This window comes from Streptomyces sp. NPDC079020, from assembly GCF_044542225.1.
Taxonomy (GTDB): Bacteria; Actinomycetota; Actinomycetes; order Streptomycetales; family Streptomycetaceae; genus Streptomyces.
In genome coordinates, this window is sequence record NZ_JBITUB010000010.1 from 1 (window position 1) to 57,671 (window position 57,671).

Sequence of the window (57,671 nt, forward strand, 5' to 3'; positions counted from 1 at the left end):
CGCATGCTCATCCGACGCTCGACGAGCCGCTACCGCTGGGACGGCCGCCCCACCACCCGACGCCTCAAGTGATCCATTTGCCGGTCGGTCTTAGGCGATCGGCTCTCGGCGGGGGGAGTGCGTGATCGAGACGGACCGGAGCGACGAGGACGGCGGCGTGCCGCTGTCCGACACCCAGCGCAGGGTGCGCCGCAGCCCTCTTCTGTTCACCGCGCCCCTGGTGCTGCTGGGACTGCTGACCCTGGTGCTGATCTGGGAGGCCATCCGCGCCAATATGACGGGCGAGGCGCGGACCGAGTGGCCCTGGCGCCTGCAGCTGCTCGACATGGAGGCGCTGGGCAGCCTGCTGGCCGTGGCCGCCGGGGCGGTCCTGGCCAGGGCGCAGTACGCCCGCACCGTGCGGCCGTACCTCGGCTGGCGGGGAGCCTGGGCCAAGGGGCTCCTGAAGGGGGACGCGGACGCCTGGCGCGTGGGCATACTCAACGGCGGACAGCACATCGCCGTCATCGAGAACTGGGACTGCCGGCTGGTCCGCCGGGGCGAACCCGATGCCGCCGACGCGCCGTGGGTCGATGTCTCCGACGTCCTGGACGACCTGACGGCGGCCGGTCTGCTCGTCAAGAGGGACTTCCAGCTGATCGCCTTCGGTCCGGGATTCCCCCTGGTGGGCACCGGAGGATATGAATCGGTCCTGGTCGGCGCCTTCTCCCGGAAGTTCGTCGAGCAGGTCGACGCGCTCTATGTGCGCGTCAGGGTGACCGACGTCGTGGGCGACAGCCACGAGCGGGTCCTGGACTGCATGAGGGGCTCGCGGGTGGGCTACAACGCCCCGCTCGACTGACGGCCCCCCGCAGGGCGCGTTCGCGGCCCTGTTCGTGAGCGCGTTCGCAGCCATGTCCGCAGCACGTTCGCGGTCCTGCTCGCCTGTGCGTTCGCGGGCGGAGCCCCTGTGACGGAGCGTCCGCCGGCCCGGCGGGACACACCCGGCACCGCGGCGCGGGGCGGTATTCCGTGGCCCGCGAATTCAGGTCACCCGGCAATCCGGAAGTTGCGTGCCCCCGCCGCCTGTGCGTGGGTCCCGTGCCCGTCCGCGGGCGCCCTCACCGGGGAATGCCGCGCAGGCCGCGGGTACCGCCGGTCCCCACCCCCGCGGCCTGCGGTTTCTCCCCTCACCCGACCGGCCGGGCGCGCACGGTGTTTCCCCCGGAGAAACGGGGCGTTAATGGCACGCCGGTCAACGTGTGTGAGGGCTCGGATGGGAGTAAAGTCATGCCGCCGGACGCTGCAATTATGCAGATACCGGTGACATTCAAGTGTCCGGAAACAACCCCTCAAGGACGGCCGTGAAGACCAACGAATCCTCCCCCGCCTTCGCCAACGCGAAGAGTCGTGCACCGCTCGTCGACATCGACGCCCGCAGTGCCGATGCCACCCGGAAGCTCAGCAGGGTTTTCGGCGCCACCGCCGGCCGTCCCACGCGGACTTCGACCTTCAGTTCGGCGCTCTGAACCGGTCCGTCGGATGGCTAGACTGGGGGAATGACAGGACCCCTGGTCCCCTTTCGCGAAATCGTACTCAAGGTGCACAGCCGGTGCGATCTCGCCTGCGACCATTGCTATGTCTATGAACATGCGGATCAGAGCTGGCGTACCCGCCCCAAGACAATCTCTGACGACGCTATTTCCTGGACCTCCCGACGCCTGGCCGAACACGCGGCGACTCATGGGCTCTCTTCCCTTTCAGTGATCCTGCATGGGGGAGAGCCGCTCCTGGCAGGGCCCGCGCGGCTGCGCCGCGTCTGCGAGGAGCTCGGCTCGGCACTGCACGGTATCGCTGAGCTGGACCTCAGGATTCACACCAACGGTGTCCAGCTCAGCCCCCGATACCTCGACCTCTTCGACGAGTTCGGCGTCAAGGTCGGGATCTCGCTCGACGGCGACCGTACGGCGAACGACCGGCACCGCCGCTTCGCGAACGGACGCACCAGCCACCCGCTGGTCCTCGACGCCGTCCATCTGCTCCGGCAGGAGCGCTACCGCCATCTCGACCTCGGCCTGCTGTGCACCGTCGACATCCGGAACGATCCGATCGCGGTGTACGAGGCACTGGCCGAGCTGGAACCGCCGCTCGTCGACTTCCTCCTCCCGCACGCCACCTGGGACGAGCCCCCGCCGCGCCCGGACGGTTCCCCCACCGCCTACGCCGACTGGCTCCTCGCGATCTTCGACCGCTGGACGGAGCAGGGCAGGCCGGTCCCGGTACGGCTCTTCGCCTCGGTCCTCTCCAGCCTGAGCGGCGGCCCCAGCCTCACCGAATCCCTCGGGCTCGCCCCCACCGACCTGGTCGTCGTCGAGACCGACGGGCAGCTGGAACAGGTGGATTCCCTCAAGAGCGCCTACGAGGGCGCGGCGGCCACCGGGTTCGACGTGTTCACGAACTCCTTCGACGAGGTCGCCGCCCATCCCGGTGTCCGGGCGCGGCAGCTCGGCCTCGCCGGGGTCAGCAAGACCTGCCGCAGCTGCCCGGTCGTGCGCTCGTGCGGCGGTGGTCTCTACACCCACCGCTACCGCTCGGCCGGCGGGTTCGACAACCCCTCGGTGTACTGCGCCGATCTGAAGGCGCTCGTCCAGGGCATCGAGGAGCGCGCCGGGGCGTCCCTCGGATTGCCCGCGGTGACGGAGCCGTACGAACTGGCCGGGGAGCAGCAGGACCTGACGCGTACCCTGCTCGCCGCGCTCAACGAGGAACTCGACGGGCGGGGCGGGGAGAGCTGGGACCGGGCGTGGGAGCTGGCGGTGCGGGCCGAGGGGACGGCGGCCGGTGCCGCCGGACTGGACGCCGTGCTCGGCCATCCGTTCACCCGGAGCTGGCTGCTCGACGCGCTGGAGGGGGTACGTGCCGGGCGGCCCGACGACGGCCGGGCGGCGGAGCGGCTGGCCGCGTCCGTGGCCGCCGCCGCCGTGCGCGCCGGACTCGATCTGCCCGTCCGGGTGACGTACAGGGAGGGCCGGTTCTTCCTGCCCACCCTGGGCGCGGTGCGGATCGGCGGACCGGGGGACCGCGGCGCGGCTCTGGTCGGCGGCACCGGCGAGGGGTTCACGGTCCGCCGTGAAGGCGGCGGCCACGCGGAGCCGCACATCGCGCTCGGCGACCCGGACGGCCCCCACTGGCAGCCGGTGCGCCGGGTGACGGCGGCCGGGGCGCCCGGGTTCCTCCTCGACGACCTCGATCCCTACCGCGACTGCTTCGGCACCCCCGTGGCGCCGCGGCTCGGCCGGGACGGGGCCGAGGCCTGGGGCGCACGCCTCGCGGCGGCCTGGGCGCTGCTGGAGGACGCCGTACCGGAACTGGCGGCCGAGGCGGCCGGGGCGCTCACCACCCTGACCCCGCTGGCCCCGTCGGCCGCCGGCGGGGCCGCCGTGGGGCGGCACGGCTACGGGGCGCTCGCGATCGGCGCGGGCGGGGACGCCCGGGAGCTGGCACTCGCACTGCTGGGCGGTTTCCGGCGGGCGAAACTGCGGGCGCTTGCCGAAGTCACGGATCTGTACGCGTCGGACGGTTCCTGGGATCATCGGTTGCCCTGGCGGGAAGAATCCGTATCGTTCTCCCGGCTGCTGACGGAGACCTATGAACGGGCGGGGCTCGGCCTCTTCGCGCCACGGTTCCTCCAGGGCGTACCGGAAGCGCTCGACATGATCGAAAAGGCGGCAGAACCGACCGTCGACGGAAAGCGTCTTCTGGCCGTAGTACGGAAAGAGATCAGCGGTACACACGGGACATGTGGGGGAAAGGGCCGCAACGCTGTTCTTGATCAATAACACCCGGGTCCGAAACCGGGAACGGTTGACCGAAAAGCGGCGTTCAATGACCGAACGCCAGGGGGGTGGAGCGCAGTCCGCTCCGGAATGATGAATTCGCTCGCATTCTTTTCCTACTCCTCGGATGCGAGTGCTCACACAGGACGGGGGTCGTGTGCACGCATCGACGCAGCAGCGAGCGGCGGACCATCGGCCGTACTTCTTTCTGAGTTACGCGCATACACCGGGGTACGGCGGTGGAACGGACCCCGATATGTGGGTCGAACGGTTATTCCAAGATCTGTGCGGCCATGTGATGGCCATGACCGATCTCCCCGCGGGAGCACCCGCGGGGTTCATGGACCGGGAGATACGCTCCGGTGAGGGCTGGTCGGAACGGCTCGGCGGAGTGCTCGCCACCTGCCGGGTCTTCGTTCCGCTGTTCTCACCGCGCTACTTCGCCAGCGAGATGTGCGGCAAGGAGTGGTACGCGTTCGAACAGCGCGCCATCCACCACCGGGCGCGCTCGAACCAGCCGGCCGAAGCGATCGTCCCGGCGCTCTGGGTCCCGGTGCCTCCCAGCCAGCTGCCGGGATCGGCGGAGCGGCTGCAGTTCAACCACCGGGACTTCGGGGACCGGTACGTCAGCGACGGACTCTACGGGCTGATCAAGCTCAGGCTGTTCGCCCAGGACTACGAACGGGCCGTCTACGAACTGGCCAAGCGGATCGTCAGCGTCGCCGACACGGTGCGGATCGACACCGGCCGGCCGGTCGACTACCGCCTCGCCCCCAGTGCCTTCGGCTCGCGCAGCAGCGGCGTGGGCGCCCCCCGGCCGATGCGGATCACCATCTGCGCGCCCACCCGCCACGACCTGCCCGAGGGGCGCAACAGCGACTACTACGGCGACAACCCGCAGGACTGGAACCCCTATCATCCGGCCGCCGCGAGACCGCTGGCCTATGTGGCCGAGGAACTGGTGCGCTCGCTCAACTACCAGGCCGTCATCTCCTCGTTCGACGAGGAGTCCGGGCAGCCCGAGGGCAAACAGTCGCCCAGCACCCCCGAGATACTCCTCGTCGACCGCTGGGCCCTCCAGGACGAGGAGCGGCGGCGCCGGCTCGCCGCCTTCGACGCCGAGAACCGCCCCTGGGTGACCATGGTCGTGCCGTGGAACCGTGACGACCACCAGAGCCGGGCGGCCGAGGCCGAACTCACCGAGAAACTCGAACAGACCATGCCGGCCAAGATGCGGCAGGGGCGGGCCTTCTGCCGCGCGGCGGCCAAAGGAGTGCCGACCATGGACGCCTTCGGGCAGATCCTGCCCCAGGTGGTCGAGGTGGCCGCCCAGCAGTATCTGCGCCACGCGACGGCGTATCCACCGGCCACCGGCGGAGGACACAGCGAACGGACGCGGCTGATGGGACCCATGGGCAACACCAGCTTCCTACCCGACCCGAACGACCCTGCGACGCAAGCGGAGGACGTATGACTGCCGGTCGTGACGGGCGCATCGTCACTTTCTACTCGTACAAGGGCGGTACGGGCCGCACGATGGCCCTGGCCAACACGGCCTGGATCCTCGCCGCCAACGGCAAGCGGGTACTGGCCGTCGACTGGGACCTGGAGGCACCCGGTCTGCACCGGTTCTTCCACCCCTTCCTCGACCCCTCCACCCTCGGTGCCACCACCGGGGTGATCGACCTGATCACCGAGTACGCCTGGGCCGCGACCAGCCCCGCCCAGCGCGCGGACGACTGGCACCGCGACTACGCCCGCATCCAGCCGCACGCGGTCTCCCTCACCCCCGAGGCGCTCGGCTGGGAGTTCCCGCAGGGCGGCACCCTCGACTTCGTCTCCGCCGGACGGCAGAACCGCGAATACTCCGCGACCGTCTCCACCTTCGACTGGGACAACTTCTACGACCGGCTCGGCGGCGGCCACTTCTTCGACGCCCTGCGCGAGGACATGAAGGCCAACTACGACTACGTCCTCATCGACAGCCGTACCGGCCTCAGCGACATCGCCGACATCTGCACCGTCCACCTCCCCGACGTGCTCGTCGACTGCTTCACCCTCAGCGACCAGTCCATCGACGGCGCCGCCTCCGTCGCCCGGCAGATCGCCGAGCGCTACACCGGCCGTCCCATCGCGATCTTCCCCGTCCCGATGCGCATCGACGAGGGCGAGAAGGAGAAGGCCGACGCCGGACGGGCGCTGGCCCGGCTCAAGTTCGACCGGCTGCCGCGCGATCTGTCGGGCGACGAACTCACCGCCTACTGGGGCGCGGTGGAGATTCCGTACCGCCCCTACTACGCCTACGAGGAGACGCTCGCCACCTTCGGGGACGAGGCCGGGCTCACCAACTCGCTGCTCTCCGCCTTCGAACGGCTCACCGCGGTCATCACCGACCGGCAGATCACCGCCATGCCCCCGGTGGGCGACGAGGTGCGCCTGCGTATCCGGGACGCCTTCACCCGCCGCAGGCCCGCGCTACCCGCCGACCTCTTCCTCAGCTATGTGGCGGAGAACCGGATGTGGGCCGACTGGATCGAATCCGTCCTCACCCGGGCCGGCTTTAGGGTCGTCCCGCGCGATGTCTCCGCCGAACGGAGCGAGCGCCCGGAACCGGCGGACGTCACCGCCGAGAACGCGGCCAGGACCGTCGTCCTGCTCTCCAGCGCCTACCTCAAGTCCCAGCGCGCGGTGGGTTTGTGGGACCGCGCGGTCTCCGAGGACCCCGGCGGCGGCCGGCGCCAGCTGCTGCCGTTCAGGGTCGGGGACGTACGTCTCAGCGCCCCCTACATCGACCGCAACCCCGTCGATCTCTTCCGGCTCGACGAGGTGCACGCCACCACGGCCCTGATGCGCGCGCTGGACCGGCCGGTGCAGCTGGTCGACGGGACGTCACCGGGGCCCCGCTTCCCCGGCACCGTGCCGAGGATCTGGAACGCCCCGCCGCGCAACCCCGGATTCACCGGCCGCTCCCTCGTCCTGGAACGGATGCGCGACCAGCTCGGCGGCGGCATGGCGGTCGTCCTGCCGCAGCCGCAGACCCTGTACGGACTCGGCGGCGTCGGCAAGACCCAGGTGGCGCTGGAGTACGTGCACCGCTTCATGGCCGACTACGACCTGGTCTGGTGGATATCGTCCGAGCAGCCCGACGACGTGGTCGCCTCACTGGCCGAACTCGCCGTCCGGCTCGGTGCCCAGGGCGGCGAGGACATGGCCGCGGCCTCGCAGGAGGCCGTCGACCTGCTGCGGCGCGGAGTGCCCTCGGACCGCTGGCTGCTGGTGTTCGACAACGCCGACGATCCCGAACAGCTCCGCCGCTACTTCCCGCAGGGCGGCTCCGGCCACATCCTGGTGACCTCCCGGAACCAGACCTGGTCCCAGCACGGCGACGCGCTGCCCGTCGATGTCTTCCTCCGCGAGGAGTCCATCGAGCACCTCCAGCGCCGCGCCCCGGGACTCAGCGACGACGACGCCGCCCAGGTGGCCACCGCGGTCGGTGACCTGCCGCTCGCCGTCGAGCAGGCGGCGGCCTGGATCGCGGAGACCGCCACCCCCATCGGCGCCTATCTGGAACAGCTCGCCCAGCAGGCCCCCCAGGTCCTCGCCCTCAACCAGCCCGCCGGCTATCCCGAACCGGTCGCCGCGACCTGGAACATCTCCATCGCCCGGCTCAAGGAGCGCTCGCCCGCCGCGGTGCGGCTGCTCCAGCTCTGCGCCTTCTTCGCGCCCGAGCCGATCTCCGGGAATCTCCTCTACAGCAAGGAGATGATCGAGGCGCTGAAGCCGTACGACGCCTCGCTCCAGGAGAAACTGGTGCTCGGCCGGGTCATCCGGGAGATCGGCCGGTTCGCCCTCGCCAAGGTCGACCAGGTGTCCAACTCCATCCAGGTGCACCGTCTGGTGCAGGCGGTGATCAGGGCCCAGCTCAGCGAGGAGGAACAGCGGGAGGCCCGCCATGTCGTCCACCGCATTCTGGCGGGTGCGCGGCCCGACGACGACGAGCCGATCGACAACCCGGAGACCTGGCAGACCTTCGCCACCATCTGGCCGCACCTGGGCCCGTCCGACGCGCGCAACTGCAAGGAGCCGGAGCCCCGCAGGCTCCTGATCGACCGGGTGCGCTATCTGTGGAAGCGCGGGGACGTCCGGACCGCGGCCACCCTCGGTGACGGACTGCGCGAGACCTGGCTGGAGACACTGGGGGAGCGGGACCTCCAGTACCTCTACCTCTGCTTCCACCTCTCCAACATCCTGCGTACGCGCGGACGGTACGTGGAGGCGAAGGAGCTCGACGAGCTGACCCTCCAGCGGCAGCGGGAGGTGCTGGGCCAGGAGCACCCGCACACGTACATGACCACCAGCAGTCTGGCCATCGACCTCGGTCTGCTCGGTGACTACGGCCGGGCGATCGAGCTGGCGACCGACGCCCGCGACGGGTTCAGCCAGATCTTCCACGACGATCACCCCAGGACGCTGGCGGCGGCCAACAACCTGGCCCTGAACCTGCGGAGCATCGGGCAGTACGCCAAGGCCCGCGAGATCGACCAGGACGTCTACGACTCACGGACCGAAGTGCTCGGCGCGGAGCACCCCTACAGTCTCTCCTCCGCCATGAACCTGGCCCGTGACCTGCGGGAGATCGGGCGGTACGAGGACTCCGTCGGTCTGCTCAGCCGCACGTACGACGCCTTCAAGCGGACGCTCGGCCGGAGCTACCCGACCACGCTCAGCGCCGCGAAGAGCCTCGCGGTCTCCCTGCGCAGGGCGGGCCGTTTCGAGGACGCCCACCGGCTGACGGTGGCCACCCGTGCCAGGTACCGCGCGAAGTACACCATGGCCAACCCCGATTCGCTGGCGTGCGACCTCAACCTGGCGGCGGACCTGTTCGCGGCGGGCGAGCCGGTCCAGGCCAGGGACGCGGCACGGGAGGTGGTCGACCAGTACATGAAGGTGCCGGGGGAGAAGCACCCGTACACCCTGGCCGCCCAGAACAACCTCGGTGTCTATCTGTCGGGGACGGGGGAGGCGGAGCAGGCCGAGAAGCTGCTGAAGCAGGTGGTCGCCTCGATGCGGGAGCGGTTCGGCCGCGCGCACCCGAACACCCTGTTCTGCGTGATGAACCTGGCCAGCGCGACCGCGGACCGGGGAGAGCTGGACATCGTGCTGGAGACGGAGGAGCGGCTGTCCTCGCAGCTGCGGGAGGCACTGGGGGCCTACCACCCCGAGACCCTGGCCATGACCTCGAACAGGGCGGTCACGCTCGACGCGCTGGGACGTGAGAACGAGGCGGTGCAGCTGCGGGCGGAGGTGGTCGCCGAGCTGACCAGGCAGCTCGGCGACGAGCATCCGCTGACCCGGATCGCCCGGGACGAGCGCCGGTTCCGGCGCGAACTGGAACCGCTCGCGGTGTGAGCGGGGCCGGACCCGCCCCGGCGGGCCCAGCCCCGGCCGGGGCAGGGCCCGCCGGGGTCAGCCGGGGTCAGGCGGCCGGGCACTCCCGGTCGTCCAGCAGCCAGTTGAGGATCCCGGGGAGCGCGGACAGCGCGTCGAAGTGCGCCGCCGCCGGTTCCAGTACGGCGGTGGCCCCGGGGATCTGGCCGGCCAGCCAGCGGGAGTGGCCGACCGGTGAGAACACGTCCTTCTCGCCGTGCCAGAGCATCACCGGACCGGTGATGTCCGCCGGGGCGAAGCCCCAGGGACGGCAGAACGCGATGGCGTCGTCGATCCATCCGTACGCCGAAGTGCGCAGCCCCTCGCGGTAGTTGCGCAGCAGCATCGAGCGGATCCCGGCGTCGTTGACCACCACGCGGTCGGACGCGGTCAGCTCCCGGCGCAGATCGTCCAGAAGCCTGACCGGGTTCTGCCGGATCTCCTCGGAGCGGATGATGAAGGACTCCGCGAGGCCGTCCGGGTCGGCCGCGGCGGTGGAGTACGCGAGCACATTCGACTCCGCCATCCCCTCGAACCAGTCGAGACCCTCCGCGTCCCAGGGCGCGAGGCCGACCAGGGCGGCGGTGCGGGTGACCCGGTCCGGCATCAGCGCCGCGCAGGCCAGGGCGTGCGGGGCGCCGCCGGAGCGGCCCACGACGGCGAACCGTTCCAGGCCCAGGAAGTCGGCGATCGCCCGTACGTCCTCGACGACATCGCTCACCCGGCGGCCCGCGTGACGGTCGGAGCCGCCGTATCCCGGGCGGTCATAGGTGATCAGCTGCGTACGGCGCTGGTAGAGCACCATGCCGCGCGGAGCGGGGCCCAGCCTGCTGCCCGGCATGCCGTGGAGCAGGAAGACCGGTCTGCCGCGCGGATCACCCAGGCACTCCACCATCAGATGCCGCCCGTCCGCCGCGCGCACCCGACTTCGCACCCGTGCCTCCTCCGCCTCGGTTCCCCGGCCGGTCCGGGCACGGTGTGCCCGGCGTGTGCTGCCTTTTCGATGATGACCCATCAGGGGCGCCACGGGGACTCCTTGTCGGAAGGAACCGTGAAGGTCTTGGCGTGAAGGTACGGCCAGGGGGCTTCCGCCGGATCCCGTACCGCGGCCGCGCGCTTCCCCGCGCGCCGTCGGGCGAATTATTCGTGAACGATTTCACAAGCTCGCGAAGGGCTTTGGTCCCTCGGTGTCTTCGCAGGTGGGAGCAGGTTCCATGGAGAAGAGGGGCGGCCGGGAGAGGACTTTGGGCCCCTCCGTCAGGGTCTTTGGCGGCCGGTTCCGGAGTGATCACAGGTGTCGAATGGAGGTGTCAAGGAGCGCGACTCGATGAAGGAGTTCCTGTCATGCAGGCCGAAGAGATGGTGGACGGACTGGTCCGTAGGGCCTTGAACGCGCTCGACGCATACGGGTCGTTCACACAGGAGCAGGTCGACCACATCGTCAAGAAGGCCTCGCTCGCCGCTCTCGGCCGGCACGGCGAGCTCGCGCGGCTGGCGGTCGAGGAGACCGGGCGCGGGCTCTTCGAGGACAAGGCCGTCAAGAACCTGTTCGCCTGCGAGCACATCACGCACTCGATGGCCGGACTGAAGACCGTCGGGGTCATCGGCCGCGACGAACTGAACGGCATCACCGAGATCGCCGAACCGGTCGGTGTCGTCTGCGCGATGACCCCGGTGACCAACCCGACCTCCACCACCGTCTTCAAGGCGCTGATCGCGCTGAAGACCCGCAACCCGATCGTCTTCGCGTTCCACCCCTCCGCGCAGCACTGCTCGGCCGAAGCCGCCAGGACGGTCCGCGACGCCGCGGTGGCGGCCGGTGCGCCCGAGGACTGCGTGCAGTGGATCGAGGAACCCTCGATGGAGGCGACGGGCCTCCTGATGCGCCACGACGGTGTCTCCACCATCCTGGCGACCGGCGGGAACGCCATGGTCAAGGCCGCCTACTCGTGCGGGAAGCCCGCCCTGGGCGTCGGCGCGGGAAACGTGCCCGCCTATGTCACCAGCAGCGGCAGGCTCCGGCGCGCGGTGCATGACATCGTGCTCTCGAAATCCTTCGACCACGGCATGATCTGCGCCTCCGAACAGGCCGTCATTCTCGACCACGAGGTGTACGACCGGGGTCTCGCGGAATTCGAGCGCCTGGGCGCGTATGTCGTCACCGCCGCCGAGAAGACCAAGCTGGAGGAGTTCGTCTTCGGCACCACGGCCTTCGCCGCCGACTGTTCCGGCGGGAAGCTGAACGCGGATGTTGTCGGGAGGTCCCCGCGGTGGATCGCCGAACAGGCCGGATTCCAGGTCCCCGAGAACACCGCACTGCTGATCGCCGAATGCGCGGAGGTCGGTGAGGGCGAACCGCTCACCCGGGAGAAGCTTTCCCCGGTGCTGGCCGCGCTGAAGGCCGATTCCACCCGGCACGGCCTCGAACTCTCCGCACAGATGGTCGAGTTCAACGGGCTGGGACACAGTGCGGCCATTCACACCGAGGACGAGGAACTGGCCGAGGAATTCGGCAGGCGGGTCAAGGCGGTCCGGATCATCGTCAACGCGCCCTCGACCTTCGGCGGTATCGGCGACGTGTACAACGCCTTTCTGCCCTCCCTCACCCTCGGCTGCGGCAGCTACGGGCACAACTCGGTCTCCGACAATGTCTCCGCGGTCAACCTCATCAACATCAAGCGGATCGGACGGCGCAACAACAACATGCAGTGGTTCAAGGTGCCGCCGAAGATCTACTTCGAGCGCAACGCGCTGCGCTACCTCGGCGAGATGGACGGGCTGAACCGGGTCACCGTGGTCACCGACAGGACCATGGGCAGGCTGGGTTACGTACAGAAGGTCATCGACATCCTGCACTCCCGCGAGGGCGGTCCGGTGACCCTCCAGGTGATCGACGACGTCGAGCCGAACCCCGAGCTGGAGACCGTACGGGCCGGGGCCGCGCTGATGCGCGACTTCGCACCGGACACCATCATCGCGCTGGGCGGCGGCTCCGCGATGGACGCGGCGAAGATCATGTGGCTGATGTACGAGCACCCCGAGGTCGAGTTCGCGGACACCAAGGAGAAGTTCTTCGACATCCGCAAGCGCGCCTACACCTTCCCCTCGCTGGGCGAGAAGGCGCAGCTGGTCGCCGTCCCGACCACGTCGGGCACGGGCAGCGAGGTCACCCCGTTCGCGGTGATCTCCGACCCGGCGGCCGCCCAGAAGTACCCGCTCGCCGACTACGCCCTCACCCCGAACGTCGCCATCGTCGACCCGGTGCTGCCGATGGGCCTGCCGCCGAACGTCACCGCGGACTCCGGGTTCGACGCGCTGACCCACGCCACCGAGGCGTACGTCTCCGTCTACGCCAACGACTACACCGACGGGCTCTGCCTCCAGGCCATCAAGCTGATCTTCGGCAACCTGGAGCGCTGTGTGACCGACGGGCCCCGGGACCCCGAGGCGCGGGAGAAGATGCACAACGCGTCGACCGTCGCCGGGATGGCCTTCGCCAACGCCTTCCTCGGCCTGGTGCACGCCATGGCCCACACCCTGGGCAACACTTTCCATGTCCCGCACGGCCGCACCAACGCGCTGCTCCTGCCGCACGTGATCCGGCACAACGGCCAGGTCACCGGCAAGGCCACCCCCTGGCCGAAGGCCGAGGTCTACCGGGCCCCGGAGCGGTTCCAGGAGATCGCCCGGATGCTGGGGCTGCCCGCCTCCACCCCGGCCGAAGGGGTCGAGTCCTATGCCCGTGCCGTCGAGGAGCTGCGCGCCAAGTGCGGGATCCCGGCCTCCTTCGCCGAGGAGGGCGTCGACGAGACGGCCTTCGTCGAGGCGCTGCCGCAGCAGGCGATGAACGCCTACGCCGACCAGTGCGCCCCCGCCAACCCGCGGATGCCGATGATCGACGACATGATCCGGCTGATGCGGCAGGCGTACTACGGCAGCTGACCGGAGGCGCGCGTACCCCGCCCGGATGCCCGGTGCCGAGCAGGCACCGGGCATCCGGGCGTCCGGGTTTCCGGGCCGTCGGGGCCCCGGGGCCGCCGTCGGGGGTCTTCGGGGTCTTCGGGGTCTTCGGGGTTTTCGGGGAGAGCGCCCGGACGGCCGTGGACGGGCTCAGGTGAGGGGCGGCCCGCCCGGTGCCGTCGCCGCCGCGGGTGCCGGACCGGGCGGGTCCGTCTCCGGCCTGTGCCGCAGGGACAGCAGCAGGGTCCCGGCCGTGCCGACGACCGCCCAGGCGGAGAGCACCAGCAGCGGCCCGGTGACCGCGTTGCCCTTGAAGTACGCGATCGAGCGGGCCACCCAGGTGCCGGCGCCCGGGGGCAGGGCGGGGCCGATCGCCCGCCAGAAGTCCGGCAGCATCGGCAGCGGGAAGGCGCCGCCCGCGCTCGGGTTGCCCGCGACCACGATGATCAGGACGGCCAGTCCGATGCCGACGATGCCGGTGAGCGCCTGCAGGGCGAGCGTGATCATGCCGACCGAGAAGACGACCAGCGCGCCCAGACCGGACAGCCCCCACAGGCTGCCGGGCAGGGCGCCGAGGATCGGTCCGATGATGATCGCGCCGCCGATGCCGCCCGCGATCGAGTACAGCGCCATGACCCCGGTCCGGATCGCCGCGCGCTGCCGGTTGGCGGGCTTGGTGCCGGCGCTGATCGCCAGGATCGAGGCGCAGAGGTAGCCACCCACGCACCAGCCCACGACGAGGTAGAAGGACGAGAGCCCGTCGAAGTCGTCGGGGGAGGCCGGGGCCACGTCCACGGTGCGCACGGTCCGGCGCTGGGTGGCCTCGACCTCGGTGAGGATCTTCTCCAGGGAGGAGGCCAGCACGGTGCCGCCGCCGGAGGCGACCAGTACGGTGTCGGTCCTCCCCACCGGGTCGACGATCAGGGCTCCGTCGATGTCGCGGTTCAGGATCTGCTCGCGGGCCTGTGCGGCGTCACCGACCGCGCGGGGGTCCAGCGGGCCGCCGGGCAGAGCGTCCAGCTGGGTGACGAGCTGCTGGGACATCTGCTGGGGGGCCACCACCCCGAACGGGACATCGGTCGGCTTCGGGCTGTGCAGCGCTCCGACGTAGGACGCGATGAACAGGAGTTGCAGCCCGAGCACACCGATCACGAGCAGCGCGGCCCGTGTGGTGACGGCGTTCTTCACCTCGTCGACGAAAGTCATGCCCCCACGGTCCGGGCGGCCCGCTGTTCGCGCAGGCGGGGCTGGGCCGAATGGCTGATCGGACGGCCGGGGGTGTCCCGCGCCCCGGGTATCGTACGAATGTTCGAAACTTGGTCTATGGTGGAGAACGAGGGGGGTGGTGGGTTACGGAACGGTCCAGGAGGTGCGGATGCCCGGGTTCACGCATCTGCACACCGTTTCCGGGTTCTCCCTGAGATACGGGGCCTCGCACCCGGAGCGGCTGGCCGAACGTGCCGCCGAGCGGGGGATGGACGCCCTCGCGCTGACCGACCGCGACACCCTCGCGGGCGCCGTCCGCTTCGTCCGGGCCTGCGAGAAGGCCGGGATCCGGCCGCTCTTCGGCGTCGGACTCGCGGTGGCGCGGCGTACGGGGGAGGAGGGCCGCACGCATCGGCTGCGGGCGCCCGTGCGCGGTGGTGCCTTTGTCGATGAATCCGCACCCCGGGTCACCTTTCTCGCCCGTGACGGCGCGCGCGGCTGGGCGGAACTGTGCCGGCTCGTCACCGCCGCCCATGCCGCGTCCCCGGACCCGTCCGCCGGCGCCGGACCGCCCCTGGTGGACTGGCCCTCGCTGCCCGCCGAAGGGCTCACCGTGCTGCTCGGGCCCGCCTCCGAGGTGGGCGGGGCGCTGGCCGCGGGCCGTCCCGACCGGGCCGCCGCGCTGCTCGCGCCCTGGCGGGAGATGTACGGCGACGACCTGCGCCTCGAAGCCGTCCACCACGGCCGCCGGGGCACCGGGCCGGGCTCGCTGCGGCTCGCCGCCCGGACCGTCGGTTTCGCCGCGGAGCAAGGGGTACGGGCCGTGCTGACCAACGCGGTCCGGTACGCCGACCCGGGACAGGGCCCGGTCGCCGATGTGCTCGACTCGGCCCGCAGGCTCGTCCCCGTCGACCCGCGCCGCTCGCCCCTCGACAGCGGTGAGCGCTGGCTCAAGGACGCCCGCGCGATGTGCGAGACCGCCGAGCGGATCACCGCCGCCGCGGGCCTCGGCCCGGACGCCGGGGCGCGGCTGCTGGCGGAGACCCGCCGCACCGCGGACGCCTGCCTCGTCGACCCCGAGGACGACCTCGGCCTCGGCACCGTCCACTTCCCCGAACCGCGTCTCGTCGGCGCCGGGCAGCGCACCGCCCAGCGGGTGCTGGCCTCCCGGGCCGCCGCGGGCATGGTGCTGCGCGGCCACGACCGCAGGCGCGACTACTGGGAGCGGATGCACCACGAACTGGACATCATCGCCCACCACGGCTTCGCCTCGTACTTCCTCACGGTCGCCCAGGTGGTCGACGACGTACGGGACATGGGGATCCGGGTCGCCGCCCGCGGCTCCGGCGCGGGCTCCCTGGTCAACCACCTCCTGGGCATCGCGCACGCCGACCCGGTCGAGCACGGGCTGCTGATGGAGCGCTTCCTGTCCAAGCGGCGCTTCGTGCTGCCCGACATCGACATCGACGTCGAATCGGCCCGCCGCCTCGACGTCTACCGCAGGATCATCGGCCGCTTCGGCGCCGAACGGGTCGCCACCGTCGCCATGCCCGAGACCTACCGGGTGCGCCACGCCATCCGGGACGTCGGGGCCGCGCTCTCCATGGACCCGGCCGAGACCGACCGGCTCGCCAAGGCCTTCCCGCACATCCGGGCCCGCGACGCCCGCGCCGCCATGGAGGAGCTGCCCGAGCTGAGGGCGGTTGCCGAGCGGAAGGAGACGTACGGGAGGCTCTGGGAACTGGTGGAGGCGCTGGACGCGCTGCCCCGCAGCATCGCCATGCACCCGTGCGGGGTGCTGCTCTCGGACGCCGCGCTGCTGAGCCGTACCCCCGTCGTGCCCACCAGTGGCGAGGGCTTCCCGATGTCGCAGTTCGACAAGGAGGACGTGGAGCACCTCGGACTGCTCAAACTCGATGTGCTGGGTGTACGGATGCAGTCGGCGATGGCGCACGCGGTCACGGAGGTGAAGCGGGCCTCGGGGGAGGAGGTCGACCTCGATGCCGTGCCGCCCGGCGATCCGGAGACGTACCGGCTGATCAGGACCGCCGAGACGCTGGGCTGCTTCCAGATCGAGTCGCCGGGCCAGCGCGATCTGGTCGGCAGGCTCCAGCCCGCCACCTTCCACGACCTGGTCGTCGACATCTCGCTGTTCCGGCCCGGCCCGGTCGCCGCCGACATGGTGCGGCCGTTCATCGAGGCCCGGCACGGCCGGGCTCCCGTCCGCTGTCCGCATCCCGACCTGGAAGGGCCGCTGCGCGACACCTATGGCGTGGTCGTCTTCCACGAACAGATCATCGAGATGGTGGACATCATGACCGGCTGCGGCCGGGGTGAGGCCGACCGGGTGCGGCGCGGGCTCTCCGACCCCGGGTCGCAGGACCGGATCAAGGTCTGGTTCGCGCGGCGCGCGGCCGCGCGGGGGTACGGCGTCGAAGTGATCGCCCGCACCTGGGAGATCATCGAAGCATTCGGCAGCTACGGCTTCTGCAAGGCGCACGCGGTCGCCTTCGCCGTACCGACCTACCAGTCGGCCTGGCTCAAGGCGCACCATCCGGCGGCCTTCTACGCCGGGCTGCTCACGCACGACCCGGGGATGTACCCCAAGCGGCTGCTCCTCGCGGACGCGCGGCGGCGCGGAGTGCCGGTACTGCCGCTGGACGTGAACCGGTCGGCGGCCACCCATCGAATCGAACTGGTGTCCGGTGAAGGGGATGGTCCCGGGACCTGGGGGCTGCGGCTGGCACTCTCGGACGTCCATGGCATCAGCGAGGCCGAGGTCGCCCGGATCGAGGCCGGGCAGCCCTACGGTTCGCTGCTGGACTTCTGGCAGCGTGCCCGGCCGGGCAGGCCGGCCGCCGAACGGCTGGCCCAGGTCGGCGCGCTGGACGCCTTCGGCGCCAACCGCCGCGATCTGCTGCTGCACCTCTTCGAGCTCCACCGTGCCCGGCGGAGTGCCGGACCGGGCACCCACGGGGCCCAGCTCCCGCTGGGGGAGGGCCGGAAGTCCGGTTCCGCGGGCCTGCCCGACCTCAATGCCGCGGAGCGGCTCAGTGCCGAACTCGGCGTGCTGAGCATGGATGTCTCGCGCCATCTGATGGAGGACCACCATGTCTTCCTGAAGGAGCTGGGCGCGCTCTCCGCCAAGCGGCTGCGGGAGGCACGGCACGGTGAGACCGTGCTGGTCGCCGGGGCCAAGGCGGCCACCCAGACCCCGCCGGTCCGCTCCGGGCGACGGGTCATCTTCACCACCCTGGACGACGGCACCGGCCTGGTGGACCTGGCCTTCTTCGACGACAGCCACGAGGCCTGCGCGCACACGGTCTTCCACTCCTGGCTGCTGCTGGTGCGCGGCGTGGTGCAGCGGCGCGGCCCGCGGAGCCTGAGTGTGGTCGGCGCCGCGGCCTGGAATCTGGCGGAGCTGGCGGAGCTGCGCCGCAGCGGGGGACTCGACGCGGTCGCGGCGCGGCTGGCGGAGGTCCCGGACGGCACGGACGCCGCTCCGGAGGAAGGGCCCAAAGGCACCGGCACCGGCCGGCGCATCACACTGCCCACCGGTTACGAGATGAACCCCTGGTCCGACCTCCAGCCCCCCGGCGAAGGGACTCCCACCGGAAGGAAGCTGTGGCACCAGAGCCCCGGGAGCGCGGGATGAACGGCCGGGCGACGATCCTGTTCCTGCGGTTCCGCCGGATCGGCGGGGGGCCGGTGGGCGGCACCGGATACGAGGGGCTGCTCGCCCTCCTGGGCGCGTTCACCCCGGTCGTCGAGGCCGCACCGCCCGACGCGGCGCTCGCCGATGTGAGCGGCGCGCTGCGCTACTTCGGGCAGGACGCGGTGGACCTGGCCTCGGTGATCCGGGTCCGGGCGCTCGCCCTGCACGGCGTGGACTGCGCGATCGGGGCGGCCGGCAACCCCATGCTGGCCCGGATGGCGGCGCGGCAGGCCGCGCCCGGGACGACCTTCGTGGTGCCCGACGGGCAGGAGGCCGCGTTCCTCGCGCCCCGGCCGGCCGCCGCGCTGGACGGTGTCGGGGCGGCGACGGCACGCACCCTGTGCGGATACGGGCTCGACTCCGTCGGCCGGATCGCCGCGGCGCCGCTGGCCACCCTGCAGCGGATCACCGGGGTGCGGACCGGGCGCGAGGTGTGGGAACGGGCGAACGGCATCGACCGCACCCGGGTCGTCCCGAACGCCGCCGCCCGCTCCATCGCCGCCGAACGCTCCTTCCCGCGCGACGAGCTGGACCGGGAGCGGCACCGCCGCGCGCTGCTCTCGCTCACCGAGGAGCTCGGCGCCCGGCTGCGGGCCGAGGGGCAGGTGTGCCGGGGGCTCGCGGTCTCCGTGCGGTACGCCGACCGGAAGGGCTATACGACGCTGACCCGCAGCCGCACGCTCCGGGAGCCCACCGCCCACTCGGCGGCGCTCACCGAACTGGCGTACCGGATCCAGGACTCGCTCGGTCTGCAACGGGCCCGGGTCCGGGGGATCGGGCTGAGGGCCGAGGGGCTCGGCGACGCGGAACGGGCGGCCCGTCAGCTCAGCTTCGACCCGGCGGACGAGCGGGCGCGCCGGATCGAGGAGGTGTCGGACCGGCTGCGGGCGAGGTTCGGACCGCAGGCGGTGAAACCGGGGCGGCTCGCGGCCTGACGTGCTGTCCCGCGCCGGACGCCCGGCCTACGGTGATGCGACGTCAGTTTTTACCGACGCGTAACTTCCCCCGCGACCCTACTCGTGCGTAATTTGGCATGAGCACGTTAAGTGCACCGGAAGGAACAGCACCACCAGACCTGTGGTCCGGGCCGCGGGGCGCACCGACATCGCAACTCCCTTGAGCCGCAAGGAGACCACACGATGCTGCCCTGGACACGTGCGTCGCGCACCCCACGTCCGCGCAGAACGCTCGCCGCACTGCTCCTCGCCGTCGCGGCCCTCGCCACCCCCGCGGCGACCGCCACCGCGGCCACCCCCACCGCCTCCCCCTCGGCATCCACCGCCGGGGAGGCCGCCACCTCCCGTGGCTGGAACGACTACTCCTGCAAGCCCTCCGCCGCCCACCCCCGCCCGGTCGTCCTGGTCCACGGAACCTTCGGGAACTCGGTCGACAACTGGCTCGTCCTCGCCCCCTATCTCGTCAACCGGGGCTACTGCGTCTACTCGCTCGACTACGGGCAGCTTCCCGGCGTGCCGTTCTTCAACGGGCTCGGCCCCATCGACAGGTCCGCCGGACAGCTCGCCGTGTTCGTCGACAAGGTGCTCGCCGCCACCGGAGCGCCGAAGGCCGATCTGGTCGGCCACTCGCAGGGCGGCATGATGCCCAACTTCTACCTGAAGTTCCTCGGCGGGGCCGACAAGGTGAACGCCCTCATCGGGATCGCCCCCGACAACCACGGCACCACGCTCCTCGGGCTGACCAGGCTCCTGCCGTACTTCCCCGGCGCCGAGGACCTGCTCACCGAGAAGACCCCGGGCCTCGCCGACCAGATCGCGGGCTCGCCGTTCATCACCCGGCTCAACGCGGGCGGCGACACCGTGCCGGGCGTCCGTTACACCGTCATCGCGACCAGGTACGACGAGGTCGTGACCCCGTACCGCACGCAGTACCTGGACGGCCCGAACGTGCGCAACGTCCTGCTCCAGGACCTGTGCCCGGTCGACCTGTCCGAGCATGTGGCGATCGGGACCATCGACAGGATCGCCTTCCACGAAGTGGCCAACGCCCTCGATCCGTCCCGCGCCACCCCGACGACCTGCGCCTCGGCGATCGGCTGACCCGGCCGGCGTACCGGGGCCCGACGCCCGGCGGGGGCGGGCGGCGGGCCCCGGCAGCCGCGGGGGAGGGGGTCAGCCCAGCGCCCGGTAGCGGCGCTCGGGCCGCCCCGTTCCCCCGTACCGCAATGTCACCTCGGCCCGTCCCGTCTCCGCGAAGTACTCCAGATAGCGACGGGTGCTGACCCGGGACAGTGACCCCGCCTGCGCGCACTCGGAGGCGGACAGGCCCCCGGGGTGTTCCCGCAGGATGCGCTCCACCAGGTCGGCCGTGTGCGCCGCGAGACCCTTGGGCAGTCCTCGGGAGCCCGGCGGGCGGGTGCCGAAGATATGGTCCACGTCCTCCTGACGGGCGTCCTTGCGCGCCTCGTCCAGCGCGTCGAGCCGATGGCGCAGCGAGGCCACGTGCTGCAACTGCTCCACCAGGGCCGACCGGTGGAACGGCTTGATCAGATAGTGCAGCGCCCCGGCCCGCAACGCCGCGCGGACCACCCCCGCGTCGCGGGCGGCGGTGATGAAGAGCGCGTCGGCGCTGTGGCGGTCCGCGTCCCGCTCCTCCGCCGCCCGCAGCTCCCGCAGCACACTGATGCCGTCCATGTCGGGCAGATAGATGTCGAGCAGGATCAGATCGGGGCGCAACCGCCCCGCCGCGCGCAGCGCTTCGGCGCCGTTGTGCGCCACCCCGACGACCGTGAATCCGTCCATCGCGGACACATAACGGCTGTGCAGCTTCGCGACCATGAAGTCGTCGTCCACCACCAGCACCTTTGTCACGCGGCCACCGTAGAGCGCGACCACAACGACCACAACGTCCGTTGATTCCGGAACGGAGACAGGCCGTCGACGCGCGGGCAACATGTGGGCCACTTCACAGCGAAAGGCGGAACCCGTGCGACTGCGCACTCCACTCGCCCTGTTCGGGGCCGCGGTGCTGGTGTTCGTGGGGCCGCCGCTGCTCTCCACGGGCGGCGGCCCCGACAGCGGCACGCAGATCCCCGGACTGCGCCTCATGGTCCCCAACACCCCCGGCGGCGGCTACGACATCACGGCGCGCACCGCCGCGAAGAACGCCGAGGACGCCGGACTCACCCACAACATCGAGGTGTTCAACCTCCCCGGCGCGGGCGGCACCGTCGGTCTGGCCCGGCTCGTCGGCGAGCACGGCAACGGCAGGGTCGCGATGTCCATGGGCCTCGGCGTGGTCGGCGCGGTCCACACCAACAAGTCCCCCAAGACCCTCGGTGACACCACCCCGATCGCCCGGCTCACCGAGGAGCAGGACATCGTCGTCGTCGCCAAGGACTCCCCGTACCGCTCCATCGGCCAGCTGCTCGACGCATGGCGGGCCGACCCGGCGAAACTCCCGGTCGGCGGCGGTTCCTCGCCCGGCGGCCCCGACCACCTCGCCCCGATGCTGATGGCGAAGGCCGCGGGCATCGCCCCGAAGGAGGTCAACTACATCCCGTTCGACGGCGGTGGCGAACTGCTCGCCTCGATCCTCGGCGACAAGGTCGCCTTCGGCGTCAGCGGGGTCGGCGAATACCTCGACCAGATCAGGGCGGGCGAGCTGCGCCTGCTCGCCGTCACCGGTCCGGAGCGGGTCCCCGGGCTCGACGCCCCCACCCTCCGCGAGGCCGGGCTCGACACCGACTTCACCAACTGGCGCGGCATCGTCGCACCGCCCGGCCTCTCCGGTGCCGAACGCGACAAGCTCGTCGGCCTGATCCGGGAACTGCACGAATCGGAGCAGTGGAAGGACTCGATGAAGAAGAACGGCTGGGACGACGCCTTCCTCACCGGCGATGCCTTCGGCGACTTCCTGGACGCCCAGGACCGGCGCGTCGCCACGGTCCTTGAGGAGCTGGGACTGTGACCACCGACGACAGACAATCCCCCGGTCCCGCCCCCGCCCTCGATACCGCCCCCGCCCCCGGTCCCGATACCGCCCCCGGTCCCGGCACCCCTTCGGATCGTGGTTCCTGGCTGCGCGAGCACTCCGAACTCGGCGTCTGTGTCCTGCTGCTGGCCCTCGGCGTCCTCGTCCTCACCGACGCCCTCACCATGAGCCTCGACATCACCCAGCGCGGACCCGTCGGCCCCAGGACCGTCCCGGTCGCCGTCGGCGCCGGGCTGCTCCTGGTCGCCGTCCTCCTCGCCGTGGACGTCCTGCGCGGCGGCCGCGGTGAGGCCGAGGGAGGCGAGGACGTCGACCTCGCCGAGCCGGCCGACCGGCGCACCGTGCTCCTGCTCGCCGCGGTCTTCCTCGCGAGCGCCGTACTGATCGACCCGCTCGGCTTCCCGGCCGCCGGCGCACTGCTCTTCTGGGGCTCCGCCCACGCGCTCGGCAGTCGGCACCACGACCGCGACCCGCTCATCGCCGCCGGGCTCTCCCTCGTCACGTACATCGTCTTCGACAAGCTGCTCGGGGTCCCCCTTCCCGGCGGCCCGCTGATGGGAGTGGTCTGACCGGTGGATTCCCTCAACTCCCTCATCGACGGCTTCGGTACCGCGCTCACACCGGTCAACCTGCTCTGGGCCGCCCTCGGCGTCCTGCTCGGCACGGCGATCGGCGTGCTCCCCGGCATCGGACCGGCCATGGCGGTGGCGCTGCTGCTGCCGGTCACCTACGGACTCGAACCGGCCGGCGCGTTCATCATGTTCGCCGGGATCTACTACGGCGCGATGTTCGGCGGCTCCACCACCTCGATCCTCCTCAACACCCCCGGGGAGAGCGCGGCCGTCGTCGCCGCGATCGAGGGCAACCCCATGGCCAAGGCCGGCCGCGGCGCACAGGCGCTGGCCGCCGCGGCGATCGGACACTTCGCGGGCGGCATGATCGGCACGGTCCTGCTGGTCGTCCTCGCCCCGGCCGTGGCCTCGCTCGCCGTGGACATCGGTGCCCCCGACTACTTCGCGATCATGGTGCTGGCCTTCATCGCCGTCACCTCCGTCCTCGGTTCCTCCCGGATCCGCGGCCTCGCCTCCCTCCTCATCGGTCTCACCATCGGCCTCGTCGGCCTCGACCGGATGACCGGCCAGCAGCGCCTCACCTTCGGCTCGCTCCAACTGGCGGACGGAATCGACGTGGTGATCGTCGCGGTCGGCCTCTTCGCCATCGGCGAGGCACTCTGGGTCGCCGCCCATCTGCGCCGCTCCACCGGCGAACCGATCCCCGTCGGCCGCCCCTGGCTCGGCCGGGAGGACCTCGGGCGCACCTGGAGGCCCTGGCTGCGCGGCCCCCTCATAGGCTTCCCGTTCGGCGCGATCCCGGCGGGCGGCGCGGAGATCCCCACCTTCCTCTCGTACGTGACGGAGAAACGTCTCTCCAGGCACCGCGCGCAGTTCGGCAAGGGCGCCATCGAAGGTGTCGCGGGGCCGGAGGCGGCAGCCTCCGCCTCCGCCGCCGGCACGCTCGTGTCGATGCTCACCCTCGGTCTGCCCACCACCGCCGTCGCCGCCGTGATGCTGGCCGCCTTCCAGCAGTACGGCATCCAGCCCGGCCCGCTCCTGTTCGAACGCGAACCCGAGCTGGTCTGGGGCCTCATCGCCTCGCTCTTCGTCGGCATGGTGCTGCTGCTCGCCCTCAACCTGCCGCTGGCGCCCGTGTGGGCGAAGCTCCTGCGGATCCCGCGCCCCTATCTGTACGCGGGCATCCTGTTCTTCGCCGCGGTCGGCGCGTACGCGGTCGGCGGCGAATCGATCGACCTGGTGATCCTGCTGGTCATCGGACTGATCGGGTTCGGCATGCGGCGGTACGGACTGCCGGTGCTGCCCACCGTGATCGGGGTGATCCTGGGCCCCGCCGCCGAACAGCAGCTGCGGCGCGCACTCCAGATCAGCGACGGGAGCGTCTCGGGCCTGGTCAACACCCCGTTCTCGGTGACGGTGTACGCGATCGTGATGCTGATCGTGGCCTGGCCGCTGGTGCGCGGGCTGCCGGCACGCCGGCGGGCCGGGGCCATGAAGTAGCGCACGCGACAGGCAGTACGCGACAGGGGGCACGCGACAGGGGGCACGCGACAGCCCTCAGGCGTCCGGAAGGACCGGAACGGGCCGGAACGGAGGGAAGCGGCCCCCGCACTGTCAGTGCCGGCTGAGACCATCGGGGGCATGACGACGATCGACTGGGACGCCGCAGCCGACTCCTTCGACGAGGAGCCCGACCACGGGCTGCTCGATCCGGCGGTCCGCCATGCCTGGGCCGGGCGGCTGGAGAGCTGGCTGCCCGCCACCGGCTCGGACGTGCTCGACCTGGGCTGCGGCACCGGCAGCATCTCGTTGCTCGCCGCCGGTCAGGGGCACCGGGTCACCGCCGTCGACCGCTCGCCCCGCATGGCCGAGCAGGCACGCGCCAAGCTCGCCGGGACCGGCACCGAGGTGCTGGTGGGGGACGCCGCCCGGCCGCCGGTGGGAGACCGGCGGTTCGATGTGATCGTGGCCCGGCACGTGGTGTGGCTGCTGCCCGATCCGGCGGCGGCCCTCCGCCACTGGTTCTCTCTGCTGAGACCGGGTGGGCGGCTGGTGCTGATCGAGGGGGTGTGGGGCGGCGTCGGTCTCTCCGCGGCCCGTCTCACCGGGCTGCTCGCCCCCCACACGGAGCGCATCCACCACGAGGCCCTCTCCGGGGACACCCGGCTGTGGGGCAGGGAGGTGGACGACGAGCGGTACGCCCTGGTGGCCCGCGCGGAGCCGCCGCGGCGGCACACCGAGGTCGTCGACGTCCATCTGATCCTCCGCCGGGGCCCCGACGTCCTGCTCGCCCGCCGGGCCGGAACGGGATACGGGGACGGCCTGTTCAACCTGCCCTCCGGTCACGCGGAGGACGGCGAGGACGTCCGCGAGGCGATGATCCGGGAGGCGTCCGAGGAGATCGGCGTGGAGCTGGACCCCGAGGAGCTGCGGGTGGCGCTCGTGATGCAGCACCGGAGCCCCGGCGGCGCTCCGCGCATGGGCTGGTTCTTCGAGGTGGAGCACGACGCGGCCCGCCCGCCGCGCAACGCCGAGCCGGACAAGTGCGCGGAGCTGGCGTGGTTCCCGCTGGACCGCCTGCCGGACGACATCGTCGCCTACTGCCGTGCGGGACTGGACGGATACCGTGCGGACGAAAGGTTCCTGATCCACTGGCACGAGGACGGCGACACCATCGCGTACGACCCGGCGGGTGTCCGCCGGGCCGTCCCGCTCCCGCCCGCCGGGGCGGGCACCGGCCGGGTCCACCACATCGAGCTCTGGGTGTCCGACCTGGCCGGGGCCGCGAGGAGCTGGGGCTGGCTGCTGGGACGCCTCGGCCATGTCCCGTACCAGCAGTGGCAGTACGGCCGCAGCTGGCGGCGCGGCGACAGCTATCTCGTCCTGGAACAGTCGCCCGACCTGGCCGACGGTCCGCACGACCGCCGCCGCCCCGGTCTCAACCACCTGGCGTTCCACGTGCGCGACCGGGCCGCCCTCGACGCCCTGGTCGCCGATGCCCCCGCGCACGGCTGGCGGCTGCTGTTCCCCGACCGCCATCCGTACGCGGGCGGCGCCGAGCACTGCGCCGCGTATCTGGAGGACCCGGCGGGACACGAGGTGGAGCTGGTGGCGGGCACTCGCTGACGGGCTGTTCCCGCCAGGACCGGACGCACGGCGGCGCGGGCCTCACACGAGCAGCGGGGCCAGCCCTCCGGTGCGGGCGAGGTGTTCCAGTTCGTCCAGGGCCCGCACCGCCGCGCCGGCGGCGGCCGGGTCGCGTACGGCGAGACCGCTGTCGGCGAACTCGTCCTCGTCCAGCCGCAGTACGGACGAACCGTCCGCCGACACCCACAGGTCGAGGTCCAGATCCTCGACCTCCAGCACACCGTCCGCCAGGACGGCGGGGCGGGTGATGTCGCAGTACCAGCCCTTCAGCTCCCCGGCACCCGTGCGCACCTCCTTCACCGCGAACCACCGGTCCCGCCAGTAGTGCTCGGTGAACACATCCCCCGGTTCGAACCGGACGAAGCCGAAGTCCCGGACCCCGGGCGCCGCCCAGGGAGCCCTCACGGTCACCCGCCCGTCCTCGTCACGGACCAGACGGGCGGGGTAGCGGATCTTGGTCCGGCCCGCCTTGGTCAGGGCGACGACCACGTCCACCGGTTCAGCCGAGGGCGCGGACATGGCGTACCTCCGTGGCACAGATCCGGTAACCGAACCACTCGTTGATCGCCAGCATCGGGCCGTTGCCCGCGTCATTGCCGGTGTACGCGTCCGTGTACCCGGCGGCGCGCGCCCGGTGCAGGGAGTCGTTCTTCGCGAGCTTCGCCAGCCCCCGGCCGCGGTGGGCCCGGCGGGTGCCGGTCATCCCCGTCATATAGGTCGTGCCGCCGTCGGTGGTGGCCGCGCTGAACGCCGCCACCTCGCCGTCCACCATCGCCACCGAGGTCAGCTCCCGGTCGAAGGAGGGATGGCGCCAGGTGTTGTTCAGCCAGTCCTCGTAGTCGGCCAGTTCGCAGGGGGTGTCGCTGGGCTCGTCCGCCGTCGTCTCCGCGTCCGCCTCGAACAGCGGCCGCGGATCGTCCGCGAAGGAGGCCGCCGTACGCAGCTCGACGCCCGCCGGGATGTCCTGGAGCGGCGGCAGCGTGCTGTCCGCCAGGCCGAGGTGGAGGAAGTGGGCCGGACGGCTCGGTTCGTAGCCGCGCTTCCGGGCGAACTCCCGGCCGGCCGGTTCGTCGAGCACCCAGGTGTACACGGCGAGGGCCCCGACCCCGGCCAGATACTCCTCGGCCGTGCTCAGCAGCAGCGAACCCGCCCCGCGCCCCAGCCGGTCCGGATGCGTGTACGGGTTGCAGAACCCCTGGCCGGGCTCGGGGGTGTCGTGGGAGATGCCCACCTGCGCCGTTCCGATGATCTCCCCGTCCTCCTCGGCGACCAGCAGCCGGTACCGGCGGTCCGGATGGGCGGTGGCGAGGTCGAAGGCCACCTGCTCGGCCGTGGTCACCATGTACGGAAGAGCGGCCCGGCGCACTCGTACCCAGCCTTCGGCATCGGTGGGGAGGAAGTCGCGAACGATCACAGTCATGCGCCGGACGCTACGTGGAGCACGGCCGTGACCGCCTCCCTATTTTCCCGCGGTGGGGGAGAATCGTCCCGTGACTCTGAAGATCGCCATTGACCCGGATGCCGGCACCGCCCCGTACGAGCAGGTGCGCACGCAGCTGTCCGAACTGGCCCGCTCCGGCGCGCTGCCCGTCGGCTACCGGCTGCCGACCGTACGCGGCTTCGCCGATGAACTCGGCCTCGCCGCCAACACCGTGGCCAAGGCCTACCGGGCGCTGGAGGCCGACGGGGTGATCGAGACCCGGGGCCGGAACGGGACCTTCGTCGCCGCGGCGGGGGACGCGGCCGAGCGCAAGGCCGCGGCCGCGGCGCGGGAGTACGCCGAACTGGCCCAGCGGCTCGGGCTGTCCCGGGCGCAGGCGGTGTCGCTCGCCCAGGACGCCGTGCGGGCCGCGTACACACGCTGACGAAGCCCGGGCCTACCACGCGCCCGTCGGGCGCGGTGCGGCGGCGGGGACGGCGGACCGCCGCTCAGAGGTACAGGCCCGCGTCCGCGCCCGCGTCCTGCTTCGGTACCGACGCGGGCCCGCTGCCGCGGCGCAGCGCGTACAGCTCCGCGAGCGTCGTACCGTCCCGGCCCAGCCCCTCCTCCGTACCCAGCCAGGACACCGACTCCTGGCGGGTCAGCGGCCCCACCTCGATACGGGCCAGGCAGCGGCCCGGCCTGACCACCGCCGGATGCAGCCGTTCCAGGTCCTCATTGGTGGTGACCCCCACAAGGACATTGCGGCCCTGGCCCAGCAGCCCGTCCGTCAGGTTCAGCAGCCGGGACAGTGCCTGGCCCGCCGTGTGCTTGGCCTCGCCGCGGATCAGTTCGTCGCAGTCCTCCAGGAGCAGCAGGCGCCAGCGCTGCTTCGCCGCGCCGTCGTCCTCGCCGATCGCGATGTCCATCAGATAGCCGACATCGTTGAAGAGCCGCTCCGGGTCCAGTACGCAGTCGACCTGGCACCAGCCGCGCCAGGACCGGGCCAGGGTGCGCAGCGCCGATGTCTTGCCGGTGCCCGGCGGGCCGTGCAGCAGGAGCAGCCGGCCCGAGATGTCGTCGGGGGTCACCTTCATCAGCCGGTCCATGGCCTCGGCCACCGGAGCGGTGTAGTTGGGGCGGACCTCGTCCCAGGTCCCGGCGGCGATCTGCCGGGTGGTGCGGTACGGGCCGCGCCGGGGCGAGACGTACCAGAAGCCCATGGTCACGTTGTCGGGCTGTGGTTCCGGTTCGTCCCTGGCGCCGTCCGTCGCCTGGCCGAGCACCTTCTCCGCCAGCTCGGGACTGGTCGCGGTGACGGTGAGGTCGGCGCCCCGGCTCCACCGGGAGACCAGCAGGGTCCAGCCCTCGCCCTCGGCGAGCACGGCACTGCGGTCGTCGCCCCGGGCGGCCCGCAGCACCTTGGCGGCCGGAGGCAGCAGCGTGGCCCCGGACTTGACGCATTCGAGGGAGGAGCTGTGGGAGTACGGCTGCTCACCCGTCGCGAACCGGCCGAGGAACAGCGCGTCGACGACATCGGAGGGTGAATCACTGTCGTCGACGGTGAGCCGGATCGGCAGAGCGGACTCAGGGTTGGCAGACATGGCGTCCATGATCCGGCACGGGGCCACCCCGCGCACCCGGGTTTCACCACCTCGTGCCGGGCCGGCCCCCCCGGCTTCCGGTGAACTCAGGGGGGCGGCAAGGCGCATTCGGCGAATATTTTTGACATGCACACTTCCTGATTGGTGGTGGGTCCTGCTACGACGTAGGGACGCAGACACCCCTGCTCAAGGAGGTCCCATGAAAATGTCCAGACTCGTGGCGTTCTCGTCCTCTCTCCTGCTCGGTACGGTGCTCGCCCTCACCGGCGCGGGTGCGGCGAGCGCCGCGGATTCCGTGAAGGCCGTCGACTACGTGGCCCTCGGTGACTCGTACTCCTCGGGCGTCGGAGCCGGCAGTTACGACAGCGCCAGCGGTGACTGCAAGCGCAGCACCCGCGCCCACCCGGCGCTCTGGGCCGCCGCCAACTCGCCCGCCTCGTTCGCCTTCACCGCCTGCTCCGGCGCCCGCACCGGTGATGTCACGGGCGGTCAGCTCGGTCCGCTGAACTCCTCGACCGACCTGGTCTCGATCTCCATCGGCGGAAACGACGCGGGCTTCGCCGATGTCATGACCACCTGTGTCCTGCAGTCGGAGTCGACCTGTCTGAGCCGGATCGCCACGGCCCGCAGCTATGTCGACTCCACCCTGCCCGGCAAGCTCGACTCCGTGTACGCGGCGATCAGCGCCAAGGCCCCCTCCGCCCGGGTCGTCGTCCTCGGCTACCCCCGCTTCTACCAGCTGGGCGGCAGCTGCCTCGCCGGTCTGAACGAGAACGAGCGCGCCGCCATCAACGGCGCCGCCGACTACCTCAACGCGGCCACCGCCAAGCGGGCCGCCGACCACGGATTCACCTTCGGCGATGTCGCGAAGACCTTCACGGGCCATGAGATCTGCTCGGGCAGCGCCTGGTTGCACAGCGTGAACTGGCTCAACATCGGCGAGTCCTACCACCCCACCGCCGCCGGGCAGTCGGGCGGCTATCTGCCCGTCCTGAACTCGGCCGCCTGACCGCGTCCGTCCGTCCGCCGTCGGTCCCCGTGGCAGGGGGCCTTGTCCGCCGGGGTCTCCTGCCTGTGGTTCCGCCCATCCGATCTGTCCAAGTCGCCCGGGAACCGGATAGATTCGGTAGCTGGTCGTCAACCTCCGTATGTGTGTGCTCAATCCTGTGGCCGGGATACACGGGTGTCGCCGCGGGGGGTTAGGGTTAACCTGCCCGAGCCGGGTGCCCTCGTACGGGTGGGGAGTGACATGGAACAGATAACGGTGCGAAGCAGGCCGCGTGTGCCTGCCATTACATGCGGAAGCAGCGCGACCAGTTCGCGCCTCGACCGCCATCTCGCGGTGCTCGGCGGACCTGCCGTCCCCCAGCGGGATGCCGCGGAAGCGACGCTGCTGATGCGTGAGCTGACCACGCGCGATGCCGCGCACCACCGCCGGAGCAAGAGCGCGCGTGTCTCGCTCTTCGCCCCCCTGCGGCGACTGCGGCGCTCGCTCTTCGGCAGCCGCCGCTGAACCGACCGCATCGCCCCCGGGCCGGCCCGCTGCTCGGGACGGCGCGGGCGATCACACCTCCCGGCACAGCACTGCTGCCCGCCCGTCCGTCATTCCCAGGGCTCGCAGCGGTGCTTCGGTGTGCTCGCCCCGCGCTGGAGCGGCACCCGGCCCGGCCTCACCGGTCGGTGCGGCCGCCGTGGCCGGAGCGGGCCCGCGGCCCGGTCACAGCAGGGCGAACTGCCCCTCCGGTCCTTCCTCGTGGTGATCGAACACCGACGCGGGCCGCCGGGCCGCCGCAGGAACCGGCAGCACTCCGGCGTCCACCAGCTCCTCCCGGGTGATCAGCGGCGCACCGTCCAGCCGCGCCAGCAGCGCCTGCCGACGGGCCTCCAGCCCGTCGAGGAGCGCGAGGACGGTGATGAGTTCGAGCAGCTCCGAGGTCCACTCCCGCAGCCAGCCGTGCGGGCCGATGGCCGTCAGGCCCCCGTCCACGGGCGAACGCCCGGCCTCCGGCCCGCCCACCGGTGCGTCTCCCGTTCCGTTTCCTGATCCGCTTCCGTTCGCGGCACCGTTCCCGGCGCCCGTGCCGGTCCCCGCCGTCGCCGCCGTACGCCGCTCGAACCAGAGCTCCAGCATCCGTACGCCGCCCACCCGGAACTCCCAGGCACCCGCCGGTACGGGGGAGATACGGCCCTCGCCGACGAGGAGCACCCCGCCGTCCGGGTCGTAGTCCAGCGTCCGGGGCCGGGGCGGGATCGCGGCCCGCACGTAGGGGCGACGGCCGCCCGGCAGCCGGGGGCGCTCCCCGCCGCGTGCCCCGCGCAACTGCGGCCGCATCAGCTCCCGGCCCAGCTCCACACCCGCCGCCCAGAGCCGCCCGTCGGCGGGCAGGGGCACCCGGCAGCCGCCGGGGGAGGGGAGGGCGGCGGCGAGCGCCCAGGCCAGGACGGATTCGGCGGTGAGCCCGTCCTCGCCGTCGCCGCCATGGTCGCCGTCGCCGTTGCCGCTGTCGCCCTCGCCGTCCAGCCGGCCACGCAGCAGGTCGAGCAGGCCCGGCGTCAGATTGGGTTCCGTGCCGCCGGGCCGCCGGTACAGCGGCCGGATCCGGCCGGGCCGGCCGGCGGGGGAGTGCCCGTCGGGAAGCAGCGCGCTCACCCAGAGGGCGGGCCCGGTGTCCTGGGGCACGAAGCCGTGCTCGACGGCGAAGAGCTGGTGCCCGTCGGCGACCCGCCACAGTTCGGGGCGGGCGGCGTCGATCAGCCGGTGATCGGGGATCAGCCACTGTTCGTCGAACGGCCCGTGCAGGATCCGTACGGGGTCGGGGAACGGGCCGGGGTCCCGGGCGAATCTGCCCGTACGGGGGGCCCGGCCGGGCAGGGCGGCGACCGCGGTGTGCGGCGTACGGAGGCGGCTGGACGCGAACAGCCTCTCCCGTTCGGCGCCTTCGGCCCGGACCAGCCGCTCCCAGCGGGCCCTGAGGGTCGCCGGGTCGGGGCTCCTGACCCAGGGGCGTCCGGTTCTGAGGGGACCTGCGGACCACGGCATCAACTCGTCGAGCAGCGGGTGCTCCGCGCTCCCGCCGGCTCCGGCCGCCCTCCGCGCTGCCACCGTGTCGTCCTCCGCCCCGCCGCGTCCGCCGAACCACCGGCATCGTAGCGGCGGGCGGTGCCACCGTGGGGTGGGGTCAGTGCGCCTCGACCGTCACGGAGAAGGAGAAACGGTCTCCCCGGTATCTGATCCGCGCCACATCCACGACGCGTCCGTCGTCGTCGTAGGTCACCCCCGTGTAGTGCAGGATCGGGCTGAGCAGCGGAACCTGGAGCAGTCCGGCGGTGGCCGGGTCGGCCAGGCGCGCTTCGACGGTGTCGGTGATCCGCGAGATCCGCACCCCCACGGCGTCGCGCAGCACCTTGGTCATCGGCCACCGTTCGAGATCGGCCACATCGAGCCGGGCCGCGATCTCGGGGCGCAGCGCGTTCTCCGCCCAGTTGGTGGGCTCGCCCGTCTCGCCGTCGCAGCGGAGCCGCCGGTAGCCGACCACCTCGGCGCAGTCCGGGAAGAACTCGGCGAGGTCGCCCGGAACCGGGCCCGGCCCGTGTCCGAGCACGGTGGTCCGCTCGCCCGACTGCTGCGCCACGATCGCGTCGACCGAGCCCAGCAGCCGGACCGGCGAGACGCGCCGGGCGCGCGGCTCGATGAACGTGCCGCGCCGCCGGTGCCTGCTGATCAGCCCTTCCGTCTCCAGCTCCTTGAGGGCCTGGCGCATGGTGAGCACGCTGACCCCGTAGTGCGCCGCGAGCTGTTCCTCGGTGGGCAGCCGCGGGGAGGCATCCCGCGGCCGGCCCAGTATCGAGGCCCGCAGCGACTGCGAGACCTGGTACCAGAGAGGGAGTTTCCGGTTCAGGACCAGGGAGTCCGGGGCGAAGGCGGGCGGGCGAGGTACCCCGGCCGCCCCGTGCGCTTCGTTCACCCCACGCACGCCCTGGGTCCCATGGGTTTCCTCGGCCCCCCGCGCCCCCTGGGTCCCGACAGCCCCGTGGGCCCCGTGGGCCCCGTGGGCCCCGAGCACACCTTGGGCCCCGAGCACACCTTGGGCCCCGAGCACCTCCTGGGTCCCGAGCGCAACCTGAGCCCCACGCACGCCCTGGGTCCCGGGCACCTCCTGGGTCCCGTGCGATCCATTGACCCGGCTCGCGCCCTGAGCCTCGCTCACCCTGCCCACCTCGTTCAGCTCGCTCGCCGCCCTCCGCCGCCGTCCCGGCGCTGCGGCCCGGGTCCGCCCGGTCGGCCCGTTCCGCCCCGTTCCGCCCCGGTCCGCCTACGGCCGGAAGTCGCGGGTCAGACCCTGCCATACGTCGTCGTACCCACGCTGCAGGTGGTCGGCGCCCGCGGCCTGCGCGGTCGCCGTGACCGGCCACCGGGTCTCGAACATGAAGGCGAGGCCGTCGTCGATCTTCTGCGGCTTCAGCTCCGCCGCGCTCGCCCGGTCGAAGGTCTCACGGTCGGGGCCGTGCGCGGACATCATGTTGTGCAAGGAGCCGCCGCCCGGGACGAAGCCGTCCGCCTTCGCGTCGTACGCCCCCTTGATCAGCCCCATGTACTCGCTCATCACATTGCGGTGGAAGTACGGCGGACGGAAGGTGTCCTCGCCGACCAGCCAGCGCGGCGCGAAGACGACGAAGTCCACTCCGGCGAGTCCGGGGGTGTCGGACGGCGAGGTCAGCACGGTGAAGATCGAAGGGTCCGGGTGGTCGTAGCTGATGGTGCCGATGACATTGAAACGGCGCAGGTCGTAGACGTACGGGGTGTGGTTCCCGTGCCAGGCGACGACATCGAGCGGGGAGTGGTCGTACGTCGCGGACCACAGGTTGCCGCAGAACTTGTTGATCACCTCGACGGGGCCCTCGTGGTCCTCGTACGCGGCGACGGGCGCCAGGAAGTCCCGGGCGTTGGCGAGGCCGTTGGCGCCGATCGGGCCGAGGTCGGGGAGGGCGAACGGCTGCCCGTAGTTCTCGCAGACGTAGCCGCGGGCGGTCTCCTCCAGCAGCTCCACCCGGAAGCGGACACCGCGCGGGATCAGGGCGATCCGGCCCGGTTCGGCGTGCAGCAGGCCCAGTTCGGTGCGCAGCAGCAGACCGCCGCGCTCCGGGACGATCAGCAGCTCACCGTCGGAGTCGCTGAACACCCGGTCCGTCATGGAGGAGTTGGCGTGGTAGAGGTGCACGGCCATGCCGGTGCGCTGCGCGGCGTCGCCGTTGCCGCCCAGCGTCCACAGACCGGACAGGAAGTCGGTGCCCGGGGAGGGGGCGGGCAGCGGGTTCCAGCGGAGTCTGTTGGGGTCGGGGACCGACTCGGTGAACGGTGCGGTCCGCACGGCGCCGTTGTCGACGCGGACGAACGGCGGGTGGGCCGCCGAGGGGCGGATCCGGTAGAGCCAGGAACGCCGGTTGTGGGCCCGGGGCTCGGTGAACGCGGACCCGCTCAACTGCTCCGCGTACAGCCCCAGCGGGGCGCGCTGCGGTGAGTTGCGGCCGTGCGGCAGAGCGCCCGGCACCGCCTCCGAGCTGTGCTCATTGCCGAAACCCGAGGAATGGGCCAGCCCCTCCGCCGTCTTCCTCGCCTGCTCGATGCCGCTCATCATGCGCTCCCGGTGCTGAGGGTGCCTGGAATCCGCCGGACAACGAATCCTATGGGTAACCGTAGGAATCGGAACGTGGCGCGTCAACGGCATTCGTGGTGCGCAAGGGGGTTCCAAAAGATGAACAATGCTCTACTCTCCCGCACATGTCGTGGACACGCAGACTCCTGGTGGTTCTCGCGGCGCTCGTCGCCGCGCTGCTCGCGGCTCCGGCCGCCCAAGCGCACGAAGAGCGCCCTCTGACCCTGCCCGACGGCACGGGCAGCGTCCCCGAGTACCGCACCGGACCACCGGACCTGCTGGTCTGCAAGACCGACCGGGCGGACTTCGTACGCCGCACGGCGGGCTTCCCGGCCCAGTTGAAGGCCCGGAACATGGCCCTCTTCGAGAAGTGCCGCGAAACCGGCTACCGCCATCTCCAGCAGGCGGTCGACGCGGCCGTCCGGCCCGGCACCAACATCGCCGTCCTGCCGGGCCTGTACGAGGAGGAGCCCTCGCTCCCGAAACCGGCCGGGGAGTGCGCCCGGCTCAAGGCTCCCGACTCGCAGCTCGGCTACCAGATCCTCAGCTACGCGCAGCAGAAGCAGTGCCCGCACAACCAGAACCTGGTCGCGATCCTCGGCAAGAAGAACCTCCAGATCGAGGGGACGGGCGCGGACCGCACGGATGTCGTCATCGACGCCAAGTACCAGAAGCTGAACGCGATCCGCGCGGACAAGTCCGACGGGATCTACTTCAAGAACTTCACCGCGCAGCGCACCACCTTCAACTCCCTGTACGTCCTGGCCCAGGACGGCTTCGTCATCGACGACGTCCTCACCCGGTGGAACGACGAGTACGGCTTCCTCACCTTCGCCAGCGACCACGGGCTCTACAAGAACTGCGAGTCCTACGGGAACGGCGACTCGGGCATCTACCCGGGCAGCGCGTCGGACATCAACGACGGCAGGGGCTACGACGTCCCGCGCTACTCCATCGAGATCACCGGCTGCCGGAGCCACCACAACATGGTCGGCTACTCCGGCACGGCGGGCGACTCCGTCTATGTCCACGACAACGAGTTCGACCACAACATGGGCGGCGCCTCCATGGACAGCGCCTTCCCCGGCCACCCCGGCCTGCCGCAGAACCACGCCCGCTTCGAACGCAACCTGATCCACGACAACAACGCCGACTACTACCCGTACGTCGCCGACGGCACCTGCGCCAAGCCCCCCGTCGAACGCGGCTACGAGCGGGGCGTCGTCTGCCCGCAGATCTCCATGCCCCCCGGCACCGGCATCATCACCGCGGGCGGCAACTGGAACCTCTACGAGAACAACTGGGTCTACGGACATGAGCGCGCCGCGTTCTTCCTGAGCGCCGCCCCCGCGTTCATCCGGGGCGAGGACGCCCTCGCGAAGCAGACCGACACGTCCCATCACAACCGTTACGCCGACAACCACCTCGGCACGGACAAGCAGGGCAGGTCCCGGCCCAACCGGACCGATGTGTGGTGGGACGGACAGGGCGAGTCCAACTGCTGGCAGCCCGGAACGGGGCCCTCCAGCCCGCGCACCCTGCCCGAGTGCGGGGCGGAGCGCGGTGAGGTCTCCGGCTCCACCGACCGGCTGGCCGGCGAGCCGGTCAAGCTCGCCCATCTGCTGGTCTGCTCCGACTACAACGTGCAGGCGCGCCGGCTTCCGGCGGGCTGCGACTGGTACGGGGCACGGGGCATCGAACGCATCGAGGTGCAGGCGGCCCTGGGTCTCGCGGTGGTTCTCGCCCTGGTCGGCGGGGTGCTGTGGTGGCGCAGGCTGCGCCACAGCCGGGCCGCGACCGCGCTGACCCTGCTCGGCGCCGTCGGCCTGGCCCTGGACGTGGCGGGCGCGACCATGGGGCTCGGCTCCACCTATCTGCCCGCCGCGGCGCTGCTGCTGACGGGTGTGTGGTGGACCGGGACCGGGCTCGTGCTGCGCCGCGAGCGGCCCGGCTTCGGCTGGACCACCGTTGCCCTGGGGGCGCTCACCCTGCTGGACGCCTTCGACAAGGGGGTCCTGATGATCCCGTGGATACCGCTGAGCCCGGCGTGGGTGCGGGGCCTGCTCGGGGTGGTGTGGGTGGTGTGGGCGGTCGTCGCCGCGGCCCGGCACGGCGCGGAGGCCGCGGAGCGGGCTTCCGGGCCCCAGGAGAGCCCCGGTGACGCGGACCGGCAGCACTCCGCCGCCCGGTCCACCCCCAACGGAGAGCCGTCATGAACCCGGTCCGTACCCGCACCGCCCGCGCCGTGGAGGCCCCGGCCCACCGCGAACGCCCCGTGAAGTCCCGTACCCGCACCGCCGCACTCCTCGCCGCGCTCGCCCTCGCCCTCGTCCTCGGGGCGAGCGGCTGCGGCGGGCGCGCCACCACGCACCACAAGCCCGGGACCGGACATGAACAGGCGAGCGGCGCCGTCGGGCGGCTGCTCGCCGCGGACGACGGCAACGGCCACCGCCTGCGCCAGGTCGACGCGGACGGGGCGCCGGAAGCGGAGCTCTCCGTACGGCCCGACTCCGAGGACGGCTGGAACGTCCGTGTCTCCGTGCGGAACTTCCGCTTCACCCCGGACAGCGTGGGCGGTGCGGCCCTTCCCGGGCGCGGCCATGTCCGCCTGTTCCTCGACGGCCGCCCGCTCGCCCGGCTCTACGGGCCCTGGTACCACCTCCCCGGCGCGCTCGCCGGCTCCCCGGCCGGCGGTCCCCGCTCCCTCACCGCCCGGCTCTACGCCGACGACCACACGGCCTGGGCGGTCGCGGCAGAGCCGATCCAGGCCACCGCTCCTCTCGCCCCCGGCGCCTCCGGAACGTCCGGTGCCGCCGCGAAACCGTCCGGTGCCTCCGGGAAACCGTCGGGTCCACCGGACCGGCCCGCCGCCGACCGCACCCTGGACATCTCCATCACCCACGGCAAGGTCAGTCCCGCGCCCGGCCGCACCGAGGTCAGGAAGGGCGAACGTATCGCCCTGCGGGTCCGCCCCGACCGCGCCGACACCCTCCACGTCCACGGCTACGACAAGGAGGCCGAACTGCCCGCCGGCCGCACCACCACCCTCACCTTCACCGCCGACCGCACCGGGCTCTTCGAGGTCGAGACACATGAGTCCGGCCTGCTCCTGACCCAGCTTGTCGTACGGTGACGGGTCCGGAAGGCCCGGTACGCACGGTGTCCGTACTCGCCCACGGTGTCGGCTCGCAGCACGACCTGCCGCTGTCGCCCTTCTACGCCTTCGCGGGCGCGTTCACCGCGCTCTTCGTCTCCTTCCTCGCGCTCGGCCTGCTCTGGTCCGCCTCCCGTTTCCGGGGCGACCGGGCGGGCCGCACGCTGCCCGATGCCGTGCAGCGGCTCGCCGACGCCCGGCCCACCCGTATAGCGGCGCGCGTACTCGGGGCGGGCGCCGCCCTGTTCGTCGTGCTCCAGCTCCTCCTCGGCCCGGAGGACCCGGAACACAATCCGGCCGCCGGCGCGCTCTATGTGCTCTTCTGGGTCGGGCTCGTCCCGGCCTCCCTGCTCCTGGGCCCTGTCTGGCGGCTGCTCAACCCCCTGCGCACCGCGCACCTCCTGGTCTGCCGCGCCCTGCGCCGGGACCCGGCCGCCGGCCGCCCCCTCCCCGCCCGGCTCGGGATGTGGCCCGCGGCGGCCGGGCTCCTCGCCTTCACCTGGCTCGAACTGGTCGCCCCCGACCCCGCGTCGGCCACCGCGCTCCTCCTCTTCCTCGCCGTGTACACCGCGATCCATCTCATGGGCGCCGCCCGCCACGGCGCCCACTGGTTCGACCACGCCGATGCCTTCGAGGTCTACTCCGGACTGCTGGCCCGCCTCTCCCCGCTCGGGCGCCGCCGCTCCGACCGCCGTCTCGTCCTGCGCTCCCCGTTCAACGGACTCGACGCCACCGCGCAGGTCCCCGGGCTCGTCGCCACCGTCTGCGTCATGCTCGGATCCACCGCCTACGACGGCTTCTCCGACGCCCCCTCCTGGATCACCACCGTCCAGACCTCACCCCTGGGCCGCACCGCGGCCGCCACGCTCGGACTCCTCGGCGCCGTCGCCATGGTCGCCGCCCTCTACACCCTGTGCGCCGGAGCCACCCGGCTGATATCCGGCCGGCTGCCGCACCCCCTCACCGCCTTCGCGCACTCGCTCGTCCCGATCGCCCTCGGCTATCTCGTCGCCCACTACTTCACACTCTTCGTCACCGAAGGGCCACGTACCGTCATGATGGCACTCGGCGCCGACAATCCCGCCGCCCCCCAGCCGCCCCTGGGGCCCGGCGCCCTCGCCACGCTCCAGGTCGCCGCCATCGTGCTCGGCCATGTGCTCGGGGTCGTCGCCGCCCACGACCGGTCCGTGCGGCTGTTCCCGCCCGGCCGGGCGGTCGCCGGGCAACTGCCCCTGCTGGTGCTGATGATCGCCTACACCCTCGGCGGGCTCACCCTGCTCATCGCCTGACGGAACCGGCGGCCACCGCCCGTTCCCGCAGAGGAGACCCACGGCATCATGGAGCCCGTGCCCCATGCGAACCCGAACCTCCGCCGCGCCCCCGTGCAGCAGCGCAGCGCCGAACGTCTCGCCCGGATACTCGACGCCTGCGCCGAACTCCTCGACGAGACCGGCTACGAACAGCTCTCCACCCGAGCCGTCGCCGTCCGCGCGCAGGTGCCCATCGGCTCCGTCTACCGGTTCTTCTCCAACAAGCGGGCCCTGGTCGACGCCCTGGCCCTGCGCAATCTGAACAGCTACGCGGAGCGCATCACCACGCGGCTCACCGGCATTCCGGCCGCCGACTGGCGTGCGGTCATCGACGCCGTGCTGGACGAGTACCTCGCGATGAAGCGGTCCGTCCCCGGTTTCGCCCTCGTCGACTTCGGCGCCCCGTCCCCGGCCGACGACCCCATGGGTGACGCCAACCGGCGGGTCGCGGCCAAGCTCGCCGACCTGCTCGCCGGCCACCTCGGCCGCACCCCCGACGAGCACCTGCTCCGGGCGATCCTGGTCAGTGTCGAGGCCGCCGACGCACTCTTCCAACTCGCCTTCCGCACCGACCCGTCGGGCGACCGGGCCATCGTCGCCGAGACCAGGGTCCTGATCACGGCCTACCTCGGGCGGATCCTCGACTGACGGCCGCCGCCGGCCCCTCCCCATCATGCGTACCGGTCGGTATGCTCGCCCGACAGGCGGCCCCGCCCGGCCGTGCCCACGCCTTCGCTGCCGCTGCCCCGGGGAGGGCCCATGACCGACGGCTCCCGTGCCACCCGCACCGCACCGCGCATCTGCCCCCTCTGCGAAGCCGCCTGCGGTCTCACCCTCACCATCGAGGGGACGAGGGTCACCGGCGCCCGGGGCGACCGGGACGATGTGTTCAGTCAGGGATTCATCTGCCCCAAGGGCGCGTCCTTCGGCGGTCTCGACGCCGACCCCGACCGGCTGCGCGTCCCGCTCGTGCGCCGGGGCGGCGCACTGCGCGAGGCCACCTGGAGCGAGGCGTTCGACCTGATCGCCGCCCGGGTCCCGGAACTGATGGAGGCCCACGGGCGGCCATGCGTCGGCGTCGTCCTGGGCAACCCCAATGTGCACACGATGGCCGGCGCCCTGTATCCGCCGCTCCTGCTCGCCACGCTCCGTACCCGCGGCCTGTTCACCGCGAGCACCCTCGACCAGATGCCGAAGCACGTCTCCAGCGGGCTGCTCTTCGGCGACCCGAACGCCATCGCCGTACCCGACCTGGACCGCACCGATCACCTGCTGATCCTCGGCGCCAACCCGCTGGAATCCAACGGCAGTCTCTGCACCGCCCCCGATTTCCCCGGCAGGCTCAAGGCGCTGCGCCGCCGCGGCGGCACGCTCACCGTCGTCGACCCGCGCCGCACCCGCACCGCCCGCCTGGCCGACCGGCATGTCGCGATCCGGCCCGGCGGGGACGCCCTGCTGCTGGCCGCGCTGGTCCACGTTCTGTTCGACGAACGGCTCACCGACCCGGGGGCGCTGGCCGCACACCTCGAAGGGGTGGACGAACTCGCCGAAGCGATCAGGGAGTTCACCCCGGAAGCGGTCGCCGGCGCCTGCGACGTGGACGCCGGTACGATCCGTGCCGTCGCCCGCGAGCTGGCCGCCGCCCCCACCGCCGCCGTCTACGGGCGCATCGGCAGCTGCACCGTCGAGCACGGCACCCTCGCCAGCTGGCTGATCGACGTCCTCAATATCCTCACCGGCAACCTCGACCGGTCCGGCGGCGCACTCTTCCCGCTCTCCGCCACCGCCCGCGCCCCCCGGCCCGCCGCACCCGGCAAGGGGTTCGCGCCGGGCCGCTGGGCGAGCCGGGTCTCCGCGCACCCCGAGGCCAAGGGCGAACTGCCCATGGCCGCACTCGCCGAGGAGATCGAGACCCCCGGCGAGGGCCGGATCCGGGCCCTGATCGTGCTCGCCGCCAACCCGGTGCTCTCCGCACCGGACGGCGACCGGCTCGACCGGGCCCTCGCCGGCGGACTCGACTTCATGGTCAGCGTCGACCCGTACCTCAACGAGACCTCGCGTCACGCCGATGTGGTGCTGCCCCCGCCGCCGCCCTCGCAGAGCGCCCACTTCGATTTCGCGCTGAACTCCCTGGCCGTCCGCAACCAGGTCCGCTACACACGCCCCGCCGTGCCCCTGGAGGACGGCCGGATGGACGAGAGCGAGATCCTCGCCCGTCTCGTCCTGGCCGTGGGCGGGATGCACGGAGCGCCCCCGCGGACCGTCGACGATCTGGCCGTCGACGCCCTGCTCACCCGGGCCGGCGCGCCGAAGGAGCTGGCCGCCGCGCTGTCGGGGGGCACCGGGCCCGAACGGCGGCTGGACCTGATGCTGCGCCTGGGGCCGTACGGCCTCACGCTCGACAAGCTCCTGGCCCACCCGCACGGCATCGACCTCGGCCCGCTCCGGCCGCGCCTCCCGGAGGTCCTGCGCACCCGCAGCGGCCGCGTCGAACTCCTCCCGGCCCCGATCGCCGCCGACCTGCCGAGGCTGCGGCGCGCCCTGCGCGAGAGGAGCGCCCCGGCGGAAGGGGCCGTCGCGGACGGGCGGCCCGTGCCGCTCGTCCTCGTCGGCCGCCGCCATCTGCGTTCCAACAACAGCTGGATGCACAACGTCGCCACCCTGCGCGGCGGCAGCAACGTCTGCACCCTCCAGATCCACCCCGACGACGCGGCCCGCATCGGGCTGAAGGACGGCGCCACCGCCCGGATCACGGCGAGCGGCGGGGAGATCGAGGCCCCGGTGGAGATCACCGACACGGTACGGACCGGGGTGGTGAGCCTCCCGCACGGCTGGGGACACCACCGTGCCGGCGCCCGGATGTCGGTCGCGGCGGCGGACCCCGGTGTCAATGTCAACCAGCTGCTCGACGGCACGCTGCTCGACCCGCTCTCCGGCACCGCGGTGCTCAACGCCTTCCCGGTCTTCGTAACAGCAGCCCATTGACCTGGGGTTTTGCTCGTATTGCTCGCACGTCAACATCTTGTTAACGCGGGAACGGGGCACCTAACGTCATCCGGACCGCCGACTCCGGTGGGAGTTCACAGGCGAACGTGAGGTGTTCCCCCCATGCTGACAGTCCTCGGCTTTGCCATGATCGCCACCTTCCTGGTGCTGATCATGACGAAGAAGATGTCGCCGATCGCGGCACTGGTCCTGATCCCCGCGCTCTTCTGTGTCGCCGTCGGCCAGGGGGCCGAGCTGGGCGACTACGTCATCGAGGGCGTCGGCAACCTCGCGCCGACCGCCGCGATGCTCATGTTCGCCATCGTGTACTTCGGCGTGATGATCGACGTCGGCCTCTTCGACCCGATCGTCCGGGCCATCCTGCGCTTCTGCAAGGCCGATCCACTGCGGATCGTCGTCGGTACGGCGGTACTCGCCGCGATCGTCTCGCTGGACGGCGACGGCTCCACCACCTTCATGATCACCGTCTCGGCGATGTATCCGCTCTACAAGCGCCTGAAGATGAGCCTGGTCGTGATGACCGGCGTCGCCGCCACGGCGAACGGCGTGATGAACACCCTCCCCTGGGGCGGGCCCACCGCCCGTGCCGCCACCGCGCTCAAGGTGGACGCGGCCGACATCTTCGTCCCCATGATCCCGGCGCTCGCGGTCGGACTGCTCGCCGTCTTCGTGCTGGCGTTCGTCCTCGGCCGGCGTGAGCGCAAGCGGCTCGGCATCCTCACCCTGGACGAAGCCCTCGTGCGGGACCGGGAGTCGGAGACGGTCCTCGCCGGCGCGGGCGGCGGCGGCCGTACGGCCAAGGCGTCCGGCGGGACCGGCGCGGCCACCGGTGCCGGTCCCGCACCCGAACCGGTCGGTGACACCGAGGAGGCGTACGACGACGAGGAGTTCAGGGGGCTGGACCCGGACCGGGCCACCCTGCGGCCCCGTCTCTACTGGTTCAACGCCGGTCTCACCGTGGCCCTGCTGACCGCCATGATCATGGAACTGATGCCGATCCCGGTCCTCTTCCTGCTCGGCGCCGCCCTCGCCCTCACCGTCAACTTCCCGCACATGCCCGACCAGCGGGCCCGTATCGCGGCCCACGCGGACAATGTCCTCAATGTCTCCGGCATGGTCTTCGCCGCGGCCGTCTTCACCGGCGTCCTCTCCGGTACCGGCATGGTCGAGCACATGGCCGACTGGCTCGTCGGGGCCATCCCCGACGGCATGGGCCCGCACATGGCCGTCGTCACCGGTGTGCTGAGCCTCCCGCTCACCTACTTCATGTCGAACGACGGCTTCTACTTCGGTGTCGTCCCCGTGCTCGCCGAGGCCGGAGCCGCCCACGGTGTCACGCCGCTGGAGATCGCCCGTGCCTCCCTGGCCGGACAGGCCCTCCACATGTCCTCCCCGCTGGTCCCCGCCGTCTACGTCCTCGTCGGCATGGCCAGGGTCGAGTTCGGCGACCACACCAGGTTCACCGTCAAATGGGCCGTGCTCACCTCTCTGGTGGTGCTCGGCGCGGGCATGGCCTTCGGCATCGTCTGAGCCGTGACGGCCGCCGACGGGGCCGGACGAAGCGCCGGGCCGGACGTGACCGGTGTCTCCGGGCGGTCCCTGGCGCCCAAAAACTAACGGCGCTAGTTTGGGGCTCGCACGACATTGGCGGTACCCATGCCCTGGAGGACATGCCATGAAGGCCCATGACGGGATGTACATCGGCGGTGCGTGGCGGCCGGCCGGGGGACCGGACGCGATCGAGGTCGTGAACCCGGCGGACGAGCAGGTCATCGCCCGGGTTCCGGCGGGCAGCGCCGCGGATGTCGACGCCGCCGTACGGGCCGCCCGCGCCGCGTTCCCCGGCTGGGCCGCCACCCCGCCCGCCGAGCGCGCCGCCCGCCTCGCCGCCCTGCGCGACGTCCTGGCCGCCCGCAAGGACGAGATCGCCGAGACCGTCACCGCGGAACTGGGCGCGCCGCTTGCGCTCTCGCGGACGGTGCACGCGGGTGTGCCGGTCCTGGTCGCCGGTTCGTACGCCGAACTGGCCGCCACGTACGGCTTCGAGGAGAAGCTCGGCACCTCCACCGTCCTGCTGGAGCCCGTCGGCGTGGTCGGCGCGATCACCCCCTGGAACTACCCGCTCCACCAGATCGTCGCCAAGGTCGCCCCCGCGCTCGCCGCGGGCTGCACGGTCGTCCTCAAGCCCGCCGAGGACACCCCGCTCACCGCCCAGCTGTTCGCCGAGGCCACCGAGGAGGCCGGGCTGCCCGCCGGGGTCTTCAACCTCGTCACCGGACTCGGCCCGGTCGCCGGTCAGGCGCTCGCCGAGCACGAGGGCGTCGACCTCGTCTCCTTCACCGGATCGACCGCCGTCGGCAGGCTGATCGGCGCCACCGCGGGCGCCGCCGTCAAGCGCGTGGCCCTGGAACTGGGGGGCAAGTCCGCCAATGTGATCCTGCCCGGCGCCGATCTCGCCAGGGCCGTCGCGGTCGGGGTGGCCAACGTGATGTCCAACTCCGGCCAGACGTGCAGCGCCTGGACCCGGATGCTGGTCGACGGCGAGCGGTACGAGGAGGCGGTGGCCCTCGCGGCGGCGGCCGTCGCCAAGTACGTACCGGGGGAGCGGGTCGGCCCCGTCGTCAACGCCGGGCAGCAGGCCCGGGTGCGCGGCTGCATCGAACGGGGCATCGCGGAGGGCGCCAGGCTGGTCGCGGGCGGCCCCGAGGCCCCGAGGACGCCGGGGTACTACGTCAGCCCCACGGTGTTCGCCGATGTCACCCCGGAGATGACCATCGCCCGCGAGGAGATCTTCGGCCCGGTCCTCTCGATCCTCAGGTACGAGGACGTGGAGGACGCCCTGCGGATCGCCAACGACACCGTGTACGGTCTGGCCGGCGCGGTCTGGGCCGCCGACGACGCGGAGGCCGTGGCGTTCGCCCGCCGGATGGACACCGGGCAGGTCGACATCAACGGCGGGCGGTTCAACCCGCTGGCCCCCTTCGGCGGGTACAAGCAGTCGGGCGTGGGGCGCGAACTGGGCCCGTACGGTCTGGCGGAGTACCTCCAGACCAAGTCGCTCCAGTTCTGAGCGGGACCGCCCCGCCCGCCCTTCCGCGCATCCGTCCTTCCGCGCATCCGAGTCAGCCCCAGCCAAGGAGCCTTTCCGTGGTCCGCGCCGCCGTACTGCCCGCTGTCGGAGCTCCCCTGGAGATCACCGACATCGAACTCCCGCAACCCGGTCCCGGTCAGGTGCGCGTCGCGCTCGCCGCCGCCGGGGTCTGCCACTCCGATCTGTCCCTGTCGAACGGCACCATGCGGGTCCCGGTGCCCGCGGTCCTCGGCCACGAGGGCGCGGGAACCGTCGTCTCCGTGGGGGAGGGTGTCACCGACGCCGCCCCCGGCGACGCCGTCGTCCTCAACTGGGCGCCGTCCTGCGGGAACTGCTTCCACTGCGGGATCGGCGAGGTCTGGCTCTGCGCCGACGCGCTCAAGGGCACCGCCGGCATCCATGCCCGTACCGCGGACGGCACCGAACTCCACCCCGGCCTGAACGTCGCGGCCTTCGCCCAGGAGACCGTCGTCGCCGCGAACTGCGTGCTGCCCGCCCCGGCCGGCATCCCGCTCACCGACGCGGCCCTCCTGGGCTGCGCCGTGCTCACCGGCTACGGGGCGGTCCAGCACTCCGCCCAGGTCCGCGCGGGCGAGAGCGTCGTCGTCCTCGGGGTCGGCGGCGTCGGCCTCGCCGTGCTCCAGTCCGCCCGGATCGCCGGTGCCTCGCGGATCATCGCGGTCGACGTCTCCCCCGCGAAGGAGGAGCTGGCCCGTCTGGCCGGCGCCACGGACTTCGTCGTCGCCTCCGCCACCACCCCGCGCGAGATCCGCAGGCTGACCGGCGGCCAGGGCGCGGATGTCGCCGTGGAGTGCGTCGGAGCGCCCGCCACGATCCGGGGCGCCTGGGAGTCCACCCGGCGCGGCGGCCGCACCACCGTCGTGGGGATCGGCGGCAAGGACCAGGAAGTCACCTTCAACGCCCTGGAGATCTTCCACTGGGGCCGGTCGCTGATGGGCTGCGTCTACGGCAACAGCGACCCGGCGCGGGATCTGCCGGTGCTCGCCGAGCACATCCGGGCGGGCCGATTCGACCTGTCCATGATGGTCACCGAACGGATCGCGCTGGAAGGCATCCCGGCGGCCTTCGACAACATGATCGCGGGCCGGGGAGGGCGCGCCCTGGTCGTCTTCTAGGACCCCTTCCGGAAGTCCCGCCCACGCCCGCCCGCCCGTGCCCCCGGGACCGTACGGCGTCGCGGGCGGGACGGGCGGGACGGGCGGGACGGGCGGTCCTCAGGAACCCTGCGGAGTCTCCGGGGTCAGCAGCCGGGCGTCCATCTCGCCCTGCTCGAACAGCCGTGAGGCCGGGCCCACGATCAGCGGGTCCGGTGCTCCGGCCACCTCCGGGTCCTTGCCCGGGTAGTCGAAGCGGTGCAGCACATGGCGCATCGCCTCCAGCCGTGCCCGCTTCTTGTCGTTGCTCTTCACCACGGTCCAGGGCGAGTCCGCCGTGTCCGTGTGGAACAGCATCAGCTCCTTGGCCTCCGTGTAGGCGTCCCACATGTCGAGCGACGCCAGGTCGACCGGGCTCAGCTTCCACCGGCGTACCGGATCGATCTGCCGGATCATGAACCGGTTGCGCTGCTCGTTGCGCGAGACGGAGAACCAGAACTTCACCAGGTGGATGCCGTCGCGCGCCAGCATCCGCTCGAAGCCCGGTGCCTGGTGCATGAATTCGAGGTACTCACGGCTGGTGCAGAACCCCATCACCCGCTCCACACCGGCGCGGTTGTACCAGGAGCGGTCGAACAGCACGATCTCCCCGGCGCTCGGCAGATGCGCCACATACCGCTGGAAGTACCACTGGGTGCGCTCGCGTTCGGTCGGCTTCTCCAGCGCCACCACCCGCGCGCCCCGCGGATTGAGATGCTCGGTGAACCGCTTGATCGTGCCGCCCTTGCCCGCCGCGTCGCGCCCCTCGAAGAGGATGACCAGCCGTTCGTCGCGCTCCTTCACCCAGTGCTGGAGCTTCAGCATTTCGATCTGCAGGGCGCGCTTGGCCTTCTCGTAGTCCCGCCGGCGGAGCTTGCGCTCGTACGGGTAGTCCTCGCGCCAGGCCTCCCTGGCCTGCCCGTGCGGTGTCACCAGCACCGGGTCGTCGTCGCCGCTGTCGGTCACGGCGAAGCCGTCGAGATACGGTCCCCCGTAGCGCGCGGCCCGTATCGCCTCCTTCGCATCGGAAGCCTTCTCCGTGACGGAGCCGTCCTCCGGCGCGGAACCGCGCTTACCGCCCGAACCGCGCTTCCCGCCCGAACCGCTCCCGGACCCGCCGCCCCGCTGCTTGGCGCTCCTCGTCATGACGGGATCCCTCCACCGGCCGTGCCGGACGTTTCTCCGTCAGGCCAGTCTGCTCACCGGTCCGGCGGCCCGCCACCGGGGGCGGAGCGGCGGGAGCGTACGGTGCCCGCCGCTCCGCGCGGTCCGGGACGCGTCAGGAACGGTCCGTCGTCCCCGGCCGGGGTGTGCCGGTACCGGCCATCTGCTCGTACTGGAGCGCGAGCCCGTCCAGCAGGGCCCGCAGCCCGGTCGCGAACGCGCCCTCGTCCACCTGCTGGCGGCGGTCGGCCAGCAGGTGAGCCCGGCCGAGGTGCGGGTAGTCGGCGGGGTCGTAGGCCGTCTCGTCGTCGACGAAGCCGCGGGCGAAGGAGCCCAGGGCCGAACCGGTGATGAAGTAGCGCATCAGGGCCCCGATGTACGTCGCCTGGGCGGGCGGCCAGCCGGCCCCGACCATGGCGCCGAACACCGCGTCGGCGACCCGCAGACCGGCCGGACGGCGGCCGGGCCCCTGGGCGAGGACCGGGACGATGTGCGGGTGCTCGGTGAGCGCCGCGCGGTAGGAGACGGCCCAGTCGTGCAGGGCCTCCCGCCAGTCGCGCGGATCGGACTCCTCGAACATCGACAGATCGACCTGGGCGGAGACGGCGTCGGCGACCGCGTCCAGGATCTCGTCCTTGTTGCGGAAGTGGTTGTAGAGCGAGGGCCCGCTGACCCCCAGCCCGGCCGCCAGACGCCGGGTGGAGACGGCGTCGAGCCCCTCGGCGTCCACGAGCGCGCTCGCCGCCTCGACGATGCGGGCTCTGCTGAGGAGGGGCTTGCGCGGTCGGGCCATGCGGCTCATAGTAGGGCCTGCGAGCCATAAACTAGCAGTGCTAATTAAAAGTGGGGTGTCGCTCGATGAACCTGGAACTCAGCGAGGAACAGGAAGCCGTACGGCGGCTGGCGGCGGACTTCGTCGCCCGCGAGGTCACCCCGAACGCCGTCGCGTGGGACCGGGCCGAGAACGTCGACAAGTCGATCGTGAAGAAGCTGGGGTCGCTCGGCTTTCTCGGCCTCACGGTCCCCGAGGAGTACGGCGGCTCCGGCGGCGACCACCTCGCCTACTGTCTGGTCACCGAGGAGCTGGGCCGCGGCGACTCCTCCGTCCGCGGCATCGTTTCCGTCTCGCTCGGCCTGGTCGCCAAGACCGTCGCGTCCTGGGGGAGCGAGGAGCAGAAGCGGCGGTGGCTGCCGCGCCTGACCGCGGGCGAGGCGGTCGGCTGCTTCGCCCTCACCGAGCCCGGGACCGGCTCCGACGCCGGGAACCTCACGACGAGGGCCGTCCGGGACGGCGCGGACTACGTCATCAACGGCACCAAGATGTTCATCACCAACGGCACCTGGGCCGATGTGGTGCTGCTCTTCGCGCGGACCGGCGACACCCCCGGTCACCGGGGGATCTCCGCCTTCCTGGTGCCCGCCGGCACCCCCGGCCTCACCCGCCGCGCCATCCACGGCAAGCTCGGCCTGCGCGGTCAGGCCACCGCCGAACTGGTGCTGGAGGACGTCCGGGTCCCCGCCGACGCCCTGCTGGGCCCGGCGGGCAAGGGGTTCTCCCTCGCCATGTCGGCCCTGGCCAAGGGGCGGATGTCGGTCGCGGCGGGCTGTGTCGGCATCGCGCAGGCCGCACTCGACGCCGCCGTGCGGTACGCGGGCGAGCGGGAGCAGTTCGGCAGGCCCATCGCGGGCCACCAGCTGGTCCAGGAGCTGATCAGCGACATCTCCGTCGACGTCGACGCCGCCCGGCTGCTGACCTGGCGGGTCGCCGATCTCGTCGACCGGGGCCAGGACTTCGCCACGGCCGCGTCCACGGCGAAGCTGTTCGCCTCCGAGGCGGCCGTGCGCGCCGCCAACAACGCCCTCCAGGTCTTCGGCGGCTACGGCTACATCGACGAGTACCCGGTCGGCAAGCTGCTGCGCGACGCCCGGGTGATGACGCTCTACGAGGGCACCAGCCAGATACAGAAGCTGATCATCGGCCGCGCGCTGACCGGGGTCTCCGCCTTCTGACGGGCACTCGCGCTCGAACGGGCGTCTGAGTACCGGGCTGAGTACGGACACGGATGTGGCGCGCGCCACGCGGGCGGATGCTGTGCGGCATGAGTGAGACAGCATCGGTCAAGCAGCAGGGCACCGCCGCCTTCTACGGTCAGGCCGTCGCATCCTTCGGGGTGGCGATGGGCGCGGTGGCCCTCGGTATCTTCTTTCTCGACGCCGACGGCTGGGTGCGTGGCTTCCTCGCCATCGGTGTGCTCTACCTCGTCACGTCGTGCTTCACCCTGGCCAAGGTCATCAGGGACCGCCAGGAGGCGGGGCAGCTGGTCAGCCGCGTCGACCAGGCGCGTCTGGAGAAGATCCTCGCCGAACACGACCCCTTCCAGAAGCTCTGATCCGGCGGCGGCATCCGGCTCCCCGGACCTAAGCGCTTGCTCAGGTTCGGGGTATGGTGTGCGTTCTGTTGACGGAGAGGGGCACGTGGCGATGAGTACGGCGCAGGAGATGGACGGTGACGACACGCCGTGGGGCGAGGTCACGCCCGAGGCGGCCAGGCGGCTCCTCGTCGCCGCCGTCGACGCGTTCGCCGAGCGCGGGTACCACGCGACCACCACCCGTGACATCGCCGGCCGCGCGGGTATGAGCCCGGCCGCGCTCTACATCCACTACAAGACGAAGGAAGACCTGCTCCACCGCATCAGCAAGATCGGCCATGAGCGGGCCCTGTCCGTCCTGGAGGCGGAGGCCGACCGGGACGGCACGGCGGCCGTCCGGCTCGCCGCGGCGGTGCGCTCCTTCGTCCGCTGGCACGCCGAACGGCACACCACCGCACGTGTCGTGCAGTACGAACTGGACGCCCTCGGCGACGAACACCGCGCCGAGATCGTCGAACTGCGCCGCAGGAACGACGCCGTGGTGCGCCGGATCATCGCCGAGGGCGTACGGGCGGGGGAGTTCGACGTCCCCGATGTGCCCGGCACCACCCTCGCGGTGCTGTCGCTCTGCATCGATGTGGCCCGCTGGTTCAACGCCCGGGGGGCCCGGACGCCCGACGAGGTCGGCGCGCTCTACGCCGACCTCGTGCTGCGCATGGTGGGCGCGGGGGAGCGGCCCCCGGCCCGGCGGCCGGGTCCGGGGACGGGACCGGCTCAGAAGTAGTAGCGGGACACCGATTCGGCGACGCAGGCGGGCTTCTCGCCGCCCTCGCGCTCGACGGTGACGGCGGCGGTGACCTGGACACCGCCGCCCGCCTCCTCGACCCCGCTGAGCACGACCGTGGCGCGCAGCCGTGAACCCACCGGGACGGTCGAGGGGAAGCGGACCTTGTTGGTCCCGTAGTTGATGCCCATCTTCATGCCCTCGACCCGCATGACCTGGGGTACTAGCGCGGGCAGCAGGGAGAGCGTCAGATAGCCGTGCGCGATCGTCGCGCCGAACGGCCCGGCCGCCGCCCGCTCGGGGTCCACATGGATCCACTGGTGGTCGCCGGTCGCCTCGGCGAACTGGTCGATCCGCTTCTGGTCGATCTCCAGCCAGTCGCTGTGGCCCAGCTGCTCGCCCACTCCGTCACGCAGTTCCTGCGCGGACGTGAAGATCCTCGGCTCTGACATGGTTCTGGTCCCTGCCTTCCGGCTCTCTGCCCTCGTGCTGCGCCTCGCAGCGTCGATGTCCAAGCGCTTGCTCAGCATCCTTCGGGCGGTGCGTCCCTGTCAACGACGCTGCGCGCCGGTGTGCGGGGCGGCGGCCGGTGCGCCGTGGTGATCGGCAGGGTTTTCGAAGAGTGGGGCGGGGTTCGAGGCGGGCCAGTAGGGTTCGAGGGGTGCCTCAGATCCCACAGACACTCCATGAACTCTCGGTCGGTCAGCTCTCCGCGCGCAGCGGTGCCGCGGTCTCGGCCCTCCATTTCTACGAGTCCAAGGGCCTGATCCACAGCCGTCGGACCAGCGGCAATCAGCGCCGGTACACCAGGGACGCACTGCGCCGGGTCGCGTTCGTGCGCGCCGCGCAGCGGGTCGGCATCCCCCTGGCCACCATCCGCGAGGCGCTCGCCGAACTCCCGGAGGGGCGGACCCCGAACCGGGATGACTGGGCCAGGCTCTCCCGCGCGTGGCGCGGCGAACTGGACGAGCGCATCGATCAGCTGGGCAGGCTGCGGGACCACCTGACCGACTGCATCGGCTGCGGCTGCCTCTCGTTGGAGAACTGTGTGCTCTCCAACCCCAACGACATCTCCGGCGGCCTGATCACCGGCTCCCGTCTGATGCCCGAGCCCACGAAAGGGGCCGGGCGGGGAGAGTAGCCGGACGCGTGGGGAGAGCGGCCGGGCGGGCGGGGGAAGCCGACGGGGGCCGACCGCCCCTCCCCGAGCGCGTTTCTCACGCCGCCGAGGCCAGATTCCGCTGCCGCGTCCGCCGGGCCCGCGCGAGTGCTCCCTCCGTCAGCACGGGGCGCGGCACCACGATTCCGCATCCGGTGCAGACCGGCCCCGACCACGGGTCCCGGTCCAGGTCCTGCCGCCAGGTGATGCCCGTCGCCGCGCAGACCGGACAGGCGGACCCGGGCTCGGACCCCAGCGCCGCGATCAGCCGCCGCAGCACCTCGGCGAGCGGCGCGGACGGATGGACCCCCGGGTCGGCGCAGCGGGCGACACCGTTGCCGCCCCAGGTCCGGCGGTGCCAGTCGTCGAACGCCCGCGGGCGGCGGAGCCCGTTGTGCTTCTCGCGGCGCCGCCGTTCGGCGAACCCCGTCTCGTACGCGAGCCAGATGGCCCGCGCCTCCTCCAGCTCCTCCAGGGCGCCCATCAGGCGTACCGGATCGGGGGCCCGGTCCTCGGGTCCGATCCCGTGCCGGGCGCACAGATGGTGCCAGGTCGCCCGATGACCGTACGGGGCGAACCTCTCCAGGCATTTGCGCAGCGAATACCGCCGCAATGCCAGGTCGCCCAGCGGATCGCGGACCTGTCTCGCAAGACTCCGGAAACCGGCCATGACACTGCCACCTCCGTCACTCGTACTTCGGCGTCAAGGAATGGACGTACGACTGCCCGTTTCGGCTCCATCGAAAGATGAGAATCGTCCATTGGCCGAGACACCCCACGTGAGGCGGGGGTGATGACCGGTAGCGCGGCGGCGTGCGGCCGGTGGTGAGAGGGCGTGCGGGCATGTGGCGATGCGGAAAAGGTGACCGGTGTTCACCTTACTGGCCGGGGAAACCGCCAGTATCCTCCGGCGCATCGGCCTCTCGGAGGAGCGCGCATGCCCCCACGCACCGGTACATTCAGGGCCGCCGCCGTCGCGGCAGCCCTTGCCTTCGGCGCTTTCCTGTCGGCTGCCTCGCCACCGGCCGGAGCCGCCGCGGCGGAACCCGCACCCGTACCCGATCACTGCCAGGGGCAGTGCGCCGACATCCTTCCCCCGGGGGAGAACGGCAACGCCACCCTCGTCGAGATCCTCGGCAACAAGGCCTTCGGCACCCACCCCGCCCACAGCGACGACCAACTCGACCGCTACAACGGCCTGGTGGCCGGGCACACCGGCCTCACCGACCGGAAGCTGACCGACTTCTTCAACGAGGCCTCCTTCGGGGTCGCGAAGGACCAGGTCGAATCCGTCATCTCGCCCCGCGAGGACGTCACCATCACCAGGGACAGGCGGACCGGTGTCCCCCACATCAAGGGCACCACCCGTTACGGCACCGAATTCGGCGCGGGGTTCGCGGCGGGCCAGGACAGGCTCTGGCTGATGGACCTCTTCCGGCACATAGGGCGCGGCGAACTGACGTCGTTCGCGGGCGGCGCCCTCGCCAACCAGGGGCTGGAACAGCAGTTCTGGCCGCAGGCCCCGTACACCGAGGCCGACCTCGAAGCCCAGGCCGAGCGGATCAGGACCACCGAGGGCGCACGGGGCGAGCAGGCCATGGCCGACGCCCAGGCCTATGTCGACGGGATCAACGCCTACCGCGACAAGTCGAAGAAGGGCCGCTACTTCCCCGGCGAGTACGTTCTCACCGGCAAGATCGACGCCATCACCAACATCGGCGAGATCCAGCCCTTCGAGCTCACCGACCTGATCTCGATCGCGTCCGTCGTCGGCGGGCAGTTCGGCGGCGGCGGGGGCGGTGAGGTGCAGGCCGCGCTCTCCCTGCTCGCCGCCCAGGAGAAGTACGGCGTCGCCGAAGGGACCCGGGTCTGGGAGTCGTTCCGGCAGCGCGAGGACCCGGAGGCCGTGCTCACCGTCCATGACGGCACGGTGTTCCCGTACGCGGGCAAGCCGGACAGCGCGCGCGGCACCGCGCTTCCCGACAGGGGCTCCGTCACACCCGAACCGCTGATCCATGACCGGACCGGCTCCGCGGGCACCGGGCGGAAGGCCCCCGTCAGGGCCCCGGCCGCGCTCAGGCCGCTCCAGGGCATGTACGACAAGGGGGTCATCCCCGAGGGCTCGCTCCCGGGCTCGGGCGACGGCGCCGGGAAGCGCGGGATGTCCAACGCCCTGCTGGTCTCCGGCGAGCACACCGCGAGCGGAAACCCGGTCGCCGTCTTCGGTCCCCAGACCGGCTACTTCGCACCGCAGCTGATGATGCTCCAGGAGCTCCAGGGCCCCGGCATCAGCGCCCGCGGTGTCTCCTTCGCCGGGGTCGGCATGTACATCCAGATGGGCCGCGGCCAGGACTACGCCTGGAGCGCCACCTCGGCCGGCCAGGACATCACCGACACCTACGCCGTCGAGCTGTGCGAACCCGGCGGAGGCGCCCCAGCCAAGGACTCCACCCACTACCTCTACCGGGGCACCTGCACCGCGATGGAGAAGCTGGAGCGCGTCAACTCCTGGAAGCCGACCGTCGCCGACTCCACCGCCAAGGGCTCCTACCGGATGCGGGTGTGGCGCACGCGCTACGGCATCGTCACCCATCGCGCCACGGTGGACGGCGAGCCCGTCGCGTACACCTCGCTGCGCACCACCTACCGCCACGAGGCCGACTCGATCATCGGCTTCCAGCTGCTCAACGACCCGGACTACGTCAAGGACGCCGCCTCCTTCCGGCGCGCGGCCTCCCACATCGACTACGCCTTCAACTGGTTCTACGCGGACTCCCGCACCGCCGCCTACTACAACAGCGGAATGAACCCGGTGCGCGCGGCGGACGTCGACCCGGCCCTGCCCGTCAGGGCCGAGAAGGCGTACGAGTGGCGGGGCTACGACCCGGCCGCCAACACCGCCGACCACACCCCCGACGCCGAGCACCCGCAGTCCAGCGGCCAGGACTACTACATCTCCTGGAACAACCGGCAGGCCGAGGGCTACGCGACCGCGGGCTTCGGCTTCGGGGCGGTGCACCGGGGAGACCTGCTGGACGACCGGGTGGCGAAGCTCGTCGAGGAGGGCGGGGTCACCCGGGCCTCGCTCACCCGCGCCATGGCCGATGCCGCGCTCACCGATCTGCGGGGCGAGCAGGTGCTGCCCGAACTGCTGAAGGTGCTGCGCTCGCAGCCGGTCACTGACCCCGAAGTCAGCGCGGCCGTACAGCAGTTGGAGTCCTGGAGGGCGTCGGGCGCACAGCGCGGGGAGAGCGGTGAGGGTTCCCACCGGTACGCCCACGCCGACGCCGTACGGATCATGGACGCCTGGTGGCCGAAGCTCGTCGAGGCCGAGTTCCGGCCCGGCCTGGGCGCGGACCTCTACACCGCGCTGACCGGGAACCTCGCCACCGACGAGTCCCCGTCGGCCGCCCACGGGCCGAGCGGGGCGCACAGCGGTTCCGCGTTCCAGTACGGCTGGTGGGGCTTCGCCGACAAGGACCTGCGTCGGGTGCTCGGACAGCCCGTCAAGGGGCCGCTGGCCAGGACGTACTGCGGCGGCGGCGATCTGAACAGCTGCCGCGACGCCCTGCTCGGCACCCTGGAGCGGGCCGCCGCCGAACCGGCCGCCGAGGTCTACCCCGGCGACGACAGCTGCGGGGCCGGTGATCAGTGGTGCGCCGACGCGATCATCCACCGCCCGCTGGGCGGGATCTCGCAGAAGCCGATCCACTGGCAGAACCGGCCGACCTACCAGCAGGTCGTGGAGTTCCCCTCGCACCGCTGAGGGCCGTTCGCGCCCGCAGGTCCCGCGCCGGCGCCCGGCCACCCGGTATCGCTGCCCTGAGCAGGCGTTATTCGGTGGCCGGGCGTCCTGGGGCGCGCATAGGGTGCCGCACATGACAGCGTCCCCACGCCTGGAGAAACCCACCCCCGAGAACGTGCTGAGCGCCTGCCGTCTCCGGGTCCGCCCCGACCAGGCGGCGTTCGTGTCGCCGGTCGCCGAATCGCTGGCCGAGGCGTACGTGAATCCCGGCATCGCCTGGCCCCGGCTGATCCGCGACGGTGACCGGACCGTGGGCTTCGTGATGGCCTTCTTCGGCGTCCCCTTCGACTTCGACGCGGACGTGCCCGGAGCACCGCCGCGCTCCGGTCTCTGGCGCCTGGCGATAGACGCCGGTGAACAGGGCCGCGGGTACGGGCGCTTCGCGGTGCGGGCGGTGAACGAGGAGATCCGCAGGCGCGGCGGGACGCTCTCCACGGTGACCTGGCACCCCGGCGAGGGCGGCCCGGAGGACTTCTATCTGGGGCTCGGGTACCTCAAGCGCGGGCTGACGAACGACGGCGATCACCTCGGCGAACTCGACCTGACCCGCTGAGGGCCGGGGGGCTGGCCGGAGCCGCCGGGGGCCCTCGGGGGACGGTGGGGGACGGCCGGGGGCAGCGATACCCCCGGGCCCCACCGGCCCCCGGGCCCCGTCGATCCCACAGGCCCCACCGGCCACCGGGCCCCACCGGCCCACTGCGCGACCGGGCCCCCGCCCCCGTCGCCTCCGGCCGGGGTGCGCCCGCGTCCTATCCGCCGTACCGCAGGTACTTCTTCCGCTTCGCCCGGAAGGCAGCCAGGTCGTCGCGCCAGGCGCCCACCACCTCATCGGTGTCCGCGCCCGCGTCGATCATCGTGCGGACCCGGGTGTTGCCGGTGAGCTTGTCGATCCAGTTGTCCGGCCGCCAGGCGAAGCCGCTCCAGGACCGCTTCGCCGTCACCAGCAGGGCGATCCCGGTGCGCACCGGGTCGAACACCTCCCGGTCCTGGACATGCAGCTGCACCCCGCCGACCGTCTTCCCCTGGAACTTGGAGAAGGTCGGCGCGAAGTACGCCTCGCGGAACGCCACCCCGGGCAGGTCCAGCGCGTTGGCGGCGGCCGCCCAGCGGTGGTCGATGCCCTCCGCCCCCAGCAGCTCGAACGGCCGCGTGGTGCCCCGGCCCTCGGAGAGGTTCGTCCCCTCGAACAGGCAGGTGCCGGAGTAGACGAGGGCCGATTCGGGCGTCGGCATGTTCGGGCTGGGCGGTACCCACGGCAGCCCCGTCGTGTCGAAGAAGTCCGAGCGCCGCCAGCCCGACATCGTGACGACGTCCAGTCGCACCGGCTGCTCCGCCAGGAACTCCGCGTTGAAGAACAGTGCCAGCTCCGCCACGGTCATGCCGTGCGCCTGGGCGATCTCCCGGCGGCCCACGAACGTCGCGAACGCCGGATCCAGGACCGGTCCCAGCGCGGCCCGCCCGGTCACCGGGTTCGGCCGGTCCAGGACGACGAAACGTTTACCCGCGAGAGCGGCCGCCTCCATGCAGTCGTACAGCGTCCAGATGTACGTGTAGAAGCGGGCGCCCGCGTCCTGGATGTCGAAGACGACCGTGTCCACCCCGGAGGCGGTGAAGATGTCCGCCAGCGGCCGGCCGCTCTTGAGATAGGTGTCGTAGACCGGCAGTCCGGTCGCCGGGTCGTCGTACCGCCCCTCGGAGCCGCCCGCCTGGGCGGTGCCCCGGAAGCCGTGCTCCGGGCCGAAGACGGCGGTCAGGTTCACCCGCGCGTCCGGGTGCATCACATCGACGATGTGGCGCACGTCGGAGGTGATCCCGGTCGGATTGGTGACCACTCCGACCTTCTGTCCCTTCAGCAGCCGGTAGCCGTCGGCGGCCAGCCGGTCGAACCCGGTGCGCACCCGGCCGTGTCCGGAGCCGTGACCGGGCCGGGCGGCCGCGGGAGCGGTCCCCGCCGCCGTGGCCGCGAGGGCTCCCACAGCGCTCCCGGCGGCCAGCAAACCACGTCTGGACAGGCTCATTCCGCTACCTCCATGATCGCGCCGTCTGTCATGGTCACGCACGCTAGCGTGGGTCCGGGCCGCACGGAACGACCCTGACCGGGCGGATTCCCCGTACTGGCCCCGAGCCCTTCCCCAACGACATACCGACCGGTTAGTCTGCCGGGGCAGTCGGCCGAGAGGGGCGGGACCCGATGATTACGGTGC

At 71.9% G+C, this 57,671-nt stretch carries 45 protein-coding genes (1 of these 45 running past the window's edge); 31 read left to right on the forward strand and 14 right to left on the reverse strand.

Features of this window, described 5'->3' with window-relative positions:
* Nucleotides 1-121: 121 nt before the first annotated feature.
* The 5 genes from ACIGJO_RS21330 to fxsT all read left to right on the forward strand — a co-directional run bounded on the left by ACIGJO_RS21330 (nucleotide 122) and on the right by fxsT (nucleotide 9,224).
* The gene (locus ACIGJO_RS21330) at nucleotides 122-841 is read left to right on the forward strand and encodes a hypothetical protein (RefSeq protein WP_399960286.1); all 720 of its coding nucleotides are present in this window, start codon (nucleotides 122-124) and stop codon (nucleotides 839-841) included.
* A 502-nt stretch (nucleotides 842-1,343) separates the two neighbouring features.
* On the forward strand, nucleotides 1,344-1,508 hold the full coding sequence (gene fxsA, locus ACIGJO_RS21335) for an FxSxx-COOH cyclophane-containing RiPP peptide (protein WP_399960288.1): 165 nt from the start codon (nucleotides 1,344-1,346) through the stop codon (nucleotides 1,506-1,508).
* A gap of 30 nt (nucleotides 1,509-1,538) precedes the next feature.
* The gene (gene fxsBH, locus ACIGJO_RS21340; protein WP_399960290.1) at nucleotides 1,539-3,818 is read left to right on the forward strand and encodes a radical SAM/SPASM protein FxsBH, inactivated beta-hydroxylase extension form; all 2,280 of its coding nucleotides are present in this window, start codon (nucleotides 1,539-1,541) and stop codon (nucleotides 3,816-3,818) included.
* 124 nt (nucleotides 3,819-3,942) lie between these two features.
* Nucleotides 3,943-5,289: an FxsC protein gene (gene fsxC, locus ACIGJO_RS21345; RefSeq protein ID WP_329945556.1), complete on the forward strand. Its 1,347-nt coding sequence runs from the start codon at nucleotides 3,943-3,945 to the stop codon at nucleotides 5,287-5,289.
* Nucleotides 5,286-9,224 carry an FxSxx-COOH system tetratricopeptide repeat protein gene (gene fxsT, locus ACIGJO_RS21350; RefSeq protein WP_399960293.1) on the forward strand — a complete coding sequence of 1,313 codons (3,939 nt, stop codon included), beginning with the start codon at nucleotides 5,286-5,288 and terminating at the stop codon, nucleotides 9,222-9,224. The genes fsxC and fxsT overlap by 4 nt, the downstream gene beginning before the upstream one ends.
* 67 nt (nucleotides 9,225-9,291) lie before the next feature.
* Here fxsT and ACIGJO_RS21355 read toward each other — a convergent pair whose 3' ends face one another.
* Nucleotides 9,292-10,176 carry an alpha/beta fold hydrolase gene (locus ACIGJO_RS21355; protein ID WP_399960295.1) on the reverse strand — a complete coding sequence of 295 codons (885 nt, stop codon included), beginning with the start codon at nucleotides 10,174-10,176 and terminating at the stop codon, nucleotides 9,292-9,294.
* 410 nt (nucleotides 10,177-10,586) lie between these two features.
* Here ACIGJO_RS21355 and adhE point away from each other — a divergent pair, with 410 nt between their 5' ends.
* The gene (gene adhE / locus ACIGJO_RS21360) at nucleotides 10,587-13,184 is read left to right on the forward strand and encodes a bifunctional acetaldehyde-CoA/alcohol dehydrogenase (protein ID WP_399960297.1); all 2,598 of its coding nucleotides are present in this window, start codon (nucleotides 10,587-10,589) and stop codon (nucleotides 13,182-13,184) included.
* Between the two features lie 168 nt (nucleotides 13,185-13,352).
* Here the strand turns inward: adhE and ACIGJO_RS21365 are convergent, their stop codons facing one another.
* Nucleotides 13,353-14,408, reverse strand: coding sequence for a DUF3533 domain-containing protein (locus ACIGJO_RS21365; RefSeq protein ID WP_399960299.1), 1,056 nt, complete (start codon nucleotides 14,406-14,408; stop codon nucleotides 13,353-13,355).
* Nucleotides 14,409-14,577: 169 nt separating this feature from the next.
* Here ACIGJO_RS21365 and ACIGJO_RS21370 point away from each other — a divergent pair, with 169 nt between their 5' ends.
* The 3 genes from ACIGJO_RS21370 (at nucleotide 14,578) to ACIGJO_RS21380 (ending at nucleotide 20,180) form a co-directional block, all read left to right on the forward strand.
* Nucleotides 14,578-18,063, forward strand: coding sequence for a DNA polymerase III subunit alpha (locus tag ACIGJO_RS21370; RefSeq protein WP_399960301.1), 3,486 nt, complete (start codon nucleotides 14,578-14,580; stop codon nucleotides 18,061-18,063).
* Entirely contained in the window at nucleotides 18,060-19,058 is a 999-nt protein-coding gene (locus tag ACIGJO_RS21375) for a hypothetical protein (protein ID WP_399960809.1), read from the forward strand. The genes ACIGJO_RS21370 and ACIGJO_RS21375 overlap by 4 nt, the downstream gene beginning before the upstream one ends.
* Before the next feature lie 204 nt (nucleotides 19,059-19,262).
* Nucleotides 19,263-20,180, forward strand: a complete 918-nt coding sequence (locus ACIGJO_RS21380; protein ID WP_399960303.1) for an esterase/lipase family protein — start codon at nucleotides 19,263-19,265, stop codon at nucleotides 20,178-20,180.
* 72 nt (nucleotides 20,181-20,252) lie between these two features.
* Here ACIGJO_RS21380 and ACIGJO_RS21385 read toward each other — a convergent pair whose 3' ends face one another.
* The gene (locus ACIGJO_RS21385) at nucleotides 20,253-20,942 is read right to left on the reverse strand and encodes a response regulator (protein WP_399960811.1); all 690 of its coding nucleotides are present in this window, start codon (nucleotides 20,940-20,942) and stop codon (nucleotides 20,253-20,255) included.
* Nucleotides 20,943-21,066: 124 nt separating this feature from the next.
* Between ACIGJO_RS21385 and ACIGJO_RS21390 the strand changes: the two genes are divergently transcribed.
* From ACIGJO_RS21390 to ACIGJO_RS21405, 4 genes are all read left to right on the forward strand, one after another.
* Entirely contained in the window at nucleotides 21,067-22,050 is a 984-nt protein-coding gene (locus ACIGJO_RS21390) for a Bug family tripartite tricarboxylate transporter substrate binding protein (protein WP_399960305.1), read from the forward strand.
* Nucleotides 22,051-22,160: 110 nt separating this feature from the next.
* Entirely contained in the window at nucleotides 22,161-22,643 is a 483-nt protein-coding gene (locus ACIGJO_RS21395) for a tripartite tricarboxylate transporter TctB family protein (protein ID WP_399960813.1), read from the forward strand.
* A 3-nt stretch (nucleotides 22,644-22,646) separates the two neighbouring features.
* Nucleotides 22,647-24,146 carry a tripartite tricarboxylate transporter permease gene (locus ACIGJO_RS21400; RefSeq protein WP_399960307.1) on the forward strand — a complete coding sequence of 500 codons (1,500 nt, stop codon included), beginning with the start codon at nucleotides 22,647-22,649 and terminating at the stop codon, nucleotides 24,144-24,146.
* Between the two features lie 141 nt (nucleotides 24,147-24,287).
* Nucleotides 24,288-25,772, forward strand: coding sequence for a trifunctional class I SAM-dependent methyltransferase/NUDIX hydrolase/VOC family protein (locus ACIGJO_RS21405; protein ID WP_399960309.1), 1,485 nt, complete (start codon nucleotides 24,288-24,290; stop codon nucleotides 25,770-25,772).
* Nucleotides 25,773-25,814: 42 nt separating this feature from the next.
* On the opposite strand, the gene ACIGJO_RS21410 is transcribed toward ACIGJO_RS21405, so the two are convergent.
* Both ACIGJO_RS21410 and ACIGJO_RS21415 read right to left on the reverse strand, forming a co-directional pair.
* Entirely contained in the window at nucleotides 25,815-26,312 is a 498-nt protein-coding gene (locus ACIGJO_RS21410; protein ID WP_399960311.1) for a DUF402 domain-containing protein, read from the reverse strand.
* The gene (locus ACIGJO_RS21415) at nucleotides 26,293-27,213 is read right to left on the reverse strand and encodes a GNAT family N-acetyltransferase (protein WP_399960313.1); all 921 of its coding nucleotides are present in this window, start codon (nucleotides 27,211-27,213) and stop codon (nucleotides 26,293-26,295) included. The genes ACIGJO_RS21410 and ACIGJO_RS21415 overlap by 20 nt, the downstream gene beginning before the upstream one ends.
* Before the next feature lie 70 nt (nucleotides 27,214-27,283).
* Here ACIGJO_RS21415 and ACIGJO_RS21420 point away from each other — a divergent pair, with 70 nt between their 5' ends.
* On the forward strand, nucleotides 27,284-27,658 hold the full coding sequence (locus ACIGJO_RS21420; protein WP_399960315.1) for a GntR family transcriptional regulator: 375 nt from the start codon (nucleotides 27,284-27,286) through the stop codon (nucleotides 27,656-27,658).
* Nucleotides 27,659-27,722: 64 nt separating this feature from the next.
* Here ACIGJO_RS21420 and ACIGJO_RS21425 read toward each other — a convergent pair whose 3' ends face one another.
* The gene (locus ACIGJO_RS21425) at nucleotides 27,723-28,817 is read right to left on the reverse strand and encodes a DUF5925 domain-containing protein (RefSeq protein WP_399960317.1); all 1,095 of its coding nucleotides are present in this window, start codon (nucleotides 28,815-28,817) and stop codon (nucleotides 27,723-27,725) included.
* 199 nt (nucleotides 28,818-29,016) lie between these two features.
* On the opposite strand from ACIGJO_RS21425, the gene ACIGJO_RS21430 reads away from it, so the two are divergent.
* Together ACIGJO_RS21430 and ACIGJO_RS21435 are read left to right on the forward strand one after the other, a co-directional pair.
* Nucleotides 29,017-29,826, forward strand: coding sequence for an SGNH/GDSL hydrolase family protein (locus ACIGJO_RS21430; protein ID WP_399960319.1), 810 nt, complete (start codon nucleotides 29,017-29,019; stop codon nucleotides 29,824-29,826).
* Nucleotides 29,827-30,066: 240 nt separating this feature from the next.
* Complete coding sequence (locus ACIGJO_RS21435; protein ID WP_399960321.1) at nucleotides 30,067-30,330, forward strand: hypothetical protein; 264 nt, start codon at nucleotides 30,067-30,069, stop codon at nucleotides 30,328-30,330.
* A gap of 204 nt (nucleotides 30,331-30,534) precedes the next feature.
* Here the strand turns inward: ACIGJO_RS21435 and ACIGJO_RS21440 are convergent, their stop codons facing one another.
* The 3 genes from ACIGJO_RS21440 to hmgA form a co-directional block, all read right to left on the reverse strand.
* Nucleotides 30,535-31,920: a type ISP restriction/modification enzyme gene (locus ACIGJO_RS21440; protein ID WP_399960323.1), complete on the reverse strand. Its 1,386-nt coding sequence runs from the start codon at nucleotides 31,918-31,920 to the stop codon at nucleotides 30,535-30,537.
* Nucleotides 31,921-31,996: 76 nt separating this feature from the next.
* A complete protein-coding gene (locus ACIGJO_RS21445) occupies nucleotides 31,997-32,791 on the reverse strand; it encodes a GntR family transcriptional regulator (RefSeq protein ID WP_399960325.1) in 795 nt (264 codons plus the stop codon).
* A 339-nt stretch (nucleotides 32,792-33,130) separates the two neighbouring features.
* A complete protein-coding gene (hmgA, locus tag ACIGJO_RS21450) occupies nucleotides 33,131-34,450 on the reverse strand; it encodes a homogentisate 1,2-dioxygenase (protein WP_399960327.1) in 1,320 nt (439 codons plus the stop codon).
* 146 nt (nucleotides 34,451-34,596) lie between these two features.
* On the opposite strand from hmgA, the gene ACIGJO_RS21455 reads away from it, so the two are divergent.
* The 8 genes from ACIGJO_RS21455 (at nucleotide 34,597) to ACIGJO_RS21490 (ending at nucleotide 46,168) form a co-directional block, all read left to right on the forward strand.
* Nucleotides 34,597-36,687, forward strand: coding sequence for a right-handed parallel beta-helix repeat-containing protein (locus ACIGJO_RS21455; protein ID WP_399960330.1), 2,091 nt, complete (start codon nucleotides 34,597-34,599; stop codon nucleotides 36,685-36,687).
* Nucleotides 36,684-37,604, forward strand: coding sequence for a hypothetical protein (locus tag ACIGJO_RS21460; RefSeq protein ID WP_399960332.1), 921 nt, complete (start codon nucleotides 36,684-36,686; stop codon nucleotides 37,602-37,604). Before ACIGJO_RS21455 ends, ACIGJO_RS21460 begins: the two co-directional genes overlap by 4 nt.
* Complete coding sequence (locus tag ACIGJO_RS21465; protein ID WP_399960334.1) at nucleotides 37,601-38,914, forward strand: hypothetical protein; 1,314 nt, start codon at nucleotides 37,601-37,603, stop codon at nucleotides 38,912-38,914. Before ACIGJO_RS21460 ends, ACIGJO_RS21465 begins: the two co-directional genes overlap by 4 nt.
* Nucleotides 38,915-38,962: 48 nt before the next feature.
* Nucleotides 38,963-39,583, forward strand: coding sequence for a TetR family transcriptional regulator (locus ACIGJO_RS21470; protein ID WP_399960336.1), 621 nt, complete (start codon nucleotides 38,963-38,965; stop codon nucleotides 39,581-39,583).
* Between the two features lie 111 nt (nucleotides 39,584-39,694).
* Nucleotides 39,695-41,920, forward strand: coding sequence for a molybdopterin-dependent oxidoreductase (locus tag ACIGJO_RS21475; RefSeq protein WP_399960338.1), 2,226 nt, complete (start codon nucleotides 39,695-39,697; stop codon nucleotides 41,918-41,920).
* A gap of 123 nt (nucleotides 41,921-42,043) precedes the next feature.
* A complete protein-coding gene (locus ACIGJO_RS21480; protein ID WP_399960340.1) occupies nucleotides 42,044-43,471 on the forward strand; it encodes a CitMHS family transporter in 1,428 nt (475 codons plus the stop codon).
* Nucleotides 43,472-43,616: 145 nt separating this feature from the next.
* On the forward strand, nucleotides 43,617-45,011 hold the full coding sequence (locus ACIGJO_RS21485; RefSeq protein ID WP_399960342.1) for an aldehyde dehydrogenase family protein: 1,395 nt from the start codon (nucleotides 43,617-43,619) through the stop codon (nucleotides 45,009-45,011).
* 77 nt (nucleotides 45,012-45,088) lie between these two features.
* The gene (locus ACIGJO_RS21490; protein ID WP_399960344.1) at nucleotides 45,089-46,168 is read left to right on the forward strand and encodes a zinc-binding dehydrogenase; all 1,080 of its coding nucleotides are present in this window, start codon (nucleotides 45,089-45,091) and stop codon (nucleotides 46,166-46,168) included.
* A gap of 99 nt (nucleotides 46,169-46,267) precedes the next feature.
* On the opposite strand, the gene ppk2 is transcribed toward ACIGJO_RS21490, so the two are convergent.
* Entirely contained in the window at nucleotides 46,268-47,332 is a 1,065-nt protein-coding gene (ppk2, locus tag ACIGJO_RS21495; protein WP_399960346.1) for a polyphosphate kinase 2, read from the reverse strand.
* A 133-nt stretch (nucleotides 47,333-47,465) separates the two neighbouring features.
* Nucleotides 47,466-48,143, reverse strand: a complete 678-nt coding sequence (locus tag ACIGJO_RS21500; protein WP_399960348.1) for a TetR/AcrR family transcriptional regulator — start codon at nucleotides 48,141-48,143, stop codon at nucleotides 47,466-47,468.
* A 65-nt stretch (nucleotides 48,144-48,208) separates the two neighbouring features.
* Between ACIGJO_RS21500 and ACIGJO_RS21505 the strand changes: the two genes are divergently transcribed.
* The 3 genes from ACIGJO_RS21505 (at nucleotide 48,209) to ACIGJO_RS21515 (ending at nucleotide 50,503) form a co-directional block, all read left to right on the forward strand.
* A complete protein-coding gene (locus ACIGJO_RS21505; RefSeq protein WP_399960350.1) occupies nucleotides 48,209-49,360 on the forward strand; it encodes an acyl-CoA dehydrogenase family protein in 1,152 nt (383 codons plus the stop codon).
* A gap of 89 nt (nucleotides 49,361-49,449) precedes the next feature.
* A complete protein-coding gene (locus ACIGJO_RS21510; protein ID WP_399960352.1) occupies nucleotides 49,450-49,740 on the forward strand; it encodes a YiaA/YiaB family inner membrane protein in 291 nt (96 codons plus the stop codon).
* Nucleotides 49,741-49,831: 91 nt separating this feature from the next.
* A complete protein-coding gene (locus tag ACIGJO_RS21515; protein WP_399960354.1) occupies nucleotides 49,832-50,503 on the forward strand; it encodes a TetR/AcrR family transcriptional regulator in 672 nt (223 codons plus the stop codon).
* Here ACIGJO_RS21515 and ACIGJO_RS21520 read toward each other — a convergent pair.
* Nucleotides 50,494-50,955 (reverse strand): MaoC family dehydratase, encoded by a 462-nt coding sequence (locus ACIGJO_RS21520; RefSeq protein WP_399960357.1) that lies wholly within the window; start codon nucleotides 50,953-50,955, stop codon nucleotides 50,494-50,496. The two genes, ACIGJO_RS21515 and ACIGJO_RS21520, sit on opposite strands and share 10 nt — an antisense overlap.
* A gap of 209 nt (nucleotides 50,956-51,164) precedes the next feature.
* Between ACIGJO_RS21520 and soxR the strand changes: the two genes are divergently transcribed.
* Nucleotides 51,165-51,644, forward strand: coding sequence for a redox-sensitive transcriptional activator SoxR (soxR, locus tag ACIGJO_RS21525; protein ID WP_399960359.1), 480 nt, complete (start codon nucleotides 51,165-51,167; stop codon nucleotides 51,642-51,644).
* Nucleotides 51,645-51,720: 76 nt separating this feature from the next.
* On the opposite strand, the gene ACIGJO_RS21530 is transcribed toward soxR, so the two are convergent.
* A complete protein-coding gene (locus ACIGJO_RS21530; RefSeq protein WP_399960361.1) occupies nucleotides 51,721-52,332 on the reverse strand; it encodes a hypothetical protein in 612 nt (203 codons plus the stop codon).
* Between the two features lie 267 nt (nucleotides 52,333-52,599).
* On the opposite strand from ACIGJO_RS21530, the gene ACIGJO_RS21535 reads away from it, so the two are divergent.
* Nucleotides 52,600-55,428 (forward strand): penicillin acylase family protein, encoded by a 2,829-nt coding sequence (locus tag ACIGJO_RS21535; protein WP_399960363.1) that lies wholly within the window; start codon nucleotides 52,600-52,602, stop codon nucleotides 55,426-55,428.
* A gap of 112 nt (nucleotides 55,429-55,540) precedes the next feature.
* Nucleotides 55,541-56,020 carry a GNAT family N-acetyltransferase gene (locus tag ACIGJO_RS21540; protein ID WP_399960365.1) on the forward strand — a complete coding sequence of 160 codons (480 nt, stop codon included), beginning with the start codon at nucleotides 55,541-55,543 and terminating at the stop codon, nucleotides 56,018-56,020.
* 196 nt (nucleotides 56,021-56,216) lie between these two features.
* Here the strand turns inward: ACIGJO_RS21540 and ACIGJO_RS21545 are convergent, their stop codons facing one another.
* Nucleotides 56,217-57,485 (reverse strand): exo-beta-N-acetylmuramidase NamZ domain-containing protein, encoded by a 1,269-nt coding sequence (locus ACIGJO_RS21545; RefSeq protein ID WP_399960367.1) that lies wholly within the window; start codon nucleotides 57,483-57,485, stop codon nucleotides 56,217-56,219.
* 173 nt (nucleotides 57,486-57,658) lie between these two features.
* Between ACIGJO_RS21545 and ACIGJO_RS21550 the strand changes: the two genes are divergently transcribed.
* Nucleotides 57,659-57,671, forward strand: partial view of an SDR family oxidoreductase gene (locus tag ACIGJO_RS21550; RefSeq protein WP_399960369.1) — the beginning only. It continues 752 nt past the right edge of the window; the window shows 13 of its 765 coding nt (coding positions 1-13); the start codon lies at nucleotides 57,659-57,661; its stop codon lies beyond the right edge, outside the window.

Coding starts and splice junctions, on each gene's coding strand:
- ACIGJO_RS21460 (WP_399960332.1), top strand. CDS start 36,684: ATGAACCCGGTCCGTACCCGCACCGCCCGCGCCGTGGAGGCCCCGGCC.
- hmgA (WP_399960327.1), bottom strand. CDS start 34,450: ATGAGCGGCATCGAGCAGGCGAGGAAGACGGCGGAGGGGCTGGCCCAT.
- ACIGJO_RS21410 (WP_399960311.1), bottom strand. CDS start 26,312: ATGTCCGCGCCCTCGGCTGAACCGGTGGACGTGGTCGTCGCCCTGACC.
- ACIGJO_RS21425 (WP_399960317.1), bottom strand. CDS start 28,817: ATGTCTGCCAACCCTGAGTCCGCTCTGCCGATCCGGCTCACCGTCGAC.
- ACIGJO_RS21485 (WP_399960342.1), top strand. CDS start 43,617: ATGAAGGCCCATGACGGGATGTACATCGGCGGTGCGTGGCGGCCGGCC.
- ACIGJO_RS21470 (WP_399960336.1), top strand. CDS start 38,963: ATGGAGCCCGTGCCCCATGCGAACCCGAACCTCCGCCGCGCCCCCGTG.
- ACIGJO_RS21405 (WP_399960309.1), top strand. CDS start 24,288: ATGACGACGATCGACTGGGACGCCGCAGCCGACTCCTTCGACGAGGAG.
- ACIGJO_RS21415 (WP_399960313.1), bottom strand. CDS start 27,213: ATGACTGTGATCGTTCGCGACTTCCTCCCCACCGATGCCGAAGGCTGG.
- ACIGJO_RS21365 (WP_399960299.1), bottom strand. CDS start 14,408: ATGACTTTCGTCGACGAGGTGAAGAACGCCGTCACCACACGGGCCGCG.
- ACIGJO_RS21375 (WP_399960809.1), top strand. CDS start 18,060: ATGAACGGCCGGGCGACGATCCTGTTCCTGCGGTTCCGCCGGATCGGC.
- ACIGJO_RS21515 (WP_399960354.1), top strand. CDS start 49,832: ATGAGTACGGCGCAGGAGATGGACGGTGACGACACGCCGTGGGGCGAG.
- fxsBH (WP_399960290.1), top strand. CDS start 1,539: ATGACAGGACCCCTGGTCCCCTTTCGCGAAATCGTACTCAAGGTGCAC.
- ppk2 (WP_399960346.1), bottom strand. CDS start 47,332: ATGACGAGGAGCGCCAAGCAGCGGGGCGGCGGGTCCGGGAGCGGTTCG.
- fsxC (WP_329945556.1), top strand. CDS start 3,943: ATGCGAGTGCTCACACAGGACGGGGGTCGTGTGCACGCATCGACGCAG.
- ACIGJO_RS21530 (WP_399960361.1), bottom strand. CDS start 52,332: ATGGCCGGTTTCCGGAGTCTTGCGAGACAGGTCCGCGATCCGCTGGGC.
- ACIGJO_RS21430 (WP_399960319.1), top strand. CDS start 29,017: ATGAAAATGTCCAGACTCGTGGCGTTCTCGTCCTCTCTCCTGCTCGGT.
- ACIGJO_RS21535 (WP_399960363.1), top strand. CDS start 52,600: ATGCCCCCACGCACCGGTACATTCAGGGCCGCCGCCGTCGCGGCAGCC.
- ACIGJO_RS21370 (WP_399960301.1), top strand. CDS start 14,578: ATGCCCGGGTTCACGCATCTGCACACCGTTTCCGGGTTCTCCCTGAGA.
- ACIGJO_RS21505 (WP_399960350.1), top strand. CDS start 48,209: ATGAACCTGGAACTCAGCGAGGAACAGGAAGCCGTACGGCGGCTGGCG.
- ACIGJO_RS21520 (WP_399960357.1), bottom strand. CDS start 50,955: ATGTCAGAGCCGAGGATCTTCACGTCCGCGCAGGAACTGCGTGACGGA.
- ACIGJO_RS21545 (WP_399960367.1), bottom strand. CDS start 57,485: ATGAGCCTGTCCAGACGTGGTTTGCTGGCCGCCGGGAGCGCTGTGGGA.
- ACIGJO_RS21510 (WP_399960352.1), top strand. CDS start 49,450: ATGAGTGAGACAGCATCGGTCAAGCAGCAGGGCACCGCCGCCTTCTAC.
- ACIGJO_RS21435 (WP_399960321.1), top strand. CDS start 30,067: ATGGAACAGATAACGGTGCGAAGCAGGCCGCGTGTGCCTGCCATTACA.
- ACIGJO_RS21475 (WP_399960338.1), top strand. CDS start 39,695: ATGACCGACGGCTCCCGTGCCACCCGCACCGCACCGCGCATCTGCCCC.
- ACIGJO_RS21455 (WP_399960330.1), top strand. CDS start 34,597: ATGTCGTGGACACGCAGACTCCTGGTGGTTCTCGCGGCGCTCGTCGCC.
- ACIGJO_RS21500 (WP_399960348.1), bottom strand. CDS start 48,143: ATGGCCCGACCGCGCAAGCCCCTCCTCAGCAGAGCCCGCATCGTCGAG.
- ACIGJO_RS21380 (WP_399960303.1), top strand. CDS start 19,263: ATGCTGCCCTGGACACGTGCGTCGCGCACCCCACGTCCGCGCAGAACG.
- ACIGJO_RS21540 (WP_399960365.1), top strand. CDS start 55,541: ATGACAGCGTCCCCACGCCTGGAGAAACCCACCCCCGAGAACGTGCTG.
- adhE (WP_399960297.1), top strand. CDS start 10,587: ATGCAGGCCGAAGAGATGGTGGACGGACTGGTCCGTAGGGCCTTGAAC.
- ACIGJO_RS21480 (WP_399960340.1), top strand. CDS start 42,044: ATGCTGACAGTCCTCGGCTTTGCCATGATCGCCACCTTCCTGGTGCTG.
- fxsT (WP_399960293.1), top strand. CDS start 5,286: ATGACTGCCGGTCGTGACGGGCGCATCGTCACTTTCTACTCGTACAAG.